42 protein-coding genes and 2 pseudogenes are annotated in these 50,475 nt (G+C 62.9%); 30 read left to right on the top strand and 14 right to left on the bottom strand.

Going from position 1 to position 50,475, the window contains the following annotated elements; all coding sequences use genetic code 11:
- Positions 1–193 precede the first annotated feature (193 nt).
- Positions 194–970: a GntR family transcriptional regulator gene (locus ABDX79_RS18510; protein ID WP_346221789.1), complete on the bottom strand. Its 777-nt coding sequence runs from the start codon at positions 968–970 to the stop codon at positions 194–196.
- Positions 945–2,681, bottom strand: coding sequence for a glycerol-3-phosphate dehydrogenase/oxidase (locus tag ABDX79_RS18505; protein WP_346221788.1), 1,737 nt, complete (start codon positions 2,679–2,681; stop codon positions 945–947). Before ABDX79_RS18505 ends, ABDX79_RS18510 begins: the two co-directional genes overlap by 26 nt.
- 254 nt (positions 2,682–2,935) lie before the next feature.
- Between ABDX79_RS18505 and ABDX79_RS18500 the strand changes: the two genes are divergently transcribed.
- The 7 genes from ABDX79_RS18500 to ABDX79_RS18470 all read left to right on the top strand — a co-directional run bounded on the left by ABDX79_RS18500 (position 2,936) and on the right by ABDX79_RS18470 (position 9,793).
- The gene (locus ABDX79_RS18500; RefSeq protein WP_346221787.1) at positions 2,936–3,340 is read left to right on the top strand and encodes an FGGY family carbohydrate kinase; all 405 of its coding nucleotides are present in this window, start codon (positions 2,936–2,938) and stop codon (positions 3,338–3,340) included.
- On the top strand, positions 3,333–4,502 hold the full coding sequence (locus ABDX79_RS18495; protein WP_346221786.1) for an ABC transporter ATP-binding protein: 1,170 nt from the start codon (positions 3,333–3,335) through the stop codon (positions 4,500–4,502). Before ABDX79_RS18500 ends, ABDX79_RS18495 begins: the two co-directional genes overlap by 8 nt.
- Positions 4,503–4,524: 22 nt before the next feature.
- Positions 4,525–5,646 (top strand): ABC transporter ATP-binding protein, encoded by a 1,122-nt coding sequence (locus tag ABDX79_RS18490; protein WP_346221785.1) that lies wholly within the window; start codon positions 4,525–4,527, stop codon positions 5,644–5,646.
- Positions 5,646–6,536, top strand: coding sequence for a carbohydrate ABC transporter permease (locus ABDX79_RS18485; RefSeq protein ID WP_346221784.1), 891 nt, complete (start codon positions 5,646–5,648; stop codon positions 6,534–6,536). The genes ABDX79_RS18490 and ABDX79_RS18485 overlap by 1 nt, the downstream gene beginning before the upstream one ends.
- Before the next feature lie 104 nt (positions 6,537–6,640).
- Entirely contained in the window at positions 6,641–7,471 is an 831-nt protein-coding gene (locus tag ABDX79_RS18480; protein WP_346221791.1) for a carbohydrate ABC transporter permease, read from the top strand.
- A 136-nt stretch (positions 7,472–7,607) separates the two neighbouring features.
- The gene (locus tag ABDX79_RS18475) at positions 7,608–7,892 is read left to right on the top strand and encodes a DUF2160 domain-containing protein (protein ID WP_346221783.1); all 285 of its coding nucleotides are present in this window, start codon (positions 7,608–7,610) and stop codon (positions 7,890–7,892) included.
- A 98-nt stretch (positions 7,893–7,990) separates the two neighbouring features.
- Positions 7,991–9,793, top strand: a complete 1,803-nt coding sequence (locus ABDX79_RS18470) for an ABC transporter substrate-binding protein (RefSeq protein WP_346221782.1) — start codon at positions 7,991–7,993, stop codon at positions 9,791–9,793.
- A 203-nt stretch (positions 9,794–9,996) separates the two neighbouring features.
- On the opposite strand, the gene ABDX79_RS18465 is transcribed toward ABDX79_RS18470, so the two are convergent.
- The 6 genes from ABDX79_RS18465 to ABDX79_RS18440 form a co-directional block, all read right to left on the bottom strand.
- Entirely contained in the window at positions 9,997–10,131 is a 135-nt protein-coding gene (locus tag ABDX79_RS18465; RefSeq protein ID WP_346221781.1) for a hypothetical protein, read from the bottom strand.
- A 304-nt stretch (positions 10,132–10,435) separates the two neighbouring features.
- Positions 10,436–12,667 (bottom strand): phosphotransferase, encoded by a 2,232-nt coding sequence (locus ABDX79_RS18460; protein ID WP_346221780.1) that lies wholly within the window; start codon positions 12,665–12,667, stop codon positions 10,436–10,438.
- A gap of 120 nt (positions 12,668–12,787) precedes the next feature.
- The gene (locus ABDX79_RS18455; protein ID WP_346221779.1) at positions 12,788–13,330 is read right to left on the bottom strand and encodes a hypothetical protein; all 543 of its coding nucleotides are present in this window, start codon (positions 13,328–13,330) and stop codon (positions 12,788–12,790) included.
- Positions 13,330–14,010 (bottom strand): hypothetical protein, encoded by a 681-nt coding sequence (locus tag ABDX79_RS18450; RefSeq protein WP_346221778.1) that lies wholly within the window; start codon positions 14,008–14,010, stop codon positions 13,330–13,332. Before ABDX79_RS18450 ends, ABDX79_RS18455 begins: the two co-directional genes overlap by 1 nt.
- Positions 14,011–14,040: 30 nt before the next feature.
- Positions 14,041–15,192, bottom strand: coding sequence for a hypothetical protein (locus tag ABDX79_RS18445; protein ID WP_346221777.1), 1,152 nt, complete (start codon positions 15,190–15,192; stop codon positions 14,041–14,043).
- Positions 15,182–16,729, bottom strand: coding sequence for a hypothetical protein (locus ABDX79_RS18440; protein WP_346221776.1), 1,548 nt, complete (start codon positions 16,727–16,729; stop codon positions 15,182–15,184). Before ABDX79_RS18440 ends, ABDX79_RS18445 begins: the two co-directional genes overlap by 11 nt.
- Before the next feature lie 158 nt (positions 16,730–16,887).
- On the opposite strand from ABDX79_RS18440, the gene ABDX79_RS18435 reads away from it, so the two are divergent.
- From ABDX79_RS18435 to ABDX79_RS18405, 8 genes and pseudogenes are all read left to right on the top strand, one after another.
- Positions 16,888–18,069 (top strand): hypothetical protein, encoded by a 1,182-nt coding sequence (locus tag ABDX79_RS18435; RefSeq protein WP_346221775.1) that lies wholly within the window; start codon positions 16,888–16,890, stop codon positions 18,067–18,069.
- Positions 18,059–19,375 (top strand): S1 family peptidase, encoded by a 1,317-nt coding sequence (locus ABDX79_RS18430; RefSeq protein WP_346221774.1) that lies wholly within the window; start codon positions 18,059–18,061, stop codon positions 19,373–19,375. The genes ABDX79_RS18435 and ABDX79_RS18430 overlap by 11 nt, the downstream gene beginning before the upstream one ends.
- Entirely contained in the window at positions 19,375–22,458 is a 3,084-nt protein-coding gene (locus ABDX79_RS18425) for a hypothetical protein (protein ID WP_346221773.1), read from the top strand. Before ABDX79_RS18430 ends, ABDX79_RS18425 begins: the two co-directional genes overlap by 1 nt.
- Complete coding sequence (locus ABDX79_RS18420) at positions 22,413–24,860, top strand: hypothetical protein (protein WP_346221772.1); 2,448 nt, start codon at positions 22,413–22,415, stop codon at positions 24,858–24,860. The genes ABDX79_RS18425 and ABDX79_RS18420 overlap by 46 nt, the downstream gene beginning before the upstream one ends.
- Positions 24,861–25,581: 721 nt before the next feature.
- A pseudogene (locus ABDX79_RS19785) lies at positions 25,582–25,665 on the top strand (helix-turn-helix domain-containing protein); the annotation flags it as partial.
- Between the two features lie 42 nt (positions 25,666–25,707).
- Positions 25,708–26,037, top strand: a complete 330-nt coding sequence (locus ABDX79_RS18415) for a hypothetical protein (protein WP_346221771.1) — start codon at positions 25,708–25,710, stop codon at positions 26,035–26,037.
- A gap of 507 nt (positions 26,038–26,544) precedes the next feature.
- Positions 26,545–27,135 (top strand): class I SAM-dependent methyltransferase, encoded by a 591-nt coding sequence (locus ABDX79_RS18410; protein ID WP_346221770.1) that lies wholly within the window; start codon positions 26,545–26,547, stop codon positions 27,133–27,135.
- A 221-nt stretch (positions 27,136–27,356) separates the two neighbouring features.
- Entirely contained in the window at positions 27,357–27,728 is a 372-nt protein-coding gene (locus ABDX79_RS18405) for a helix-turn-helix domain-containing protein (protein WP_346221769.1), read from the top strand.
- Positions 27,729–27,935: 207 nt separating this feature from the next.
- Here the strand turns inward: ABDX79_RS18405 and ABDX79_RS18400 are convergent, their stop codons facing one another.
- Positions 27,936–28,685, bottom strand: a complete 750-nt coding sequence (locus tag ABDX79_RS18400; RefSeq protein WP_346221768.1) for an acyl-homoserine-lactone synthase — start codon at positions 28,683–28,685, stop codon at positions 27,936–27,938.
- A 122-nt stretch (positions 28,686–28,807) separates the two neighbouring features.
- Between ABDX79_RS18400 and ABDX79_RS18395 the strand changes: the two genes are divergently transcribed.
- The 11 genes from ABDX79_RS18395 (at position 28,808) to ABDX79_RS18345 (ending at position 39,022) form a co-directional block, all read left to right on the top strand.
- Entirely contained in the window at positions 28,808–29,524 is a 717-nt protein-coding gene (locus ABDX79_RS18395) for a helix-turn-helix transcriptional regulator (RefSeq protein ID WP_346221767.1), read from the top strand.
- A 752-nt stretch (positions 29,525–30,276) separates the two neighbouring features.
- On the top strand, positions 30,277–31,191 hold the full coding sequence (locus ABDX79_RS18390) for a 50S ribosomal protein L11 methyltransferase (RefSeq protein WP_346221790.1): 915 nt from the start codon (positions 30,277–30,279) through the stop codon (positions 31,189–31,191).
- Positions 31,192–31,201: 10 nt separating this feature from the next.
- Positions 31,202–32,629, top strand: a complete 1,428-nt coding sequence (locus ABDX79_RS18385) for an iron-containing redox enzyme family protein (RefSeq protein ID WP_346221766.1) — start codon at positions 31,202–31,204, stop codon at positions 32,627–32,629.
- Positions 32,620–32,976, top strand: a complete 357-nt coding sequence (locus tag ABDX79_RS18380; RefSeq protein WP_346221765.1) for a Rieske 2Fe-2S domain-containing protein — start codon at positions 32,620–32,622, stop codon at positions 32,974–32,976. Before ABDX79_RS18385 ends, ABDX79_RS18380 begins: the two co-directional genes overlap by 10 nt.
- 77 nt (positions 32,977–33,053) lie before the next feature.
- Positions 33,054–34,307, top strand: a complete 1,254-nt coding sequence (locus tag ABDX79_RS18375) for an ATP-grasp domain-containing protein (RefSeq protein ID WP_346221764.1) — start codon at positions 33,054–33,056, stop codon at positions 34,305–34,307.
- A gap of 71 nt (positions 34,308–34,378) precedes the next feature.
- A complete protein-coding gene (locus ABDX79_RS18370; protein ID WP_346221763.1) occupies positions 34,379–35,317 on the top strand; it encodes an alpha/beta hydrolase in 939 nt (312 codons plus the stop codon).
- A 38-nt stretch (positions 35,318–35,355) separates the two neighbouring features.
- On the top strand, positions 35,356–36,597 hold the full coding sequence (locus tag ABDX79_RS18365) for an MFS transporter (protein WP_346221762.1): 1,242 nt from the start codon (positions 35,356–35,358) through the stop codon (positions 36,595–36,597).
- 158 nt (positions 36,598–36,755) lie between these two features.
- Positions 36,756–37,568, top strand: a complete 813-nt coding sequence (locus ABDX79_RS18360; protein ID WP_346221761.1) for a methylated-DNA--[protein]-cysteine S-methyltransferase — start codon at positions 36,756–36,758, stop codon at positions 37,566–37,568.
- A complete protein-coding gene (locus tag ABDX79_RS18355; protein ID WP_346221760.1) occupies positions 37,565–38,275 on the top strand; it encodes a 2OG-Fe(II) oxygenase in 711 nt (236 codons plus the stop codon). The genes ABDX79_RS18360 and ABDX79_RS18355 overlap by 4 nt, the downstream gene beginning before the upstream one ends.
- An 18-nt stretch (positions 38,276–38,293) precedes the next feature.
- Positions 38,294–38,632: an alpha/beta hydrolase fold domain-containing protein gene (locus tag ABDX79_RS18350; RefSeq protein ID WP_346221759.1), complete on the top strand. Its 339-nt coding sequence runs from the start codon at positions 38,294–38,296 to the stop codon at positions 38,630–38,632.
- A 120-nt stretch (positions 38,633–38,752) separates the two neighbouring features.
- The gene (locus tag ABDX79_RS18345) at positions 38,753–39,022 is read left to right on the top strand and encodes a hypothetical protein (protein ID WP_346221758.1); all 270 of its coding nucleotides are present in this window, start codon (positions 38,753–38,755) and stop codon (positions 39,020–39,022) included.
- 75 nt (positions 39,023–39,097) lie between these two features.
- Here ABDX79_RS18345 and ABDX79_RS18340 read toward each other — a convergent pair whose 3' ends face one another.
- Both ABDX79_RS18340 and ABDX79_RS18335 read right to left on the bottom strand, forming a co-directional pair.
- Positions 39,098–39,484 (bottom strand): type II toxin-antitoxin system VapC family toxin, encoded by a 387-nt coding sequence (locus tag ABDX79_RS18340; RefSeq protein WP_346221757.1) that lies wholly within the window; start codon positions 39,482–39,484, stop codon positions 39,098–39,100.
- On the bottom strand, positions 39,484–39,759 hold the full coding sequence (locus tag ABDX79_RS18335) for an AbrB/MazE/SpoVT family DNA-binding domain-containing protein (protein WP_346221756.1): 276 nt from the start codon (positions 39,757–39,759) through the stop codon (positions 39,484–39,486). Before ABDX79_RS18335 ends, ABDX79_RS18340 begins: the two co-directional genes overlap by 1 nt.
- A gap of 530 nt (positions 39,760–40,289) precedes the next feature.
- Here ABDX79_RS18335 and ABDX79_RS18330 point away from each other — a divergent pair.
- From ABDX79_RS18330 to ABDX79_RS18315, 4 genes and pseudogenes are all read left to right on the top strand, one after another.
- Positions 40,290–42,068, top strand: a complete 1,779-nt coding sequence (locus ABDX79_RS18330) for a sigma-54-dependent Fis family transcriptional regulator (RefSeq protein WP_346221755.1) — start codon at positions 40,290–40,292, stop codon at positions 42,066–42,068.
- Between the two features lie 136 nt (positions 42,069–42,204).
- Positions 42,205–44,022 (top strand): NAD(P)/FAD-dependent oxidoreductase, encoded by a 1,818-nt coding sequence (locus tag ABDX79_RS18325; protein WP_346221754.1) that lies wholly within the window; start codon positions 42,205–42,207, stop codon positions 44,020–44,022.
- A gap of 210 nt (positions 44,023–44,232) precedes the next feature.
- A complete protein-coding gene (locus ABDX79_RS18320) occupies positions 44,233–45,288 on the top strand; it encodes a 2,3-butanediol dehydrogenase (protein ID WP_346221753.1) in 1,056 nt (351 codons plus the stop codon).
- Between the two features lie 475 nt (positions 45,289–45,763).
- Positions 45,764–46,203, top strand: a pseudogene (locus ABDX79_RS18315) (IS6 family transposase); the annotation flags it as partial.
- A gap of 88 nt (positions 46,204–46,291) precedes the next feature.
- Here ABDX79_RS18315 and ABDX79_RS18310 read toward each other — a convergent pair.
- The 3 genes from ABDX79_RS18310 to repA all read right to left on the bottom strand — a co-directional run bounded on the left by ABDX79_RS18310 (position 46,292) and on the right by repA (position 50,069).
- Positions 46,292–47,251: a helix-turn-helix domain-containing protein gene (locus ABDX79_RS18310; protein WP_346221752.1), complete on the bottom strand. Its 960-nt coding sequence runs from the start codon at positions 47,249–47,251 to the stop codon at positions 46,292–46,294.
- A 148-nt stretch (positions 47,252–47,399) separates the two neighbouring features.
- A complete protein-coding gene (gene repB, locus ABDX79_RS18305; RefSeq protein WP_346221751.1) occupies positions 47,400–48,593 on the bottom strand; it encodes a plasmid partitioning protein RepB in 1,194 nt (397 codons plus the stop codon).
- Positions 48,594–48,842: 249 nt separating this feature from the next.
- The gene (gene repA, locus ABDX79_RS18300) at positions 48,843–50,069 is read right to left on the bottom strand and encodes a plasmid partitioning protein RepA (protein ID WP_346221750.1); all 1,227 of its coding nucleotides are present in this window, start codon (positions 50,067–50,069) and stop codon (positions 48,843–48,845) included.
- Between the last annotated feature and the right edge of the window lie 406 nt (positions 50,070–50,475).

Genomic DNA, 50,475 nt, shown 5'->3' with positions numbered 1-50,475 from the left:
GAGAAGCCAGCCGTTTCTTTTATGAGCGGAAGAGTTCGCCCTTCTGGATTCTCGGGACGGAGCCCGAGAATGACGATCGAGAGTTTTGCGGACATACCACGGCACAGGCCTCGAAGCCGCGCGATCATTGGATGCGCCATTGCACTTGGGACAGGAGAGGGCGGAGCGGGACGCTCTGCCCGCACGAACCCGACTAGCTGCGGATGCGAAAGTGAAGGCGTGACTGATCGGTCCGCTGGATCGCCGTATAATACTCGACCGGAAGGCCTTTCTGGTCGAGACTGAGCGACTCGATCCTGACCAGCGCCTCGCCGACCGGAACGTCGAGCATCTTGGCGGCATCCCGATCGGCGTTGAACGCCTCGATCCAGCGTTCGGCGCTGGAAAAAATAATGCCGTATTGCCGCCGCAGCGTCTCGTAGAGCGATTTGTTCTCCATGGAGACCGTCTCCATGCTTGGAACGGCCGAAGGCAGAAGCGCGGTCGAAACCCAGAAGCGCGGCACTCTGTCGACGACGAGAAGACGTTCGAGTTCGACCACCGGATCGTCGATCGCAATCCGCATGAACTTCGCCTCGCGGGCCGTTGCCGGGCGGATGCCCTGTTTCAGGATCTGCCGATGGATCTGCCGGTTGCCGGTGGAAAAATCGCTGGAAAAGCCGACGGTCGTTCCGAGAAAGTCCTGATCCTCCCGGCCATTGGCAACGAAGGTGCCCTTGCCCTGGATGCGGTAGACATGACCCTCCACGACGAGCTGGTTGAGAGCCTCGCGCACCACCGTGCGCGAGACCTCGAAACGGCGGCAGAGCTCGGTCTCTGAGGGAAGAAGATCGTCGGCCTTCAGCCCGGTTTCGATAATGAAGTCGAGAAGCGCCGCGCGCAACTGGGACCAGAGAGGCCCGTGTCCCTCCTCGCGGTGGAGGGGGGAGAGCGGACCGGCAGGGTCAGACTGCGACGCGGGATTGGGCATGATCAGGGCTTGGTTCGATCTCGACGCGGTATTGCGTCACGAGAACCTGCTTGCACGTTCCGACCTCGTTTTCCAGTTTTTCCGGGCTCCAGCCAAGGGTCTGGCCGGCGATGGCCCCCACTTCGTCGATCACCTGTGAGGTGGCATAGCCCTCGAAGGGCAGCATGGTCCGGCGCAGCACGATATCGGTGAGATGGGTCACACGCTCGGTTTCGGCCGCATGACGGATTTCGCCGACGAGATAGGTGCTGGCCGAGGCGAGGGGCTCGAAACCATCCTCGCCGAAACCCTCCAGCATCGCCTCGGCCTTGCTGCCATAACGGCGCGCCAGATGAAGCGTCAGCGCCTTGTCGAGGCCGAAGCGCGAGGCGAGGCGGCCCGCCAGCTGCGTCACCGCATCCTGCGAGCCCTCCAGGCCATGACCGCCGCCGATCGGCAGATCGCGGGTCGAGCGCTTGCGGGAGGCGCCGATCCGCTCAAGCACATCGTCGACGATCTCCTCGGCGCAGGAGCGATAGGTCGTCCATTTGCCGCCCACGAGACCCAGCACCGTGAAGCTGCGCTTGCCGGACGGCTCGAAGACCCGGATGGCGTGATCCCGGCTGATCGCGCCCGTCGAACCGCTGCCCGTCTTGGGCAGCGGGCGGACGCCGGCATAGGTGAAGACGATGTCCTTGCGGGTGAAGGTCTCATCGGGGATGATCTTCTGAAGAACGTCGAAGAGATAGTCGATCTCTTCATCGGAGCAGACATTGTCGCTCGGGTTCTCGACCCGGATATCGGTGGTGCCAAGAAGGCAGTGCTCGTCGTCGGTCGCATAGATCAGGCAGGCCCGGTGATCGGGGGTCTCGAAATAGATCATCCGCTCGCCGAGTTCGCGGGCAAGTTCCGGCGCGCGGAGGACGAGATGGGAGCCCTTGGTGCCGCCGACGAGCTTTTCCGAAATGCCGATCCGCCCGTTCACCTCGTCGAGCCAGGGCCCCGCGCAGTTGACGACGAGGCTCGGCTCGATCCGCATCCGCTCGCCGGTCAGCACATCTTCCAGCTGCAAGCCCCCGTCCTTTGACGCGACGGCCGCCATATAGGGGATCGCCAGGGAGCGCGGCTCGTCGGCCTCGGCATCGGCGACGATCTCGACGCCGAGGCGTTCGGGCGAGATCACGCGGGCATCGTAATATTCCGCCACCGCGCGAACCGATTTCGTCAGCCCGGAAATCGCGCCGAAGGCTTCCTTCAGGGACACCATTCGGTGTTTCGGCATGGTCTCCTTCACCTTGCCGAACCGATCATAGATCACGAGGCCGACCTTGATGAGGGCGGCGCCCTTCGGGCCGGGGTCCTTGCGCAGGCCGAGAAAGCGAAGGGCCGCGCCCGGCAAGCCCTTCAGATAGGAGAACATCGGCACCCAGACCGGCAGCGGGCGGACGAGGTGAGGGGCGTTGAGAAGGAGGACGTTGCGCTCCTCCACCGATTCGCGCACCAGATCGAACTCGCCGGTTTCGAGATACCGGAGACCGCCATGGATCAGCCGCGAGGGGGCCGCGCTCGTTCCCGAGCAGAAATCGCCTTTTTCCACGAGGAGGACGGGAACACCCTGCGCGGCGAGATCCCGGTAGACGCCGATCCCGTTGATGCCGCCACCCACGACGACGACGCCGTTCCAGCCTCCGCTTTCGCGCAATGTGTCGATCAATTCCCGTCTGCTGCGCATGACGACCCTCTTCCTGCGTTCGGACTTGTTCTTAAGTTGTCATGACAAGTCACGGAAATAAAGCTCCGCAACAGCGGAAATCGTCGACGCATCGCGCAAATTCGTGAGCAGATGCAGCAAATGTTTCGGTTTCTGGCGTCTTGACAGGAGACGTGTTCGCCGGTTTGATCTGACTTGTCATTACAAGCTGTGCGGTTCGGACGATCTGGGAGGATGTCCGGCCAAGACCGCTCAGCGCGTATCGGGAGGAAACTATGGCGGATCGCCAGATCGGCATCGATGCCGGCGGCACGTTGACCAAGGTCGCGATGTTCGACAGCGACGGTCGCGAGCCCGGCTCGGAGCCCCATCCGAACACAACGCTGCTTCCCGCACCCGGACGCACCGAACGCGATCCGGACGCCATGTGGGATGCGACCTGCCGGGCAATCCGCACGGTTATCGAGGTCTCGGGAACGCGACCTCATGATGTCGCGGCACTTTCGACCCGCTTTGTCAGTGGAAACTCCCGCCGGAGTCGTCACACGTCTCGGCAAGCGCGCCAAACCGGCCTGTTCGTGAGGCCGATCAGAATGTCGGCGGCATTGCCCGGAAGGGAGCCCTACCACTGGACGACGGCACACCAAGCATCGACACCCAGGGAGGAAGCGTTTGCTTGAACTGAAGAATGTCAGCAAGACCGTTGGCGGCGAGAAGCACATCGTGGATGTGTCGCTCGAGCTGGAGCGCGGCAGCGTCAATGTCCTGCTCGGTCCGACGCTCGCCGGCAAGACCAGCCTGATGCGCCTGATGGCCGGGCTCGACGAACCCACGTCGGGCCGGATCGTGATGGACGGACGTGACGTCACCGGCGTGCCGGTGCGCAAGCGCAATGTCGCCATGGTCTACCAGCAGTTCATCAACTACCCGACCCTCACCGTCTTCGAGAACATCGCCTCGCCCCTCAGGCTTCAGAAGCAGTCGAAAGCGGTCATCAAGGAGAAGGTGGAGAAGGCGGCCGAGCTGATGAAGCTCTCCGGCTTTCTCGATCGCACGCCGCTGGAATTGTCCGGCGGCCAGCAGCAGCGCACCGCGCTGGCGAGAGCCCTTGTGAAGGGCGCCGAACTCGTGCTTCTCGACGAACCGCTCGCCAATCTCGATTACAAGCTGCGCGAGGAACTGCGCGAGGAACTGCCGAAGATCTTCGCCGAGACCGGCGCGATCTTCGTCTATGCCACCACCGAACCCCATGAGGCGCTGCTTTTGGGCGGGCGCACCGCGACGCTTTCGCAAGGGCGCGTCACCCAGTTCGGCGAGACGCCCGACGTCTATCGCCGCCCGAAGGATCTCCTGACGGCCCGCACGTTTTCCGATCCACCGCTCAACGTCCTGAAGGTGGAAAAGCGCGGGGGCACCTTCCACGGCGCCCACGGCGTCGAATTCACTGCGGCAACGCGGCATCAGGGGCTCGCGGACGGGCGCTATCTCGCCGGCATCCGCCCCCATCATCTGACGCGGGCCCGGCCCGACGAAGCAGGGGAGGGCAAGGCGAGCGCCGTCATCGAGGCGCGGATCGCCCTGTCCGAAGTCACCGGCTCGGAAACCTTCATCCATGCCGATCACGGCCATGGCGCCGGCGGCAAGGCGGCATCGCTCGCCCCCTCCGTCGTGAGGGACGAGGCCGGCGTCAACCGCATCATCGCCCTCATCCACGGCGTCCACCGGGTGGAGACGGGCGACCCCGTGCGCCTCGCCTTCGACCCGAACAATGTCCTTGTCTTCGACGAGACGGGCATGGCCGCCGACCGGTCGGCCGACGCAACAAGCCCCATCGCGGCCTGAAACGGCAAGGAGAGACACCCCAATGGCCCGTATCAGCCTCGATCACCTGCGCCACGCCTATACGCCCGGTCTCGCCGAGGCCGGCATCTTCGCCCTGCGCGAGGTCGACCACGTCTTCGAGGATGGCGGGGCCTATGCCCTGCTCGGTCCCTCGGGCTGCGGCAAGACCACGCTGCTCAACATCATCTCCGGGCTTCTCACCCCGTCGGAAGGCCATGTGCGCTTCGACGACACGGATGTGACCATGCTCTCGCCGGAAGCGCGCAACATCGCCCAGGTGTTCCAGTTTCCGGTGATCTACGACACGATGACGGTGGCCGAGAACCTCGCCTTCCCCCTGAAGAACCGCCGGGTGCCGAAAGACGAGATCCAGAGGCGTGTCGCCGACATGCTCGGTCGGCTCGGCATGGAGGAGAAGGGCAAGCGCAAGGCGCGCGGCCTTACCGCCGACGAGAAGCAGAAGATTTCGCTGGGGCGGGGGCTGATCCGCTCCGATGTCGCCGCCATCCTCTTCGACGAGCCGCTGACGGTGATCGATCCCCACATGAAGTGGCAGCTTCGCTCCGAGCTCAAGGCGCTCCACAAGGAGTTCGCCATGACCATGGTCTACGTCACCCACGACCAGACCGAGGCGCTGACCTTCGCCGACAGGGTGGTGGTGATGTATGAGGGCGAGGTCGTGCAGATCGGCACGCCCGAGGAGCTGTTCGAGCGCCCGCAGCACACCTTCGTGGGCTATTTCATCGGCTCGCCGGGCATGAACGTGTTGCCCTGCGCCATCGAGGGCCAGGAGGCGATCGTCTCGGGCGAGAGGCTCGCTCTACCCGACCATCTTTCCGGCGCAAACGGGGCCTCGCCGGCAGGCAAGAGGATCGAACTCGGCATCAGGCCGGAATTCGTCTCGGTGGTACCACGTGGAAAAGGCCTGCCGGTCACGATCGAGCGGGTGGAGGATGTCGGCGCGGAAAGGATCGTTCGAGCCCGGCTCGGCGAGCATTCCGTCAGCGCCATCGTCAAGGAAGACGAGTCCCTGCCGGCTGAGGCCGACCTCGCCTTCGCCCCGGACGCCCTCAATCTTTATGCCGATTCCCGCCTCGTCGATACGAGATCGGGCTCGGCGCGTCCCGTGCAAAGGACCGCCTGATGGATAAGCCCTTCAACAACCGGGCCTGGTTCCTGGTCACGCCCGTCCTCATCATCGTCGCCTTTTCGGCGGTGATCCCTCTGATGACAGTTGTCAATTATTCGGTTCAGGACTCGTTCGGCAACAACCAGTTCTTCTGGGCCGGCACCAGCTGGTTCAACGACATTCTCCACTCGGCGCGCTTTCACGACGCGCTGATCCGCAACCTGATGTTTTCCGCGATCATTCTCGCCATCGAGGTGCCGCTCGGCATTCTCGTCGCGCTCGCAATGCCCAAGAAAGGCATCTGGGTCTCGGTCTGCCTCGTCCTGATGGCGCTGCCGCTGCTCATTCCCTGGAACGTCGTCGGCACGATCTGGCAGGTCTTCGCCCGCACCGATATCGGCCTTCTGGGCGCGACGGTCGCCGGCCTCGGCATCGACTACAACTACGTCCAGAACCCGGTCGATGCCTGGATCACCGTCATCGTCATGGATGTCTGGCACTGGACGAGCCTCGTCGTCCTGCTCTGCTATGCCGGCCTCGTCTCGATCCCGGACGCCTATTATCAGGCAGCCAAGATCGACGGCGCCTCGCGCCTTGCGGTCTTCCGCTACATCCAGCTTCCCAAGATGGGCCGGGTGCTGCTGATCGCGGTTCTCCTGCGCTTCATGGATAGCTTCATGATCTACACCGAGCCCTTCGTCGTCACCGGCGGCGGTCCGGGCAACTCGACCACCTTCCTGTCGATCGACCTCGTCAAGATGGCTGTCGGCCAGTTCGATATCGGTCCGGCCGCGGCGATGAGCCTGATCTACTTCCTCATCATCCTGGCTTTGAGCTGGGTCTTCTACACCGTCATGACCAATGTCGGGGCCGAGACCGGACCCCGCACGGGAGGCGATGCATGAGCACGACCAACGCCACCTTCGATCACACCGGCGACGGGGTCCCGGCCGACCAACACCGGGTCGAGCACGACCGGCTGCCCCGGAGCGGCCAGTCCTCGAGCACCATGCGGGCGAGAGAACGGGCGAGAAACCCGCGCTTCAAGGCGAAGGCGCTCGTCCCGATCTTCTATATCCTCTTCCTCCTCCTGCCGATCTACTGGCTCGTGAACATGAGCTTCAAGACGAACCAGGAGATCCTGTCGGGCTTCTCGCTGATTCCGGTCGATCCCACCTTGCGCAATTACGCGGTGATCTTCGGCGATCCGTCCTGGTACATGGGCTATGTCAATTCGATCATCTATGTGGTGATGAACATGGTGATCTCGGTGGCGGTGGCGCTGCCGGCGGCCTATGCCTTCTCGCGCTATCGCTTTCTCGGCGACAAGCACCTGTTCTTCTGGCTGCTCACCAACCGCATGGCGCCGCCGGCGGTGTTCGTCCTGCCCTTCTTCCAGCTCTATTCCGCCTTCGGCCTGATCGACACCCATATCGCGGTGGCGCTCGCCCACTGCCTGTTCAACGTGCCGCTGGCCGTGTGGATTCTGGAAGGCTTCATGTCGGGCGTGCCGAAGGAGATCGACGAGACCGCCTATATCGACGGCTATTCCTTCCCGCGCTTCTTCTTCAAGATCTTCACGCCGCTGATCGCGAGCGGGATCGGGGTCGCCGCCTTCTTCTGCTTCATGTTCTCCTGGGTGGAGCTCCTGATCGCGCGCACGCTGACCGTCACCGAGGCCAAGCCCATCGCCGCCATCATGACGCGAACCGTCTCGGCCTCGGGCATGGACTGGGGCGTTCTGGCGGCCGCCGGCGCCCTCACCATCGTGCCCGGCGCGATCGTGATCTGGTTCGTGCGCAACTACATCGCCAAGGGCTTTGCACTGGGGCGGGTGTGATGGCAGCTCTTGCATCACCGACCACGCGGCATCTCCTCGTCCGTCGGGGCTGCCCTTCGCCAAATCGTCAACCGTCGCCGCAGGCCGCTTTCAACAGCGAATGGCTGGCCGGTGCACCCCTTGAGGAGATCGAAGCATGATCGACCTTTCCTGGATGGCCTGGACCTGGCCGACGGCGATCTTCTTCGTCGTCATCTTCTCCATGATCGCCCTGATGGGCGTGTGGGAATATGCCTCGCCGGGCGGTGGTCCGCGCGTCGGCGTGCTCCGCTTCGAGACGACGCGGGGCGACCGCCTGTTCGTCTCGCTGCTCGGCTCGGCCTTCATCTGCCTTGGCTGGCTGTATTTTACCGATCTCACCCTTTGGTACGCGCTGATCCTCTGCGCGGCCTTCTTCGTTCTCGTCTTCAAGACGGTCTAGTCTGAAGACGAAACCCCGATGGGCATGCCGCGTACGCCGGAGGCGCGGGGGAGCTGCCCGACACGACCATCAAACCGGCCTTTGGGAGGAATGACCTGATGAAACGAATGCTATTGGGTACGAGCGCCGCGCTCGCCATCATGCTGGCAGGCGGCCCGGCCTTTGCCGACATGGAGGCTGCCAAGAAGTTCCTGGACGACCAGATCGGCGACATGTCGACGCTCTCGCGCGCCGAGCAGGAAAAGGAGATGCAGTGGTATATCGATGCCGCCAAGCCCTTCCAGGGCATGGACATCAAGGTCGTCTCCGAAACGATCACCACCCATGAATATGAATCCAAGGTGCTGGCGCCGGCCTTCAGCGCCATCACCGGCATCAACGTCACCCACGACCTGATCGGCGAAGGCGACGTCATCGAGAAGCTGCAGACCCAGATGCAGTCCGGCGAGAACATCTACGACGCCTACGTCAACGATTCCGACCTGATCGGCACCCACTGGCGCTACAAGCAGGTGCGCGACCTCACCGACTGGATGGACGGCGAGGGCAAGGACGTCACTTCGCCGACGCTCGACCTGGACGATTATATCGGCCTGTCCTTCACTACCGCGCCGGATGGCAAGCTCTACCAGCTGCCCGACCAGCAGTTCGCCAACCTCTACTGGTTCCGCTACGACTGGTTCAACGACGAGAAGAACAAGTCCGACTTCAAGGAAAAGTATGGCTACGAGCTCGGCGTGCCGATCAACTGGTCGGCCTACGAGGACATCGCCGAGTTCTTCACCGGCCGCGAGATCGATGGCCAGAAGGTCTATGGCCATATGGACTATGGCAAGAAGGACCCGTCCCTCGGCTGGCGCTTCACCGATGCGTGGCTCTCCATGGCCGGCAATGGCGACAAGGGCATTCCGAACGGCAAGCCGGTCGATGAATGGGGCATCCGCGTCAACGATCAGGACCAGCCGACCGGCTCCTGCGTCGATCGCGGCGGCGACACCAACGGCCCGGCCGCGGTCTATTCGATCGAGAAATATCTCGACTGGCTGAAGAACTACGCGCCGCAGGAAGCCCAGGGCATGACCTTCTCCGAGGCGGGCCCGGTGCCGGCGCAGGGGCAGATTGCTCAGCAGATCTTCTGGTACACCGCCTTCACCGCCGATGCGGTCAAGGAAGGATTGCCAGTTGTCAACGAGGACGGCACGCCGAAATGGCGCATGGCTCCCTCGCCACACGGCGTCTACTGGGTGGATGGCATGAAGCTCGGCTATCAGGACGTTGGCTCCTGGACGCTGATGAAGTCGACCCCGGCCGATCGCGCCAAGGCGGCCTGGCTTTACGCCCAGTTCGTCGGGTCGAAGACGGTGGACGTGAAGAAGAGCATGGAGGGTCTGACCTTCGTGCGTGAATCCACCATCCGTTCCGAGCCCTTCACCGAGCGCGCGCCCAAGCTCGGCGGTCTGATCGAGTTCTACCGCTCTCCGGCCCGCAAGCAGTGGTCGCCGACCGGTACCAACGTGCCGGACTATCCGAAGCTCGCCCAGCTCTGGTGGCAGGCGATCGGCGATGCGTCTTCCGGCGCCAAGACCCCGCAGGAAGCCATGGACTCGCTCTGCGCCGAGCAGGAAAAGGTGATGGAGCGTCTCGAGCGTGCCGGCATCCAGGGCGATATCGGGCCGAAGCTCAATGAAAAGCACGATATCGAATACTGGAACAACTTCGCCAAGGAGAATGGCCACATCGCGCCGCAGCTGAAGAAGGACACCGAAAAGGAGACCCCGCAGACGGTCGCCTACGACGATCTGGTGAAGAGCTGGGCCGACGCCAACGGGCAGATGCCCGAGGACAAGACCGAGGCGGTGCCTGCAGCCGCTGACGGCGGCGACAAGCCGTCCGCTCAATAAGACCCCGTCGGGCGAATGAATTGACCCGTTGGGTCAATCCACGCCCGGCAAACGGCTCAAACGCCGCTCGGGCTGCCGACGACCCATGAAACCGATGGTTTCGAAGGTCAGCCGGTATAAGACAAGATCCCGTCGGGCGCTCGAAAGCATCCGCTTTCGGGCGCCCCTCGACCGGCTGGCGGCGGCTTGAGCCGCCGGCCACTTCAGGCTGACCTTGCGAGGAACGCCTCGCGCATGACGCCTCGCGCGGAGGCGTATTCGCGCTTGCTCACGACCCCGCGCATCACCGCGGCCATGTCCGGCGTGAGCGCAACGCTCGTTTTCTGGGCGTTCGCCATGACAGGCTCGACACTCAGTCATCGGCAGGCAAGTTCGCCACCGCCGGACTTCGGGAAACCTGACCTCTCTTTTGACGCGAACTGCAGGACGCCAGAGCCGGCGCTTCGATCCAAGCCCTTGTTTTGCCCATGATGCGATGCGAAAAACCATGCCGTATTCCGGCATCATGCTTTCATGGCGCTCGGGTTCGAAGGCCGCGTCCCTGCCGTGGCCGCCGCTGCGAACGGCGGAACGTCGAGGGGCTCTCGATCGTCCGTCCGACGTGATGGTCAGCGGTGGAGCCCGCCCGTCCGTTCGCGGATTTCAACCATCCTCCTCACCAAACGTGACGGCGAGGCCGCGCCATGCCTTCGTCGCTTCGACGGGAACGAGGTCGAAGCGGCGGGCGAGCATCTGCGTCAGGGTGACCAGCTGCGACAGGACAGCCTCGTCCACAATGTCGCACGGAGCGATATCGACATCGCAGAAGCTCGTGACGTGACCGGTCCTCAGGGACTGGACGGTCACGTCGTCGATATTGATGTGGAAGCGCTCCTGTTCGGCTTCGGGCCTCTCAAGGTCGATGAGGGCGAACTTCTCCCGGAAGGTCGTGTGGGACAGCGCGGCCGTGAACGGGTGGGGCGAGGGCGCGATGGGCACCACCCTTGCGGCCGAGGTCAACGGATTGCCATGATCTTCCAACCCGCTCGCGGCGGCCTTCCGGAAATCCGCGATGGTGAGATCGAGCGCGTCGATCCAGTTGAATTCCAGCCGCGCGATGACGCCCGTATCGCCATAGCTGACGAAGGGCAGTTCCAGATTGAGCGGATGCTGCGTCTTGTCCTCGACTTTGCCCCACGTCATGAACTTGCTCGTCATGCGCCGCTCGCGCAAGGAGAGCATTGCGCCGATCCACCCCTTCGACCGGGGCTTGTCCGCAAGGTCGTAGTAGAGATCGGAACTCTGCGGCCCGGGGGGCCGGTCGAAGCGCTTGACGACAAGCCCGTCGAACCAGGGATCGCCGCCGGGCATCAACTGCGACCAAGCTTGTCCCTGACCGTCCCGCAGCATCGTGCGTAACGGCTCGGCGCCCTCCGGCCCGGCCGGTTTCAGCCGGCCCTCGTGCTCGAGCGACAGCTCGACCGGCTTGTCGCTGTCATTGGGTCTTGGCGGAGCGTAATGGATCGCCCTGAAGCCGCGCCGGTCGAAGGTCTCGCGGGCATCGTGGATTTCGCGCAAGAGACGCTCGCGAACCGTCTGAAGGGCAGGGGGGACGACCGGCCCGATCGTCGCCGAGGTCTTGGTTTTTGCCGCTGAAGGGGCGCCGGTTTCAGCCTCGATGCGCGAAAGGAAACGTTTGAGCGCAACCAGTCCTTCACCATAGAGAATCAATGCCGCGTCCTCGCGGCCTTTCTTAAGCCGGCCCACGGGCAGCCCGATGAGGTTGGCAGCGAGCCCGAGTTCGTAGCGGGCCTCCCAGCCGGTGTCGTCGTGAAGGCGCGCGAACCGTGCGACCCGTTCGCGGCACATCGCGTTCGCCCGATCGACAAAGGCCGGGCGGGCGAAGTCGTAGGTGAGCGTCCCGTCCTCTCCCGTGGTCTTGAAACTGACCGCCGGCTTGCCTGAAGCGGGCTTTTCGATCGGCCCGGTTCCGAGCAGGAAATGGGTCAGCTTGGTGACGTCGAAGAGGTAGTCGCCGATCCCCCATTCCTTCGGATCGATGAATTTCAGCGACCACTCGCCCGCCCTTTCGCGCAGCATCAGATTGCCCGGATTGGGATCGCCGTGAACGGTGGTGGTAAAGCCCGGCGCGATGGCGGCGATGGCGCCCGCATTGGCTTCGAGCCGGTCGAGGAGGTCCTCCCAGGGCTCGAAGGGTTCGCCGTTGATCGTCAGCGCCATCGAGCCGAAGCGCCCGTCGAGCCTTGCCGCCTCATTGAGCCTCGTGCGGATGCGGTCAAGATAGTCTTCGGCGAGATTGGGCTGGATACGCGGCATGCGTCCGGCCTCGAAGCCTTCGAACATGTAGTCGAGAACGACCGCGATCAGGCGCTCCGGATCGCCCTCGGGCTTCCAGTCGTCGTCCTTGTTCGGAAACAGCCGATCCTCGAGGGAAATCCAGCCGTCTTCCTTGGGAAAATATTCGAAGAGATAGGCATAGGGCGGCGTGTCGCGGATCGCGTGGATCACCGGCCAGGCTTCCCGGTAGCGGCGCGGCAGGCGCGGGTCGTTGCGGATCGCGCGCATGGTCTTGCCTTCCTCGGCAAGCTTCGGCGTCTTGCGGTCGAGCTTGAAGGCGAAGTTCTCCTTCAGCGTATAGAAGGCGACCATCTCCGCCGTATTGCCGCCGGACAGGGGCTTGCCGATCGTCTCCCCGCGAAGCTCGGGCAGACCTTGTGAGACCGCTTCGCGGATCAACGCGTTTGCGATCGTGTCGGCCAAGGCCCCGCCTTCCTCTCCCGCGAGGAACCGCGTGGTGCCCGCATCGGCCTGGCCCGCCATGATCGTCTCGATGGTCCGGGTGATGATGGCGCGAAGCGATTGTTCGTCCTGCATGGCGATTGGTCCTCATGGGTTTGAAAGGGCGGCGCGCCCGGGAAGGGTTCGGGGCTGGCGCCGGTCGCTCCGCACGGGAGCACTGAGCGTGTCTTCGGCGGTCCGTTGTCCGCCCGAAGCCTATCGCGAGGTCACTCTTTCGACCGGCACCGGAGCTGCTCCCCCCGCCAGTTCGCGCCGGGTTCTGTCCTCGGCTGCCTCGCGCATGCCGCGTTCCATGGCCAAGACCGGCCGCTCGGTTCGCCCGGACCGGGTTTTGAGGTCGGTGACCTCCGCAACGAGGGCGTTTCGTTCTCTCTTAAGCGCCGCAAGTTCGCGCGCGTCGGCCTGGCCACGCGCAAGGGCGGCGCGCTTTGAGGCCAGTTTCCGCTCGAGGGCCGCGAGGCGTCGGCGCTTGGCGCTCAGCTCGGCCGCGAGGCTGCCCGCCACCTGGCGCTGGCTTGTGAGGCGGCCTTGCAGCCGAGCATTGGCCGTATCGAGGTCGCCGGCTTTTGCCTGCAGCATCGCGACGCGCTGGTCGTAGGCGCCGGTGACATTGCCGCAGACACCGCCCGCCAGTCCGCCGGCGCGCGGATCGGTGGTGACGTTCGAGCAGCAGCCCGAGAGAAGAAGGGCGGTGCCGAGGACGAGGCTGGTTCGGGTGGGGGCAGGGCGAAGCGTCATCACAGGGCCTTCTCCACGGCGTTCAGACCCGCCTGGCTCTTGGTGAGACTGGACCGTTTGGCCTCGGCCTGGTTGATTTCGGCGTCGAGCGCACGAGAGGGACCGAAGCGGCCTTTCAGGGCGCGCATGGTCGAGATATTCTCCCGCACCTCGGCGATCGCCGTGCTCAGATTGCGCTGGTCCTCGGCAACCGCGTTGCGCAAGTCCCGGCGACGCTCGCGGGACGACCTGTCGAGGGCCTTGGCCTCGGCCCGCCGCTGGCGAACCAGTGCGTCGGCGGTGGCGACGAGCCGGGTGAGCTTTCCGTTGCTGATTTTTGCCTGACGGATCACGGCCTGCAGTTGATCCTCGGTCGCGACATAGGACTTCTTGCTTTCGGCGACCCCATAGCCGCCAGCCCCTCCGATCAATCCCCCAAGCACGGTGCCGATAGCGCCGTTGCGTGCGATGTCGCGACTGCTTCCGCCGCCCAACTTCGTGGCGATGGCTGCGCCAACTCCGCCGATCAGTGCGCCGGCGGTCGCGCCCTCGATGATCGTGCGTTCGTAATCCGAGGTCTGGGCGGCCAGACGGCTCGATCCGCCGGAGCCGCCCGCTCCGAAACCGGTCGACTGGCAACCGGAAAGAGCAAGGCAGGCGCAGATCGCAAGCGCTGCACGAGAGGGTTTGACCTGTGGCATGGGACGTCCCTTTCACGTCGGGTTCGGTTTTCAGGAGGCGAGGCGCGCGAGCTGGGCCTTCAGCAGATCGGGATCGCACAAGGTGCTCCGGGCGAGGCCCTGGAGAATTCGGATGGTGGCGACGGCCTGTCCGGCTTCTTGCGTGGGGCCGACCAGACGCTCATATTCCGCGATCTGCCGGAACGCCTCCGGTCCATCGGTGGCCTCGCCCATGATCTGCCGGCGAATGTCCGGCGCGCGCTCGAAAGTCCGGGGCGATATGCGCAGGCATCCAAGGGGAATACCATTGCGTGCGAGGAGGCCGCGATAGGCTTCCGCAAGGAGCGCGCTGAATCGGTAGACCTCGTCCATCGCATCCTCGTCTTTAAAATCCTTGGGGGCGAAGGCCAGAAGCTCGGAGGGAATGTAGGTCTCGATCAGAAGCTCATTGGCGTTCGCCGGAAAGGTCGCTGCTTTCGCAGCGATGCGCCGCCGCTCATCGGCTTCGAGGGAAGCCGGTGGCGTCGCCGACCTCGCGAACGCGCTCGCGAGCTTCCCTACGGATCTCTCAATTTCTGCGAGTTCGACGTAGTCCCCGACGCTCTCGCCCGGCCCCTCTTCCCGATCCCGCCGGGCGCGCGCCTCGGCAAGTTCCGCGCCCAGCCGCTTGGTCTCGGCCGTCAGGTCGGCGTTGTGCGAACGTTGCGCCGCGTATTCGGCGCGAAGGCGTTTCAGTTCGGCTTCCAGCTCTGCTTGCTGGTCGCGGCTCATTCGCGAGTCGGTCCTAAGGGCGTCCGCCTCGGTGCGCGCGGTGTCGATCGCGCTTCGATTGGCCTCGTCCTGCTGCTTCAAGGCAGCCTGAAGCGCGGCGAGCTTATCCGCCGACCCTGCGATCTCGGCGGCCTGTCGCTCGATCTCGGCTTTCAACGCGGCCTCCTCGGCCAGCCTGGCTTCGTATTCGGCCCGAAGTCGCTCGAAGTCCGCCCGCGAAACGAGCCTCAGCGGGGGAGGGGACCGACGGTCTTTAACCGGCTCAGGTTCCTGCGGCGGCGACCGCGCCGCGATCCCGGTTCCGATCGATTCGAACTGCTGGCCTGCGCCGACGATCGAAAGCAGGAGGATCGCGACCGCGAAGAGCGAGATCATCAGGTCGGCGCCGGGGCCGTAGCTATCGATTTCGGCAGCGTGGGAGTCATCGTCCATCAAAGCGACCCTCGCCCACCGAAAGCCGGGCGCCGGTTTGCGTTGCCGCCGTCGTCGCGGCCGCAGTAGGGCTCTGGCCCGCGCTGAAATAGATCGCGAGAATGCCCGCGAGCGTCAGCGTCGAAAGGGCCGCCGCATGAAGGACGAGGCCGGAACGCTGGGCGCGGCGTCGCTCCGCCTCGACCTGCCGCAGGCCGTCCTTGAGCGCATCCTGCATCTGGCGCGTCATGCCGGCGAGCGCCTCCGAGACACCCTCGCGCAGACCGTCCTCCAGCTTCGGGCCGAGCCCTTCGGCAAGATCGCGCCCTGCGGAGCCAAGACCGGTGGTGAGGCTCGACGACACCTCCTGCAAACCCTTGGCGGTAACGGCGCGGTTCTCATCGATCGCCGCGCGCAGGAGGTCGGACTGGCTCCGAAGGAGCGTGTCCATATGGTCCGAAAGCTTTGCGAGACGCTCGCTCGACATGGTCTCGATCGACTGCATCTTCTCCGCGATCCCGCCCACCTGCCGGGCGGCCTCCCGGCCGTGGTCCAGCATGGCGCGGATCTCGGCAGACTGTTCGGCAAGGAGGCGGACGGGATCGGCAAGGCCGGCTCCGATCTCCCCGGCCGTGTTCGAAAGCCTCTCCGCATGCTGATGGAGATGGGACCGTGCATCCTTGACTTCGTCGAGGTTGTCCTTGATCGCGCCGCGAAGCTCTTCGGCGGTCCTGATGAGCTCCTCGTTTCCCCTGAAAGCCTCCCGAAAGAACAGCTGGCTCTTCTGGCCGGTCTTTTCGATGTGCGCTGCGAGTAGCGTCTCGCGCCAGCGCACGAAGGCGGCGAGGAGGGCGATGACGATCGCGGCCAGAATGCCGGCGATGGACGTGCCGAAAGCGAGCGCGAGCCCCTGGACGACATCTCCCACGAGGACGCCGATTTCATCTTTGAGCGCGGCGAGTTCGTCGGCGAGACCGGGCTGTCCTTGCGATGCGCTTTCGGTCCCGCGCAGGAGGAACACCTCCTGGACCTGCCCGAGCGACCAGATCAGCCCGACGAAGGTTCCCAGAATACCGGCGCGGATCGCGAAGACCTGGACCGCCGAAATGCTGCGCGAGTAGCCCCTGAGGCGGGCTTCCTCGGCCCGGACTGCCAGATGGACGGGCTGGTAGCGGAAAAACCGGGCATCGTTGAAGAGGAGGGCGAGGACATGCGCGGCCGAGGTTCTGCTTCGTTCGCGGATCTTCGCGTCCTCGTCGCCAAGAAGGCCGGACCGTGACAGATCGGAGGCCTCGGCCGAGAACTTGGTACGATCATGCCGGGCCGCGTCGATCCGCCGGCTGGCGAAGTCGATCACCTCGCGCTCCTGACGGCGGTGCCGCCACGACAACGCAACCAGAACTAAAGCCATCCCGACGGTCCCGACGAAGATCCCGATCGTCGACCAGAAGGCTGCCCGTGAGGCGAAGAACGGCGCGAGCGCTTCGGTCGAGCCCGCGAGCCATCGCCAAGCGAACACCAGAATTGCGGCTGCCGCGACCGTGGAGACGGCGATCACGAGAGTCCTCGTGGAAACAGGTCGCAACCTCAGATCCCCCACTTTTGCAAAAACTACCCCTACGGGAATCGGTAGCTTCAGAAATGGTGTAAATCAACCATTGATTGAAATATTTTCTTGGGTAAGGTTCTGGGTCGGAAACGGCATGGAGAGGGACGATGGCTGGTGTCGATGGCATGATCGGGACGCTGTTGGGGCGGGCGAAGGCGCGGCGAGGCCCGCCCGGCCAAAGGGCGCGTCCCGTTGGCGATCATCCGAGCGCCAGCGCGATCACGCTGACCGTCGTCGCCCGGAGCGAGGCGGGCGCATGGACCTATGGCGAGGAGATCGAGGCCCTGTGCGAGATCGTGGCGCGCAAGCTTCCCGGTCGCGATCTCGGGCCGTTCCATCGGCTTGAGATCGTGCTGTCGCCGGAGACGACGACGCGGCTCGGCCCCTGGGGCGAGCCCGGTCGCCTCCCCAGTCTCGTCATGGCCGAGATGCCGCTCGAGACCGGCCGTGTCTACACCGCACCGTTCCAGAGCGCCGGAACGCAGGTTGACGGTCGACCGGACGCACAACACGGCGCCGACGAGCGCCGGCTGCTCGATCCGATCGGTCACTTCGGGGCTGGAGGAGACCTTGGGCGGGACCTTGGCGACGCCCTGAGCGAGGACCGCAGGGCAAGGCTCGACGCCCTCATCGAGCACGCCGCCGGTGCGGTCGATTCTTTCCCGAGGGAGGAGGATGGCCTGCGGGCGGCCATCGCGTCGGATGTCGTGGAGGCGTCCCTCTGGCCGCCCGGTTTCGAACACGAGAGGCCGATCGCCAGTCTCTACGAGGAGGCCGTGCCGACCCGCCGCCAGCGCTTTGCGATCGTGCTCGCAGAACGGAGCGAGCTCGCGCATGTTCACGAAACGATCGTCGAGACGCTCGCGCCCCGGATCGAGGTGCATGGCAAGGCTCTCGAAAATGAGACGGCCGACGATGCGGCGACACGCGCCGCGTTCTTGAAGCGTCAGGCCGCGATCGCGGCATGGCAGGCCCTGGCCGGTGCGGACAACGCCCGTAACTTCGGCTCCGGCAGCCAGGTCGCCACGGTTGCCGAAAGCTATCTCGACAGTGCTGTCCTCCGCCGGCTGGACGCCGATGCCCTTCGGCTCGATCCGATCGCGGCCGCTGACGATCAGGACGCGCGCGCCGAGATCCTGCGGCTTCTGGCGGTCCTTAAGAGCCCGCGTGACGAGGCAAGCCTGCTGGAGGCGATCAAGGACGCCATCGAGAACGGTCACGTCTTTTTGCCGCGAGCGAAACTCGAGGCACTTCTCGGCCGGGTCATCGAGCGCCGCAATGCCCTGTGAGAGCGGGCTTGCGGAATGCGTCGTGCACATCAGGAGCGAGGGCGCCGGAAACGGTTCCGGGCTTCTCGTCGCGCCGGATCTCGTCCTCACCTGTGCCCATGTGGTCGACGGGACCTTTTATGGGAGTCGGGAAGGGGAGGAAGAAAATCCGACGCCCAGAAAGACGGTCAATGCCTGCGAGAGGCTGAAACAGAAGATCGGCCAACTTTCGGCGACCGTGACGGCCCATGACGGGGTGGTAAGGGACGCGCTCCTCTTCGCCGTCCACGACAACAGGGACATGGTTCTCCTCCAGCTCGATCGGTCCCTGGAGGTCGCTCCGGTTTCGCCACCGCTCTACGTCCGCAGACGGCTGAAACAGTCGGATGCGCTGCTGGCGCTCGGCTTCCTCGACGATGGCAGGTCGGTCCGTTTGAACTGTTCGAACGTCTCGCCAAGCGGCAACGAGGATGCGCAGAGCGGATCGGTGACCGCATTCTTTGGACAGGCCGAAGTCGGGATGAGTGGCGGACCGATCTTTCTGAGGGTCGGCGACGGCTTCGAACTGGCCGCCATGACATGTTTCGGCGGAGGAACGATCGATTTCACGGGCACGATCCGGGACACCGAAATCCGCGCGTTCGTCGCGCCCGATGCGAAGGCCACCGCGTCGCCTGGGCCTGCGAGCCCGGACGGGACCGGCTACGGCCTGCCGCAGATCGTGCACCTGCCTCTTCTTCCTTCGCGAAATCCGAAAGCCTTCGTCCGTTGCACGCCTCCCGCGTTCCATCTTGGGACCGGCGGCCCGACGGACGTCGTCTATGTGGCGACCCATGCTCTCGACCTCTCCGACGTCGACGCACTGAACGGGATCGAGCGATCGCCAGTTCTTCGCGAGGCCCGGCAGCGCAGCATCGCGGACTTTTCCGAAGATGAACTTTCGCGGCTCCAGACTCTCCTGAAGAGGAACGAGCATGAGAACCGCGAGCCCTGGCGCGACTGGCTGCGCCCGGCGGGGGCGCTTGAGCTGGAACAGCCTCTGTTGGGCCGGTCCCCGGCAGCGCCAGCGGAGAGTTCGCTGGCTTCCGAGGCCATTCCGGGTCTGCCGCCGGAACGTCCGAAAGAGGGCGAGGCCGGCGCCGCATTCTATGCGTTTCCGGACAACGGTCTCGAATGGGCACGCACCGAAAGTGGGTCCTGGCAGCGCGTTCGTCGGCAGGGGCAGCAGATCCGTCAGAGCCATCGAACCTCGGCGGCTTCGAGAAAAGCACCGCGCGCAGCCTTCAGGCCGGCGCTCGCCGTCCCCGTATGGGCAGGAGCCGTTTGATGAGCGAAGAGCCCATGAGCCCGATCAAAGGCGGCTTCATGGCCGGCTTTGGCGGTTATGGCCCCCAGAACGTGTCAATGAACAAGGAGACCAACACGCTTTCGGGGGATACGCAGAACGATCCAGCTGGCAATCTCTCGTTCGACACCGATGGGGAGCCGGACACCTCCAAGCAAGGGTCTCAGAACAGTGGCGGCGAAGAGCTCAATACGTTTCCCTATCGCCTCGTCGATCTGGATTTAAGATTGGGCGAGACCCTTCTGGAATACGCGCTCTCGACGGCCAGGAATTCGTATTTCACCAGCCTTCTCATGCGCGCCGCAGCCTATGCATCGGGTGTGGGCCTCGATGCCAATCCCGTCCCGGTCGTGGCGCTCGCGCTGCGCACGAACGATCCTAAGTCTTCTGTGCCTCCCGCGCCTCTCGCAGCGCTCGCCCGACTTCTCGCCGAAGACCCGGGCAAGGGCCGAGCCGGCGAGAAAAGCGGGCCGCCGATACAGATCTGCGAGTTCGACGGCAAGATCGCGGCATCCCAGACGCCCGAGTCTCTGGCGGGCTTCCTGTCGCAAGAGATCGCGGTGGGCAATGTCGTGGCGGACAAGCTCATCGTGTGGGTGCGCGATGCGTCGCACTCACGCGGCTGGGAAACGGTGAGCCTCTGCGGCCATGACGCGTTGAGCAAAATCCTTCGAGACCAGAACAAGCAGCTGATCCTCGGGATCGAGCTGTCGGGGCGGCGACGCATCTCGGACCTTGTCCATTCCGACAACCGCATCTTTCCGCTGCCATGGGCGCTGCCTCTCGTCCTCGACTGGGCGGAAAAGCGCGACATAGACCCAGACCGCATCGAAACGGAGGCGTTGCTGGACTTCGAAGCGAATATACGCTGGCTGGGTCGAAAGAACGACGGCAACGAATGGAACGCTTTCGTGCGTGTGGCCGCCGGACTGGCCGAAGCGCGAACGCCCGACGGCTTGACCAGTCGATTGCGGTCGAACGCGACGAGGAGCTTCGACGTCGAGGACATCTGGGAGAGACCTGGCCGACGGGTCGATGCCGCCTTCGGGCTCGCCGAACTCGCATCGGCAGAGAACAGGGACCAAGGGGAGAGAAGCGGCGAAAAGCCGCCGCCGGATCCTCGGGTCCTGCACGCGGCGCTCGTCTTCACCGCCGCGTTCTGCAGCGCGCTTCCCGGCCCCGCTTTCCGCAGCTTCGCCCGGGCATGCCTCGACCCTAAGGAGCGGGTCAGCTTTGCTGATCTCACCGAAGCGGATCTCAAACACATTCAGGAGCTGAAAACCGTTTCCGGCAAACAGGCCGACATTGCCAAGGAACGGCCGCGCATCATCGATTATTTCGACCGATGGGCGGACCAGATCCTGAGATATTATGATATCCGCGCCGAACCCGACGGGCATTATCGGCTTGGCAAGGACTGGGATTTTTTTCCCGTCGCGGACCATATCGGCAGCAGTGCGCCGATCCAGGCGGGGGAGCTGGTCGCCCGGCTTCTCTCCAACATCGAAGCGTCCGTCGTCAGCGAGCAGATCGATCACCGCGTGGTTCTGGAAATCCTCGCAGGAATCCGCTGTCATTTGCCTACCGCGCTCGCCGATGACCAACTGGTGGCCTGGCTCGGCGAATTCGCTTTCTACGATTTCCTGAAAAAGAACCTGACCTTCGAAGGAAGGAAGAAGTTCGCACAGGAAGAGACGTTCGCCCGCGACCATCGCCAGAAGGCGATCCGTAACGCCACCTTTCTTGCCCGCGAACTGACCGGAGACCTTCGGGCCGACGGCGATCTGGTCCCCTCCGAACGGGCGGCGCTATGTCTCGCCAAGACCATGACGATCTTTCTGTCTGCCTGCAGATCCAGCGCAACCCAAAGGGACGGCCACGACAGACCCGAGGCGAAAGCCCTTGCAGACGGCATGATCGAAGCCGCCCTCAATGCGGAGGATTGGCCCGCGCCGTTCGAGGTCGCGTTCGCGCTCTGGATGATGCTGCTCGGGCCCGCAGACAGGCTGACCGGCGGCACGAGCAACCTGCGCCGCCGGATCGCCTTCTTCCAACGCAATCGCAGGAACCTCGTCTTTCTCCGCACCATCGTTCACAGCTTTCTCCATACCGGTTTCGACAGCGTGCTTGCGCCGTCCGCGCCGCTGGAGCGGTTTGCGCGGATCGTCGAGATCCTCAAGGCGGGATCGGCCGAAGCGCCTGATCCCTGGCAGGCGATCGGCGATGTCGTGACGGAGCACATCGTCAATCTTGAGATCAGGTGGCTGACGCCGCAGACGGGGCTCGTCGAATACCGGAAGATGAGACATCCCCGCTTCGCCAGCCTGATCGTCCAGGAGCCGTTTCAGAAGGATAGTCCGGAGGCCCTCGTGCGCGACCACGTCGTCGAGCGCTTCTTCGCGGTCTCTCCCGCGGACTGGCTTGCACGAAGCGCCGGCGGCATGGCGCTCGGCACCGTTAGAGAACGACTCAAGGACATTCTTTCCGTCCTCCTCGACGGCGTTCCGGACGGGCTCGGCCCGTGGCAGGATCTTTCTGTGGACGAAAAGGAGAAGCGGGTGCTTCGCTCTCTCCTTGCCCATTGCAACGCTCCGGCCGATCTCACTGTCGGAACCTTTTTCGAGCGGCTTGACGCGCTTGGCACGGACTTCTCGTCCCCTGACGCGAAAGCCCTTGTCGGTGTCTACGGCCTGTTCTGGCCTGCGCTCCTTCTTCATTGGCGCTGCCAGACCCTTGGCGTCGCGCCCATCGGCGGCGATCAGGCGGGTGCGAACGGATTCCGCGCGTTCCTCCTCGATCTGCGAGACAGGCTTTCGGACAAGCGGCTCGCAGAGCTTCGCCACGGACTTTGCCGATTGGCCCTTGCGACGGAAGAGGCGCTTTTCCGCGGGGCCGAATCCTATGGCGACCCTTCGGCCGCCAAATTCTACCTCGCCAAGGCGGAGGCCGCCCGAATGCTGGCGCTGGCTCTCCAAACGCCCGAACGCGCACACCCTCAAGACAATCAGGGAGATACGCCATGCCCGGCAATACCATCGGATATGCCTGCCCGTACCGCGAAGTGATCGTCTCGATGGACAAGAACGAGCCGAACCGCGAGGGCTACGACAGCTTCTCCTTCGACCGGACCGGCAAGATCATCGAGGGCGCGAGGCTCTGGCTGGCCAATCCCAAACGGGTGATCGCCGTACACCGCGAATATTATCGCCCCATCTCCGATGCCACGGAGCGCTTGAAGCAGGAGATCGGCCCCACCCTGTTCAGGACCCGCGAGGAGGTGAGATTCAAGCTGGACATGCGGATCGCCACGTCCCGCGACCGCACGCGCCGGATCGCGGAATGCCATTTCGACGACGAGAAAGGCCCCGAGCAGCTCTTTTACAGCTATTTCGGTGACCGGTTACGCAGGCTGCTCGAAGTGTCCGCCAAAAGCGATTCGGACGACATCGATACGCGGATCGCGCGCAACAAGAAGGAGTGGGAGACGGCACTCGCGGCCGAACTCTCCGCGCGGTTCGCCATCCGCGTGGAGCTCGATTTCGACGTCGACACGGTGATACCCAAGGATACGGCCGTCGCCTCCGACCCGGCCGCACCGCTCCTCCTCGTCCTGCGCGACCGGATCGATCGGACGGTGCCGGCCTCCTTCGAACTCAGGATCGCGCGCGATCCGGCGCTTCCAGCCAAGAGCGCCCTGCCGGGTGACAGAAACCGGCTGCGCGACGCCGTCGCCGACGTGATCCGGCAGGCCGCGAGCGAGGAGATCCGCCTCTTCGACTACTGGTACGATCAGAAGCGGATGAACGAGGTCCTGAAACCCCGGATCGCCGCCTATCTGAACGATTTCGGATTCTGCGTCGCCAATCTCCTCGTTAAGAACGTCGATTCGGCAAAGCCGCCTGCCCATGCCGTCAAGCTCGACACTCGCGTTCCCTGGGAGGACAGCTACGGCCATCCTCTCGAATTTCGCGCCGAAGCCATCGCGGAAATCCATCCCGACGGCGCTGGACGCTACGATCGGGCCGGACGCCCCGATCGCGCGGCCTGGTTCGAGCGCACCATGGCCGCCTGTCTGAGGCGCGTTCTCGCCGGCACCGCGATCAACGATTTTTCCGATGCGGCCATTTCCAGGAAGAACGACGAGATCAAGGCCTGTATCTCCGCCGAGGCCGAGGTGATCGGTCTCGAGCTCACCGTCTTCGTCGGCACGCCCTTCCTGCCGCTGCAGCGCTGGCTCACCGTGAACCGCGTCCGGGTGCCCGAGACGACCTATCCGACCGCCCATCCGACGATCCACGGTCATTTCTCCATGGACATGGAGGTGATGTTCGAGAGCCGAAAGGCGATCGACGGCTTCGTCGCCGATCATGCCCGGACGGGGAGGGGAACGAATGCGCGCCTGCCCGACGATCAATTCGTGGAAGATTGTCTGATCGCGGCCGCGAAGGAGGCCGCGCAGCTCGTCATGCAGACCACCGCAGCCGAGACCTATTTCAGCACCTATATCGGCGCGGGTGAGTGGGACAACCCGACCGGCGAACAGGGCCTGCCGGGGCAGGAGCGGGAGAAGGACGCCAATCGTATCCAAGCCAAGCTTAGCGAGATCCTCGAACGGCGCTATCCTGGCGTCGGCCTCCAATCTCTCTCCTTCCATCGCCGCGACCAACATCTGGAGGCCCTTCGCTCGAAGGTCGCCGCGCTCAAGACGATCGATTTTACATGCGAGCTCGTGGACCGAGACAATGCCGGGCTCGACAGGACGCTCGACGTCTATCTGACGATCGCTGGCGGCCATGCGACCCAGGTCGTGATGATGCTGTCAAAGCGGCTCCAGGACGAAGAGACCGAAGCCTTGCGGAGACTGATCGCCAATCATCTCAGAAAGGTCGTCTCAAACCGGCTGAGCCATATCAACAACGATGAAATCGAGAGCCTCGCGGCGTCTCTCACCCTTGCGGCACGAGATTACACGTCGCAAGCCCGTAATGAGATCGTCAATGTCGTCCGACATGAGCTGCAAAGCGAATTCGGGCTACAGGCAGGGACCATAGAGCTGACGGCAGGCCGGTCCGGCGAGGTGAACGAGGTCCGGTTGATGAACCAGACGACACGGCAGGGCAAGCTGAAGCGCATCCGCCAGAAGCTGACCATCCTGCAGGACAGCCTCGAAAACCTGTTGATCGAGCGGCTGAAGATTACGGACACCACGCCGGAAGCCCGCGAGCGGCGGCGGGAGCTGGGTCTGCGGATCGAGGAAACCGAACGCGAGATCGAGGCGCAGCAAAACGAAATGAGAGGGGATGGCTTGCTGCCGCATCCCGAAGCTCCAGCGTCTCGGATCGCCAATGGGGCGGGCGAAGCAAGCCCACCTCAGCCAGACAGCAGCAATCGCCCACAAAACGCTCAGGGGACTGCCGACCCACAGGCGCGCCGTTCATCCGAAACCAACTGGGACGGCAGTCTGTGACCGGCAACTGATCAGGTCGCGCTCGAGAGCGGCCACAACTCTGAGTTCCGTGTGAAGCGTCCCGGATTTTTCAGAGGCTCCTATCTTTGAGAAGGAGCTAGTAGAGCGAATCTGACATTTGCGTCCCGCTCTCGGCGAACTCCGCTTCAAATGTCAAATTCAAAAGCTCCACTAGAAACAATATCCTGGCTAGTGGCTCTTTGATTCCGACGGTCGCTCTGAACGTGCTGCAAACGGGAGGAAAACGTCGAAATCGAACCACTCGTATACCGTTAACGACTGAGGCGCCGCCTGTTGATAAGCCTCGGAACGAGACGTGGCACGATCGAACGAGTCGTTGATGTTATCGTTGCCCACATTATTACTCTTTAATGGTCTCTGGATCACGATAGAAGAGATTTGCAAACAGACAGAATGCGAATAATATAACAAAAAAATACTCGTGAACCAACGACTCTTTCGAAATACCGAATAAGCTTTCAACCATCTCCTGTAAATCTCCATTTGGTTTATTTACCATATAAAACATCATAGAGCTCGAGCTTAGACCGGTAATATATCGATTTAATCTGTGGATCGATTTCGATGTCATGCGGCCCCCTGAGTTCCAGCGCGAAGTGCAACACCCCAGAGCCGATTTATGATCGGCTCGGTTATCCAGACCCAATCGAGTGTTGCCATGCCATCCTACGTCCATCTGTCTTCTCTCGAAAGATAAGAGATCACCGTACTTCAGGCCGCCGGCTATTCGAATGCCGCCATCGCTCGCGCTCTGAAACGATCGCCTTCGACCATCGGCCGCGAGCTTCGCCGCAACGCGTTGCCGAGCGGGACGTATTCGCTTCGGTTGGCCGACGGAGCCTATCTTGAGCGACGGCAGCGGGCGGCTATCCTCGAAACCGACGCATGCCTGCGGGACTTCGTCGTCCAGCGCCTGTCGGAGGGCGGGTCGCCCGAGCAGATTGCCGGCTGGCTGAAGGGCGGCACCGGGAACGCAAACGGTCGATTGCGACGATGGCTCCCGCGATCGCTCGATCTCGACACCCTCACCGAAACCGATCTTCAGGACATCATCGTCTCGATCAACACCACGCCGAGGAAATGCCTCGGCTTCACCACGCCGCTTCAGGCCATGCTCAAAGAGCTTGGCAAGGACGTCCAGATCCGCTTCTCATGAGCCGTTGCACTTCACGATGTAACTCAGGTGGGTCCTGATCAGCGAGAGTTGGTATAAATTTGCGAACAACACCTGAGGTCCACGCGATTTCGAACCAAAGTGCCTTTGAACTACCATACTCAGAAAACTATGATAGGCGACTTCGGGATTTAACTGTATTGTTCGGAGGCGAATTCGATAGAATGTTCGATGAGCAGTTTTATTTTGAGCGTATTTGCGATGTGCGAGACGCTCTAGCGCTTGGTCGCTCCAAATCGGGATTCATTCATTGGTTGACCAATGGTGTAGAAGAAGGTCGCGATATGGCGATGCAACATGTCTGTGTTGAACGAAATTTGTATATGATTAGAGAGCCGTCCTGTGAAACATAGATCTGATCCGTTTAAATTTCTCTCTGGTCCCGAGCTTGATCCAGTTTTTTGGCCGAACGCCCGAGCACGGCAGGATAGTGCATGGCACCAACACGTGCCATTTGGTCATCTAGTTGCAACCTTATCGCGGCCAGCGGTGCTTGTCGAACTCGGAGTCCACCATGGCGTCTCCTATACTTCGTTTTGTGAGGCGGTGCGCCGAAACAAATTGAATACGCGTTGCTTCGGGATTGATACCTGGCAGGGTGATGAACACGCCGGCTTTTACGGCGAAGAGGTGTTTCTTGAATTTGAGGAATTTCACAAGAGGCAGTATTCAACTTTCTCAACTTTAATTCGGTCAACGTTCGATGCAGCCCTTGCCGATTTCGAGAACTCTTCGATTGATCTTATTCATATTGACGGCAGGCACACATATGAGCAGGTCAGCCATGATTTTGAAACGTGGTCTGTCAAGCTTTCTAATAGAGCGATTGTACTGTTCCACGATACTCAGGAACGCAAATCCGGATTTGGTGTTTGGCAATTTTGGGACGAAGTTCGGACTAAGTGGCCAAGCTTCGAATTTAAGCATGAACATGGTCTAGGTGTTTTAGCGTTCGGTTCGGAACCTCCAAAGGATCTGCTTTGGCTATTCGAGAACTCGTTGAGCGAAGAACAGGCAGACCGCATTCGTAGTCGATTTCAGCTAATAGGCGAAGCAATTTACACGCAACATCGCTCATAAGAAGATGTACCGCGGACGGCATGATTGCATAGATCGCGGCAGTATGTCGTCAGCCGTCCAGTAGTCTATACGTCTATTTTATCTTCGACTATTCGGAAGCTGGGCGGCTCTTCGTCGAGATCGACAACTCCCTCACGGGCCGGGCGGGGACTGAGTTCCAGCGCGAAGTGCAACACCCCAGAGCCGATTTATGATCGGCTCGGTTATCCAGACCCAATGGAGTGTTGCCATGCCATCCGACGTCCATCTCTCGTTTCTCGAGGGAGCAGATTGCGGTCTTTCGCGCCGCAGGCCATCCAAACGCCGAGATCGCTAAAGCTCTTGGTCGTGCTCCCGCTACGATCAGCCGCGAGCTTCGCCGCAACGCGTTGTCGAGCGGAACGTATTCGCCTCGGTTAGCGGACGGAGCCTATCTTGAGCGACGGCAGCGGGCGGCTATCCTCGAAACCGACGCACGCCTGCGGGAATTCGTCGTCCAGCGCCTGTCGGAGGGCTTGTCGCCCGAGCAGATTGCCGGCTGGCTGAAGGGCGGCGCTTACGTTGATTCAAGTGATCAGATCGCCGTACGTCTTATGATACCGCCGGACGAATGAATTGACCCATGGCCAATTCTCGTCCGGCGCACGGCTCAAGCGCCGCTCGGGCTGCCGACGGACCTTAAAAAGCGGTGCTTTCAAAGATCCATCGGCATGAGACGCACGGCGATCTGAGGACGTTGCTCCGCCTCAGGGTCGGTTGATCTCTCGCTCGAAATATCCGCCTGACGACAGGGCTGGCGCGCGAGCGTGGAGAAACGTTGCTCAGGCGTGCAGCGCCATGGGCGCGCCTGTGACAGCGTCGGTGGCAATGTATGCTGGCGGGACGTGCGTGGAGGCCGCGAGCGGCGCGACGGGTGTGCCATCGGTAAAGGCGCGTGCCACGCGGATGCCTTCGCCGCGCAGGACCGGTTGCCGGAGCTCCGGCGAATTGCTCAGCCGCATCAGCGCGTGCAGGTTGGCCTCGGAGATTTCAAAGCCCAGGCAGTGAACGGCATCGTGGCGGAATTCCCTTGTCACGCCCAGGTGCTCGACGTGGAAGCCCAGGCTGCGGTAGCGGCGATACTTCACGCTGCTGCAGTTGCAGAGCAGCATCTCGACGCCCATGGCGCGGCAGGCCATGAACAGCCCGCCCAGCAGAGTGACCAAGGCGGCGGTTCTGGCCTCGGGCTCGATCAGCCTATCGTTGAGGCAAAGGCGGGTGCCTTCCCAGACGCGGCAGTTGCGGCGGACGTCTCCGAAGCGTTCAACGGCGATGGTCCGGCGGAATACTGTCGTCATCAAGTTATCGCGCATGAGCGGCATAAGCCGAATACTGCCGAGGAAAGCGCCTGAAAGGTCGTCCACCCAATTCAGGTAATAGCTGGAACCGAAGTCGAAAATGTCGGCCTCTTGCCCCTCGCAGTGCGGGATATCCCAGCCAAGCTCATCACAAAACACATGTTTTCGGAGCCTGAGCATTTGCGCGCGGAGCTGAGATTCGATTGATGTGGTGGTGTCGATTTGAAAGGTCATCGGTGGTCCTCCCTCTGGATGACCCGATTTTTCTTCCGCATTTGTAGCGATTTCAAAACGTGCAGTTGTGCACTAACAATTTGACAAACACAACTGTACGTATTGCAGGATTACAGCCCCAAGTGGACTCCGTATATCGCTTTATCGACAGTATGACGTCTGCCGTGCAGGTGGCTGATTCAGTTGAGGGTTTCTTGCAGGAACTGTGCGCTGGCAGTTGCGTCGAACACGCCACGTTTCAGATGGTGATCGCCTCAGCGAACCGGTTGGCCGTCCCCTACGTCAAGACGACGTATTCCGAGAATTGGATCCGTTTTTATCTCTTGAACAACCTGATGAAGGTTGATCCGGTCATCCGGTACGCCCAATCCGAGGGAAAGTCGTTCTTCTGGAGCGAAATTGTCTTATCACACGCAGAAAAACTGTTGATGCAGAACGCCAAGAACTTTGGGATTTCGTCTGCCGGGTTCACCGTTCCCACGGTGGATGTCGGCCCCTACCGAGGATTGTTCTCGATCTGCGCAGGCGACATGGTGGAAGACGATTGGCAACGCCACATCGAAGGGCGTCGCCGCGAGTTTGAGCATATCGCCCACAGACTGCACTTTTTGGCGCGCACCGAAATTGATCCCTACGCGAGCTACGCCGCCAACCTTTCCCGCCGCGAGATCGAATGCCTGCGTTTCATCTCCGAAGGCAAGACACACACCGACATGGCTGAGATCATGGGCATATCGGAGCACACGGTGCGCAGCTACTGTCGCGCCTTGCGGCTCAAGCTCAACTGCTCGACCTTGGCGCAAGCGGTGGCCAAGGCGTTCTCGATGGGTCTGCTCTGACCGTCTGCCCGACAGCGGTCGTTCGACGACGCGCGCGAGAACACGCCGGCAGCGTAACTCAAGTCTCGTCTAGACTAATACCGGCGGACCTATGAAATCATCGGTTTCATGAGTCGTCGGCAGCCCGAGCGGCGTCTGAGCCGTTTGCCGGGCGTGGATTGACCCAACGGGTCAATTCATCGTCCGGCGGTATAAGAGTCAAAAGAACGATTGCGCCGACCGGGTGGCGATCGGCGAGGCGGCTTCGCGCCCAGCCATAAGCTGCGTGGCGGAGAAAAGCGCGGTGACGCAGGGGGCGCCACCGGCGCCCAGGGTTCTCGGCTCGCTCCGCCGCCGCACATACGCCGCTGCCTTGCGCGGGATCGTGTTGGCCTGGCGAACCCATTTGCGCAGCGTCTCGGCCCAGCAGCCAATCTCGCCGCGATGAGGGCGATGGCCTCTCACGGCGAGGAGGTATCGCCCTGATGCTCCCGAGCCATGCGAACCGCCCGTTCCTGGAGCTTCGGCGACTCCCTCTTCGATATCGATTTCGTCATGACAACCCAACTCTCCCCGAACTTGAGGTCGCCGGGAAAGTCGGTTCGGTTGAGGGTCGGCGGCGTCGGGCCCTCTGTCCAGCCAAACACATTTGTACGGATCGCTGCGCTCCCCAGTCCCTGTCAATCTGTGTCCAGGCCGATCGGATCCGCCATGGAGCGGCATTCTGCCGGTTTCGATCCCGTACCATGCCCTGGGAGGCAAGATTGAACCTCGTGACCGAAACGCACCTGAATACCGCGGAACGTGTGATGGTTCCGGCCGGATTTCTGCGCGAAAAGCGCGGCTTTCCGACCTGGCATTTCTCGATGATGAACGACCAGAGTCGAAATCGCGCGATTCTGGAAGCAATCCGAGCGCTTGACCTTAAGGACAAGACTGTCTTCGAAATCGGAACCGGCGCTGGACTTGCCGCGATCTACTTCGCGTCTTGCGGAGCCAAGCACGTTTACACGTGCGAAATGGACGATCAGTTCTACGACGTCGCCGTGCGCACAGTCGCCGCCAACAATCTTTCCAACCGGATCACCGTCGTCAATGCCGCCAGCACGCAATTCATCCGCTCGGGTGAGATGCCTGTCACGCCGGATATCATCTTCACCGAGACGCTCGATTGCGGCGTGGTGGGCGAAGGATACGAGATCGTCGCGAATGACATCGCGGAGATCGCCGGCGAACACACCGTGATCATGCCGTCCGAAATCCGGCAATACGGCTTCATGGTGAATTCCGAGGAAATCGCCTCGCTGAACCGCGTGATCGATGGAACGGATATCGACCTGTGTTGGATCAACCGGTTCTCGACGAAGTCGTACTTTCCGATCCGCTACCAGCTTTATGCGTCCCGGACGCTGTCGCAGGTCCAGGAAATTCGGCGCTACGACTACCGGGCGGCATCGCCGAACCGGACCACTTTCTCGCTGAAGGCCTATGGATCAGGACCCTGCCACGGAGTGGTGTCCTACTTCCACGCCAACTTCGGAAAATCGACCGTGTCCAATGACGTGCGTGACAGCGGGCACTGGCACCAGGCGTTCCACCCCTTCCCCGAGCCGCTCCACGTCATCACTGGACACACCTACAAATTCGCGATGGCGAACGACGGCTCCTTGTCGCTCGTGACTGATTGAGGAAGATGTCATGAAAAACAACATCAAAGACGTGAAGGTCGTCGGCGACTTCTCGACCGGCAACCATGATCTGTGCCGCGACGCGATCCTGGGCTTCTGCGATTTACCGCTCTTCCACGACAACGAGCACCGCTACGAAGAGCGTTTCTTTGGCCGCCGTCTGCGTCCGCATGTGGTGAAACATCTCGATTTCTCCAAGCCGGTCAGCATGCAGGAGCTGCCGGAATACACCGTCTTCGCCGCGAACCGCATCCTCTTCGCGATGAACGAGGTGGATTTCCTGATGCTGCCACCTGAAAATCTTAACGGACCTGATTTCGCTGACCGTTATTCCGACGAAAAAGTCGCGCAGGCCTATATCGGCATGCCTTATCTCGAAAAGTACTTGTTCTCTTTTCTCGACAAGGAAATCGTCCTGTCGGACGACTGGAACCTGCGGCTGGTCGAGGAATATTTCGACAACTTTATTCGCGAGTCACGAGCCGTCGAAAGCCTTCCTTCGGCTGATGCCATCCTGAACTCGAGCCATCCGGAGATCGCGGCGCGTGACTTCCTGGTGCAGCTGTCGCCGGATTTCCTGATCGAATCGAGCCCCATGGCACGGTACGCCAGCGGCAATTACGGAAAACTTTCATCGGAGCTCTTCAAGATCATCATCGACGAGCTCGGCTACGGTGACTTCCAGAAGAAACATTCGACCCTGTTCGAGGAGACGATGATTTCGGCCGGGCTGAGCCCCGAGCCGCACAAGTACTGGCAATATTATCTCAATGGCAGCCTCTTGCTGGCCAATTACTACAACACCATCACGCGAAATCGGCGAAACATATTTCGCTATATCGGGGCTATCTTCCTTGCGGAAACAGGCTTCGTCACGAGCTGCGCCATCTGGAAAAACGCGCTGCGCAAGGCGCTGCCCAACCTCGATGTGCGCTATTTCGACGAGCACTGTCACATCGATATCGACCACAGCCGCATGGCCTTCGACGGATTGGTCCGGCCTTCGATCCAGAAATATGGCTCCTTCGCTGCGCGGGAAATCATCCGCGGCTTCGAAGAGGCCCGGCTGATCGCCGAATTCGCCGAAAACGATTTCGTCACCCAGACCAAGTGGAAGGACGACGCGATCGAGAAGACCCGGATCTACCGCAAGATCTGGCCCAAGGTCCGCGCCGCCTACGAGGCGGGAGAAATCCGCAAGGACAACCTCGATGAGCCTCGGGGTGAACTGTCGATCACCCACACCCATGACGGCGACGAGCTTTGCCACGTCACTGCAGGCGAGATGGAGTTTCTCAACGGGTTCCAGCTCTCCACCACGCTCAACGACGACGACGGCATCATCATTCAACACAACCGCCTGCACGGCGCGCTGATTCAGTCCGAGAGCTGCCAGTACGAGATCTACAGCATCGGAGACGTGAACAAATGGCTCTGAAAGAGGTCGAAGTCGGCCCGGGCAGACACGTTCTGGTCGAGATACCGCACGAAAACCAGCGTCTCGTCGTGTCCATCGACGCCGGAAGGGTGCGGGTGGCCAGTGACAAATGCCGCCACCGCGGCGGCCCTCTGCACCTGTGTTACCGCGACAAGGACAATGTGCGCCGCTGCCCCTGGCACGACCGGCGGGTGTTGCGGGACGAGTCCTACGACGGCATCTGCGCGACCTATTTCGCCAGTCGGGGTCTTTTGCGGCTCGTGGCCGACTATCCCGAGGGCCTGCCTTGGCCGATCCGCGTCGTGTCCGGCCCGGGGCCAGGGGCCGAAGTCGGCCAGACAGTCTGACCCGCAAAGCCTGTGGCGCGCCTCCCTCCCACGCGAGCGGGTCTCACCCTGCGCATCGTCACCGAAGGAATACGGAAATGTCCATGCCTCTCGACGGCCCGGCCGTCATAGTCGACCCCTATTCGTCGGGGGCCTTCTTCGCCAGCGCTTTCGAGCAGGTCGGCGTCCCGGTGATCGCGGTGATGTCTGCAGCAACACCGCCCGAAGTCTACGCGCCGTCATTCCGCCCACAGGATTTCGACATGATCCTGGTTGCCGAAGAAGGCGACCTTTCGGGCCTTGTCGATCGACTGAAATCGCTGAAGCCGCGCTGCATCCTGACCGGTTGCGAATCCGGCGTCGAGCTGACAGACGCGATCTCGCCGATCGTACGGCCTGAGCGGGCAAACAGCCCTGAAAAGGCGCAGGCACGCCGCCACAAGGGCGAGATGGCCCGTGCGGTCGAGGCCGCCGGCATCCCCAGCATGCGTCAGATCTGCACCGCGTCTGCGGAGGAGGTTGCCGCGTGGATCGCACGCGAAGGTCTTAAGGGCCGCGACCTCGTGATGAAGCCGCCGAAAAGCGCCAGCACCGACGGGGTCGTCAAGGTATCAGGGGGCGCAGGTTGGCGCGAACTGTTCGATCGCATGGTCGGGTCCGTCAACCGGCTGGGCACCGTCAACGACAACCTCGTCGTGCAGGAGTTTCTTAGCGGCACCGAATACGCAGTCGATACGGCTACCTATGCCGGCATCCACAGCATCGCCAGCGTCTGCCGCTACAACAAAACCGACAACGGCCCGTTCATGGCGATCTACGATACGATGGAGTGGATCCCCAGCGATGCCCCGCACCTGCCGGACTTGCGCGATTACGCCTTCAGGGTGCTCGACGCGGTCGGCATGCACTACGGGACCAATCACATCGAGATCATGGTGACAAAAGACGGTCCACGCCTGATCGAGATCGGTGCCCGGCCGCACGGTGGCGGGCATCCGCGGTTCTGCCGCCACGCCACCGGTGACAGCCAGGTCGATCGCATAGCGCGGCGCTTCGCCGAGCAAGGCCTGAGCGAGGACAGCTACGAGCTGAAGACCAATCTGACCATCGTCTTCCTGCTTTGCCGGACCGGGGGCGTGGTCACGAACCGCGCGGTGCTGAACGGGATCGCCGATCTGGAAAGTCACTTCTTTTCCAGGATCGACATCGCCGACGGCCAGACACTCGCTCCGACCTGCGACCTCTTTGCCAGCCTCGACATGGGTTTCGTCGCACTCGCCCACGACGACCCCGAACAGATCAGCGCCGACTGCCGCCGCATCCGCGCCTGGGAGGTCGCACTTTTCGACTGACGACGCGCAAGCGACGGCTTCTGACCGCGTGCCGTCCGCAATCCGCTATTTCAGAAAAGGGACCAGTTGCCATGAACATGCACACCCAACCCTATGCCGACGGCATCGCAGGCTTCATCGACGAATGTAACGGCATCATGTCGGGCGAATACCACACGCTCCCGATCCCTGAGCAGCGGGCCCTGTACGAGACACTTGCCGCCCGTTTCAACAAGCCGTTCCCGGCCGGTGTCACGAGCCGCGAGGTCGCGTTCGACAGCGAAGGGATCGAGCGCCGGTTTCGCATCTATCGCCACGACAGCCGGCAGTGCGCCGGCACGGTGTTCTACATTCGCGGCGGCGGTTTCGTCCTCGGCTCTCTCGATACGCATCACGGGCTCATGGGTGACATCTGCGAAGCCACGGGGCTGACCGTGGTGGCCGCCGATTTCCGCCTTGCCCCCGAGGCGCCGTTTCCCGCGGCGATCGACGATTGCGCCGCAGTGCTGGCCTATGTCCGCGCCAATGGCGAAGCGGTAGGCCTACCGCAAGGCAAGCTCGTGATCTGCGGCGACAGTTCGGGCGGCAACATGGTCGTGGCGCTCTGCATGCGGCTGCGCGATGCCGGCAATGGGTCAATCGATGCGCAGGTCCTGCTCAACCCGGTGCTCGATTTCTCGCGCTGGAAGAACGGCGGCGGTGATGCGCCGCTGCTCACCGCCGGCGAGATGGAGTTCTACACCGCCTGCTACGCGCCCGGCGATACGGTGCTGCACGACCATGTCTCGCCGTTCCTGCGGGCCGACTTCCAGGGGCTGCCGCCCGCCTACGTGATGGCGGCCGAGCTCGACTCGCTGCGGGCCGATTCCGAACGCTACGTCGACGCGCTGCGAAGCTATGGCATCGAAGCGGAACTGACGGTCGAGGACGGTCTAGTACATGGAGCGATCCGCGCCCGCTACCTCAGCGCCAGCGCCCGCGCCGCCTTCGACCGCGCATGCGCGAAACTCCTCGCATTTGTCGCCGAATGACGGTCACAGCGCGCAATCCTCAACATGGGAGCCCTGACATGACGCAGCCCTCGATTTCCCCTCGCAACGTCAATTCGCTGGTCGGCGCGAACCTGTTCGCTCAGATGGCCGACCAGCTCAGCCTCACGGCGATCCCCCTGATCGCGGTCTTGTATCTCGGCCTCGGCGCTGGCGGCGTCGGCACGATCAGCGCGCTGCAGACACTGCCCTATTTTCTGCTGTCGATCCCGCTGGGCGTGCTCGTCGACCGGGTGTCCAAGCGCGGCGTGATGCTCGCCACCGAACTGGTGCGGGTCTGCGCTCTGGTGGCCATACTGGCTTTGGCCTACTTCGACAGCATCGGGTTCTGGAGCCTGTCGATCCTCGGCTTCCTCGCCGCCTTCGGATCGGTCGGCTTCAACGCTTCGCTCCCGGCCTTCCTGCCGATCCTGGTCGAGAAGAGCCGACTGTCGTTCTACAATGGCCGGCTCGAACTGGTGCGCAGCATGAGCCTGATCCTCGGGCCCGCCCTTGCCGGTGCGCTGGCGGCCTGGTTCGGAGCCTCGAACGTCTTTGTTCTCGGCGTGGTGATGACCGTCCTGACCATGGGCTTCATCTCGCGGATCACAGTCGACGGGCGCACACCCCAGGTGGGAACCGGGAGTAAGACGCCGTTCGCCAACATTGCCGAGGGCGCATCCTTCATCTTCCGCGACTCGCGGCTTTCGACGATCATGCTGGTCGCCTTCGTCTGGAACTGCGGCTGGTTCGCGCTGCAGGCGGCATTCATGCCGCTGGCGATCAACACCTGGGGGCTGTCCACCGAGGTCGTGGGTTATGCGCTGGGCTGCATGGGCTTCGGCCTGCTGGTCGGCTCGTTCTGTTCGCAGCGCATCATCGAGATGCTAGGATTCGGCGCCTCTCTGGCCTTCGGGCCGGTGATCTCGTTCCTGGCAGCGATGCTGGTGTTGGCCAATGTGAACTACGAGACCGCGATCCTGCCGGCCCTGGCCTTCTTTCTCTTTGGCTTCGGCCCGGTGATCTGGGTCATCACATCCAACACTCTGCGCCAGGTCATCACGCCGACCCACATGCTGGGCTGCGTCTCGGCGATGTACATGACCACCAACTGGGGCGCGCGCCCCTTCGGCGCGATGGTAGGCGCTGTGATCGGTGCGACCTACGGAGAGGTGATGTGCCTGGCCGCGGCCGCCGCGCTGTTCTTCACGCAGATGGTGCTGGTTTTCGTCACCGGGCTGTTCCGCAGCCGTTTCGGCGCAGCCGGGACCGAAGCCACCTGATTCCGGTGGTTCCTTGGCGGGGCGGAGCGGGGCCTGGTGGCCCTGGCCGGTCCGACGCCGCTGAGCACGAAACCAGCTGCCGATACGTAAGGCCATGACACCTTTGTCCGGAAATCGGGTCGACCTCGCAGGAGGACGGCTTCCATACTGCGAACTGAATGTCCGACACACCCGCGGAGAAGACAGCGATGAATACCCATCACATAGCGGACTGCGAGCACGCGACCGCCGCCATCGATCCAGTCCTCGCCTCGGATTCCCCGATGGCGGCGCAGTTACGCGCCTGGGGGCACGTCGACCTGTCGGAGCTGGCCATCTACGCCGCGGCCGACTATCCGCGCCGCGCGCTGATCCCATCCCGCATGTCGCTGACCCAGGCCGCAGCGGCGGCGGCGGCGGGCCGGAACGATCTCGGTGTTTTGATCCGCGATACGGCGATCTCGCCGACGGCTGACATCGCGCATAGTCTTCACGACACACTGTTCGGCCCGGTGCTGGTTGCCTCAACCCGGCACGGAATCTGCTTCGCCGCATTCGCCGACGACCCCGAGGCGAGCCTCGCCGATCTTCGTGCGCGGTATACCGGGTACGAGCTCCGGTTCGACGACCAGCCGGAGCACCGGCGGGTCGCCGCCGCCGTTTGCGAACTCGGCGCTGGCGACCCGCCCTTTCGGCTCGATCTCGCCGGAACGCCGTTCCAGCGGTCGGTCTGGCGAGCGCTGCTGAAAATTCCCATGGGTGCGCTCGCGACATACGCCCAAGTCGCGGCCGAGATCGGTCGACCCGAAGCATCGCGCGCAGTCGGCGCCGCCATCGGCGCCAACCCGGTGGCGTTCCTTATCCCCTGTCACCGAGTGATCCAGAAAACTGGCCGGATCGGCGGCTTCATGTGGGGGCCCGATCGCAAGCGCGCGGTGATCGCCTGGGAAGGCGCGCGCCGGCACCACGGACCGAAAGATGCCCGAGCATGACCGACCCGGACCGCTTTGCCGCTTTTGACTGGGACATCGCCGCGGGCGACCTTGACGCGCGCGGTCACGCCCTCCTGCGCGGGGTGCTGTCGCCTGAAGAATGCGATCAGCTGATCGCCGGATACGGCGAGGAGGGCGCCTTTCGCAAGACTGTGCCGATGGCACGCTACCGCTTCGGCGAGGGGGAATACCGCTACTGGGACTATCCTCTGCCGAGCCTCGTCGAGTCACTCCGCAACGGGCTTTATCCGTATCTGGTGCCGATCGTGAACTCTTGGTTCGACAAGCTTGGCATAGACCCGAAAATGCCCGCCTGCCTGGCGGAGCTAAAGGCGCATTGTCACGCCAATGGCCAAACCAAGCCGACACCGCTGATCCTGCGCTACGGTCCGGGCGGCTACAACACTCTCCATCAAGACCTTTACGGCGAAGTGTTCTTCCCGCTGCAGGCCGTCATCACGCTGAACCGACCCGGGACAGATTTCGAGGGCGGCGAGTTCGTGATGACCGAACAACTGCCGCGCGCGCAGTCCAAGGCGTCGGTGCTGTCGCCGGGCCTCGGCGACATGGTTGTCTTCACCACCAATTTCCGCCCGGTGAAAAGTGCGCGCGGCTACTATCGCGCGCGGATGAGGCACGGGGTGAGCGCACTGCACAGCGGCCAGCGGCACGCGGTCGGAATCATCTTTCACGACGCGCAAAGCTGACCGGTCCGTGCGCCGGCGGTGGTTTATATCCATGGTGGCGGTTTCATCGCCAGAGAGCTGTCGGTCGCCGTCGGGATCGCCTCGGACATTGCGGCGACCCTCGGCGTCCGGGTGATCACCTTTCACTACCGGCTTGCGCCCGAGACTCGTTTTCCGGGGGCATTGGTCGACACGCTGGCGGTGGTGGAAGCGGCGATGGCACTGACCCGCAAAGGCGGGCGGCAATTGCGTGAGGTCGTTCCCGTGAACGCGATCCTCGACGTCCATCGCTGGGCGCGATGCAGGGTACTCGATGCCTCGCCGGGATGGTCCTGGTGGCGCTGTTCTACTCCGCGTCGCTGCTGGCGGTCGCGGTGAGCGGGCTGCGATCGGTCCGTAGCTATCAGGACCTTGCGGACGCAGGAACCATGGCCGTGTCCTGATCGAGCCGCTCTCGAAGAACGTGCCGCCGCCAAGTCAATACAGAAGGAACTTCCGATGTATCAAAGAGCTATTCAAGTGGCCCTCGTGTCGGTGGGCCTCGTCGTGCCAGTCGTGGCACAGGAGATCGCGCAGACCGGGAATGTCGCCACCGCGCCAGTTGCGGAAACCTCCGGACCGACGCGAACGGGCAAGGAAAGGCTGGCCGCAAAATGGACCGATGAGCAACGGGTCGACAATTGCAAAGTCCCGCCTGAGAAACGCGGTCCGGCCACGCGCCCCGTCGCCTGCACTTCGGATCAGGGCAACCGGAAGACAGCCAAGTAGCGTGACCGAGCCTTGTTGCCGAACCCGGCTGCCCACAAGACTGCTCCACGAAAACCGGAGCTAGGCGAACGCTTCTCAGCGGATATGTTCGAATTTGAGCCCGTTGATCTTCACCTTCTTCCATTCCCGGTCTGCAGTCAGGACGGTCACGCCCAGGCTGAGGCCGAGCGCCATGCAACTGCGATCGCCAAGACCTCGCCCGTACTGCCGCGTTTTCGTGGCGAGCATGCCCGATGCGTAAGCCGCAGCCTCGTCGTGACCGCGAACATCGAGGCGAAGGTCATCGAGAATTTCGTGGATTTCTTCGCCGGTCATCCCGACCAGCGCCAGTTCCTTGACCACCTCCTGCAGGTTCACTGCAGAGATCACCCCATTGCCAATGTGAGGCAGAACCCGATCGGCACCCTTCTCATTTCGAATGAAAGCGAGGATGGCCGATGCATCGAGAACGACGACTGCCATCAGCTGTTCTTCGTCGTATTGACCGTTTCGTCGGCATCGGCTTCGGTTCGCCGTTCAGCGAGGAAGTCGTCGACCGTCCGCTCCGACTTGGCATAACGCTTATAAAGCTCCTGCGCTCGCAATGCCCCGTGCTGGATCGGCGTCAGACGAAGTTCGTCACCTTCGACGGTCGCGATCACTTTCGTATCTCCGGACAATCCCATAGCTTGGCGTAGCGCCTTTGGCAGCACCATCCGCCCATTGGCCCCAACTCGAAGATCGACCGATTTGCTCATCGTGGGTTAATCCGAAAAGTTACACAAAGAGAAAATGGCATATAATGGATATCGCCACAACTTGAGAAGTTTCATAATCACGAATGTGTATGTGCGTTAGTGACCGGTTTAGCGCATATAAGGGTATGAATGTTCATAAAATGGGCGTCATGCGTTAAGCGCATGCTCATTTGTAGAGATGACGTTTTCTATACAACTTCGTTGATCATCGTCGTCAGCGCTGGGCCATGGTCCAATGGTTCTGCGGCTGGCGGGACGGGCCGCGCCGGTTTTGACGCAAAAGCGCGGACGGCATCCATGGCGCAACGTTCGGTGACCGGAAGGATAGGTGACATCGGCTGCTTTTTCCCGTGGCCCTTGATGCCGGCGTGGCGGGACGAGGCTGGCGTCAGGTCGAGGCCTGATCGCCCGTAAGCCTGAGGGCCGCTGAGAACGCATGGCGCATCAAGCGGCGATTGAGCGCACGGATTCTTACGTCGCCAACAGATCATGCTAGGGTTTCGTCTCGATTTCGGGGAGGAGATCGAGCGATGTCGGATCACAGTCATATCGATGAGATCGAACAGGTTCTGAAGGGCGGAGAGAGCGGGCGCGATCCTTGGGTTGCCGCGTCCTGGTCGCGCTGCGTCAACCAGTATGGAATGGACCCGCTGCGCCGGGAACCGGCTCATATCGTGACCGAGAGCGAATTGCGGGTGCACCGCGACCAGATCGAGCGGTTGATCGCCACCGCCCGCTCCGGTTTGAGCGCCCTTTACCGCCAGGTCTCCGGCCAGAACTATGTTCTTCTTCTGTCGAACGCGGCGGGCGTGTGTGTCGATTATTTCGGCGCGGACGAGGCGCGCGACTCCCTGCGGGAAGCCGGCCTCTATCTCGGATCGGACTGGTCTGAGCAACTGGCCGGAACCTGCGCGGTCGGGACCTGCCTTTTCACCGGCCAGGCGGTCACCGTGCATCAGGACGACCATTTCGGTATGGAGCACACAGCCCTGTCCTGTACCGCCGCGCCGATCTACGATCATCAGGGCAAGATCGCGGCGGTGCTCGATATCTCGCTCCTGCGCTCGCCGATCGCCAAGTCGAGCCAGCGCCTCGCCATGTCCCTGGTCGAGACCGCGGCGCGGCGGGTGGAACTGGCCAATCTTATGGATGTCAGCCGGCGCGAATGGGTGCTGCGTCTTTCCCGCTGTCCCGAATTTCTCGACGTCGATCCCGAAGCGGCGATCGCGCTCGACGGCTCCGGCCGGATCATCGGCCACACCCATGGGGCCGAAGCGCTGCTGCGTCTCGGACCCGATCCGCAACCCCTGATAGGCAGGCACCTGGACATGCTGACGGATATCGGCATCGACGATCTGCCCGACCGCATGCGGGACCGGCCACGCGAGGAGCGGATCGTCAGGCTGCCGGATGGGGACGCTCTCTTCGTTCATGCCATCGCCCCGCAAAGCGCGGCGACCCGCTCGCCCGTTCCGATCCAGATGCCGGCGCGCTTTGGCCCGCTGGCCAAATTCGCGGGGCCCGATCCGAAGATGGACGCGCTGATCGCCAAGGCCGAACGAATCGCGCAGACCGACATCCCGATCCTCCTCGTCGGCGAGACCGGAACCGGCAAGGGCCGGCTCGCCCGGGCGATCCAGGCGGTCTCGATGCCGAACGGGGTTTTCCGGACCTTCGAATGCGCGGGCGCCGATCAATCGAGCCTCGAAGCCGCCTTCGAGAGTGATCCAAGGCCGACCTGCCTCTTCCTGCGCGGTCTCGACGATCTCGCCGCTTCGATGCAGCCGCTCGTCGCGGCAAAGCTGAGAGCCAATCCGCATATACGCACCATCGCCTCGGCACGCGGTCCTCTCACCGGCGTCATCCGGCCGGACCTTTTCCACCGCCTGCGGGGCATGACCCTCGAAGTCCCTCCGCTTCGCGAGCGCCGCGACTTCGACTGGCTGGTCGAACGTTTGTTGCGCTACCGGGCGGCCGGATCTCGCCAGTTGACGGTCGGCGCACGCGCCGCCCTCGCGGCGCGCTCCTGGCCCGGAAACCTGCGCGAGCTGGAACATGTGCTTGATACCGCCGTCGCCCTGAGCGACGACGCCGTGATCGACGAGATCGACCTGCCGTCCCCGGACGACCGGGCGATGGAACGAGCGGCGGAACCGGCGGAGGAACTGGGCACGCTTCTGGCCGCCTGCGGCTGGAACATGGCGGAAGCCGCCCGGCGCCTCGGCGTCGACCGCTCGACGGTCAAGCGCCGGGCCGAACGGCTGGGCCTTGCGCCGGGTCGCAAGAACGGCGTTGCGATCGACCCGTGAATGTTGCGCGTCGTTGCACGCTGCAACGGCGCCGGCCCGAGATCGCGGATTTTTGCCGTCGAACGACCTGCGATTCTTGTTCGAGCGGCAGGGCCATTCCTATCGTCTGCCCATCAAGCATGAATGGGAGGAATGAATGCTCGATCAAGCTGTACATGTGGCAAGCGAGGCTGCCCAAAAGGTTGAGGACGTTCTCGAACGCTTCAACAGCGCGCTTGCCGCGCATGATCTCGACGCCGTCGCGGCGATGTTCCTGACGGATTGCTACTGGCGCGACCTCGTTTCCGTGACTTGGAACATCAAGACCGTGGAAGGGCCGGATGCCGTCCGGGACATGCTCGGATCGCAGCTCGCAAAGGTCGAACCCCTGCGTTTCGCCTTGCAGGAGGGCGAGGAGCCGAGCGAAGAGGATGGGGTCACGACGGCCTGGATCACCTTCGAAACGAAGGCTGGCCGCGGCTGGGGCCTGTTGCGCCTCAAGGACGGCAAGATCTGGACGCTCCTCACCGCCTTGCAGGAATTGAAGGGGTTCGAGGAGGCCAAGGGCTTCAGACGGCCGATGGGCGCCAAGCACGGCGCCGGCAAGAACCGCGCCTCCTGGAAGGAAGAGCGCGAGGCGGAAACCGCCGAGCTCGGCGTCACGACCCAGCCCTATGTCCTCGTCGTCGGCGGCGGCCAGGGCGGCATCGCGCTCGGCGCGCGGCTGCGGCAACTGGGCGTGCCCGCCCTCGTCGTCGACAAGCACGAACGGCCGGGCGACCAGTGGCGCAACCGATACAAGTCGCTCTGCCTGCATGATCCGGTGTGGTACGACCACCTGCCCTACATCAAGTTCCCGGACAACTGGCCGGTCTTCGCGCCGAAGGACAAGATCGGCGACTGGCTGGAAATGTACACCAAGGTCATGGAGCTGAACTACTGGACGAAGACCACCGTCAAGTCCGCAACCTATGACGAGGCGGCAGGCGAATGGACCGTCGAAATCGACCGCGATGGCGAGACCCTGACTCTGAAACCGAAACAGCTCGTGCTCGCAACGGGGATGAGCGGCAAGCCGAACCGGCCGAAATTTCCCGGCATGGAAGACTTCAAGGGCACCATCCAGCATTCCAGCGAACATTCCGGGCCCGACGAATGGGCCGGCAAGAAGGTCGTCGTCATCGGCTCCAACAACTCCGCCCACGACATCTGCGCCGCCTTGTGGGAGAACGACGCCGATGTGACCATGGTGCAGCGGTCCTCGACCCATATCGTCAAGTCCGACAGCCTGATGGAGATCGGCCTCGGCGCGCTCTATTCCGAACAGGCAGTCGCGAGCGGCATGACCACCGAGAAGGCGGACATGATCTTCGCCTCGCTCCCCTACCGGATCATGCACGAATTCCAGAAGCCGCTTTACGATCAGATCCGCGAGCGCGACGCCGGTTTCTACAAGGCGCTCGAGGATGCGGGTTTCGACCTCGATTTCGGCGACGACGAGTCCGGCCTGTTCATGAAATATCTGCGCCGTGGCTCGGGCTATTACATCGATGTCGGCGCATCCCAGCTCATCATCGACGGCAAGGTGAAGCTCTCGAAGGGTCAGGTCGACCGGTTTGTCGAAGACGGGATCGTCTTTGCGGACGGCACAAAGCTTGAGGCCGATCTGATCGTTCTCGCGACAGGCTACGGCTCGATGAATGGCTGGGCGGCGGATCTGATCAGCCAGGAGGTCGCCGACAAGGTCGGCAAGGTCTGGGGTCTTGGATCCGATACGACCAAGGACCCCGGTCCCTGGGAGGGCGAACAGCGCAATATGTGGAAGCCGACCCAGCAGGAAGCGCTGTGGTTCCATGGCGGCAATCTCCACCAATCGCGCCATTACTCGCTCTATCTCGCGCTTCAGCTCAAGGCGCGCATGGAAGGGCTCGACACACCCGTCTACGCCCTTCAGGAGCCCCACCATCTCGGCTGAGTTCGGCCTTTCGTCCGATCGAAGGTGAGAGGCGAAGCGCCTCTTCCTCGAAAAACACCTCAAGGCAGGAAGGGACCGGCAGCGACCGGCCCCTTTTGAACCAGGGCCGTCAGTCAGCCTGACGCCCGAGCGCCGGATCGTGATCGCGGCCCTCGCCGTGAGGCCGTTCGGCCGCCAACCCAAAACCCATTTCAATCAGGAGGAAGCCCCATGAAGGCAGCACGCTGGCATGCCGCCAAGGACATTCGTGTCGAGGAGGTCACAGAGCCGGATTGCGGTCCCGGCGAGGTCAAGATCAAGGTTGCCTGGACCGGCATCTGCGGCAGCGATCTCCATGAATACCTCGCCGGCCCGATCTTCATCCCGGTCGGCGAAAACCATCCGCTGAGCAAGGACAAGGCCCCGATTGTCATGGGCCATGAATATTGCGGCGAGATCACGGAACTCGGCGACGGCGTCACGGGTCTTGCCGTCGGCGACCGGGTGGCGATCGAGCCGATCTTTTCCTGTGGCGAGTGCCCGCCCTGCAAGGAAGGCTACTATAATCTTTGCGAGCATCTCGGCTTTGTCGGCCTGTCCGGCGGCCATGGCGGCTTTGCCGCCTATTCGGTCGTGCCGGCGCAGATGGCGCACAAGATGCCGGAAGGTCTGTCGATCGAACAGGGCGCCCTCGTCGAGCCGGCGGCCGTGGCGCTGCACGCCGTGCGCGGCTCGAAGATCAAGGCCGGCGACAAGGCCGCGGTCTTCGGCGCCGGTCCGATCGGACTTCTGACAATCGAGGCGCTGAAGGTCGCGGGCGCCTCCGAGATCTATGTGGTCGAGACCTCCGAAAGCCGCCGCGAAAAGGCCATGGAACTCGGCGCGACGCGGGTGATTGATCCGATGAGCGAAAACGTCGTCGAAGAGATCCGCAAGGCGAGCGGCGTCGGCGTTCATGTCGCCTTCGAGGTGACGGGGGTGCCGAAGGTCTTGCCCCAGGCGATCGAGGCGACGCGCTTCGACGGGCAGACGCTGGTCGTCTCGATCTGGGAGGGGGAAGCCTCGTTCCACCCGAACACCATCGTCCTGCGCGAAAAGGAAATCCGGGGCACGATCGGCTACCGCAACGTCTATCCCGCTGTCCTCGAACTCATGCGTCAGGGCTATTTCCAGGCCGACCGGCTGGTGACCAAGCGGATCGGCATCGACCAGATCGTCACGGAGGGGTTCGAGGCGCTGGTGAACGAGAAATCCCAGATCAAGATCCTCGTCGAAGCGCCCGCCTGATCGACTCGCAGACAGGCGTTTGATACCGACGACCCGCCGCGCGCGTCAAAAGCAGCGCGCGCGGATCGAAGCAAGAAGCCGGGGAGGCTGCGCCGCGAGGATCCGACGACATCGGCAAAGGGTGTTGCACTTCGCTTTGGAATGCAGGCTCGGCGGTTCTCTTGGCCGGGCCTGATCGGCGGCAGACTGGCAATCTCGACGATCATCTCGCGCAGGATATTGGCATCGGCTGTTCCGCTCGACCCGCGCGCGAGTGAGCGCTCGGCGACACCATGTTCAGGGACATGATCCTTTATTCTGACCAGGCGGCGGATCGTCATGCGCGGCCGGAATGAGGGTAGTCCAATCCGTCGCTGGCGCTGACGCGCGGATGGCCTTTGGGCTCGGCGCAAGGCCCTGTCGCAAACATTTCGGCTCAACGCTCTGGTGACCGTGTTCGTTGATTTTCGCGCTCTCACTGATGGAGAGCCTTGCCATGATCCTGAACACGATCGCCGAGAAGCTGAAGCGGCAGCTGAAGGACGACTTTAAAGGCCGGCAGTTCGAGGCCTGGCTGATCGGTCAGGCGGCGACCTCGTATCTGCGCTATCCGCTCAGCGACCGGGATCTCGAGGAGATGTTTGCCGAGCGCGGCTTTGCGGTCGATCATTCGACGATCAACCGCTGGGTTCTCGCCTACGCACCGCTGATCGAGAATCGGCTGCGCCGGTTCCGTAAGCCCCATTGCGGCCCATGCACGACATTGGCCGGATCGACGAAACCTATGTGAAGATCCGCGGCCAATGGCGGTATCTGTACCGTGCCATCGACAAGCACGGGAACGCTGTCGACTTCCTGCTCACCGCAAAGCGCGATGCCGATGCGGTCAGGCGCTTCTTCCGCAAGATGCTGAAAGACGAGCCGCTTCTGTCACCGCTGGTAAATCGGCAAACCCCTCCCCTTCAGCGAGAAGAGTCGCGCTGTCTGAGCCTCTGTGCTGACGGGCGATACGGTTTTCAGGCGATCATTCGCGCCGGATTTGCCTTGCCCATCCAATTTCTTCTTGGCCATTTGAATCCCATAAAGATGAATCTTTATCAGATTGGTTTCTGGATGACAGAAGTGTCACCCCTTGAACTTTGATGGAGGCGCCTTTCGTCAAAGCCTTCACGCTTGAAGCCCCCCTCCCCTCGCCCGGCGTGGCCGTTGAGAATGGCAGGAAGTCGCGTGTGAAAACGCTTTCGCCGAGCCAGCGGGCGAGCCCCTTGGCTTCGGTAAAGAACGGAAGCACCTTTTCCGTGATGGTCACCACCAGCCCCAGATGAAAGCCGCGCCGATCCGCCTTGATACGGGTCACGATATAGCCGTAGCGCTCCAGGTCCCTCAGATAGCGCGTGATCGAGCGCGTGGAGCGCGACAGGACGGCCGCCAGCGTGCCCTTGGTCACGCTCGTCTCATAGCCCTTGCCGGCGCGTGCGCGCATCACCTGAAGGAGCGCCTTTGCCTGCGGCGTCAGGCGATCGTCTCGGGCGGCGGTCGTCGCCATGGGATTGGCATATTGGCGGCTGTCATTGGGCGAGGGGCGCGTCGAGCGCGGCCGGGCAACCGGCGGGCGGGGCCTCCCGGGCACTTCGCCGGCAACGCGTCCCATCGCGCGGTTCGGCTTCAGGGTCAGCGCACCAATCTTCGCCGAGAGCCGCTGGGCCTCGGCCATGGAAATCAGCCCGGCCGCCTGATCGCGCCAGATTTTTGTCCGCGCCTCGAAATCGGGATGGGGTAATGCGGGGGACGCCGCGCAGCCCTCCCCGGCTTCCAAATCGGTGCCGATGCCAGCGAAAAGGTCGCGCACCATTGCCCGCTCGCGGCTGTCTGTTTGCGGCCCTGTCGGCGCTGACAACTGCCCATAGGGGTTCGTTCGCTCAAAGCCTTGCGAGGGCCTGAACGCCGGGCGCACGAGTGCCGTGCGGTCAAACTGATCCGTCATGAATTTCCTTGCGCGAGGCAAACGAAACCCGTGGCGGGGAACCGCGAAATCTATTGACGTGTGATTCGAGAGGGCCTAAATCGGAAGGTGTTCAACGTCTTCAGATCAGGTCCCAGGCGGCTCCCGCTTCGGGGCCTTTTCTTTTGCCCTAGTCTGCGCCCTCCCCGTCTGGTTTCGTCTCGCCGCTCGCCCCGTCCATCGCGGACGAAGCACGGAATTCCTCGAACAGGTCCGGCAGGCGCTCGGCAAGAAAGGCGGAGAATTCCCCGGCCGCCCTGCCCGTGAGCGCAATCTGGGGCTTGCCCCCTGCCCCGGTCCTGATGGTCGCGATCGCCTCTCCCGACGGATCGGCGATCGTTTTCGTGTCCGCCTTCTTGCCGCCTGCGCCGCGCCCCTCGCTCCACGCCGTCATGCGCTTCAAAAGCGCGCGGAACCGGGCATCGCTATCGGCAATATTGGTAAAGCTCTCGCGGGCCGTGAATTCGTTTGCGATCTCGCCGCCGCCCCGTTTCGCGATCATCTCGCCAAGCTCGCCCCAGCGCGGCCGTCCGGCCTTGGGCGCAGCGCCGATGCGCCGCACGATCGTCTCCGGCACGCGGGTCGCGACCTGAAGAAGCCGCGTCAGCTGGGTGTTGTCGATGGAGAGCGCTGCGCGGATCGTCTCGCGGGGAAAGCCGCGCTCCTCCAGCGTCCGGGCGAACAGCGCCCGCTCGATGAAGCTGAGATCCCGGCGCTCGGCGTTTTCCCGCCCCTGGGAAAGGATCAGCTCCTCGTCTGTGAGCGGGCGGACGATCGCGCGGACCTGAAGGCCGAGCTCGCGCGCCGCCCTCACCCGGCGATGGCCGTAGGCCGTTTCGAAGAAGCCCCGAGCGGCCTTTTCGGGCTCCGAATGGGGCCGCAGCAGAACCGGCACGGCCTGACCGCTCGCCTCGATCGAAGCCTTCAGCGCGTCGAAACCCGCATCGGGATCGCCCGCGCGGGCCAGCCGGTCGGAGATCGGCGAGGGCAGGATCTTCTCAGGATCGATCAGCACCACATGGCCGCCGCCGGCAATCTCTTCGCGTAAGGTTTTCGCGGCTTCCGCCTCGCGGCGCAGTTCGCCCCAGGATTCGCGCATGGCGTTGATCGCGCCCGAGCGCATATGCTCGCCGGCGCCCAGACGGGCGAGGGGCTTTTGCGTTTCGCTCCCGGTCTTGTCGCTCTCTTCGGTGGAACCGGACGGCGTCGCGACCTCATCGCCGGAGGTTGCTTTCGGCGTCCTTTCGTCTGTGGTCGCGCCGTCGCTGCTTGTCTCGCCGCCACCGGACAGAAGGGCCCGCAGCGCATCTTTACGTTTCACCATGAAGTCCCCTCCTTTCCGATTGTGGCTGGCACGAGCTTTCCGTTTGCGCCCGGCGCAAAACGCATCGACCGGGCCTTGGCGCGCAGTCTGCCAGAGGCGCGGAGGGCGGGGATAAGTTTGGCGCGATTGTCACCTGGCGCGTCATGCCACACCGGAGTCTCGCCACGGAGCCCGAACCCGTGCCCTGAAATGATGAAACGCCGATCGCGGCGGCACGCCAGACGCGGGCGGCAGTGTGAAACCGGCGCGTCATGTCCGCCCCCAGGCCTGTTTCAAGAGGGTTTCCACCTCCGCGTTGACAGCTGTCAACGCTTCGAGCGCCCGGTCATAGGTGCCGCGCGAGAAGTTTTCGCGGCCCACCTCGTATAGCGTCTGCTTGGTCAGCCCGGCATCGGAAATGGCGGTGGATTTCACCATGGCGTTGGTCAGAACCCGCGCTCCGAACTGGGCCCTGAGAAAGCCGGCGATCTGTGCCTGCGGCCCGTCATGGGGCTCGTAGCGCGTCACGAGATAGCGCAGGAAGTCGAAATTGAGTTCGGCCCCGGCCTCGCGCACCACCGAGAGAAGGTCCGAGGTCATGAACAGGAACTGGCTCATGGAGGCGACATCGAGCATCTGCGGATGCACGGTGACGAGAACCGAGGTCGCGGCGCAAAGCGCACCGAGGGTGAGAAAGCCGAGCTGGGGCGGGCAGTCGATCACCACCACATCGTAATCGTCGCGCACCTCGTCGATCGCCGAACCGACACGGGCAAAGAAAGGCAGGTCGTCCACCACATCCATCGCGCCGCCCTTTTCGGCAAGCTGGCGCGGCGTCGTATGCTCGAACTCCTGAAGCTCCAGATTGCCGGGCACCAGATCGAGACCGTCGAAATAGGTCCGGCGCACGATCTCGCGGAGGGGCCGGCGGCGCTCGTCATAGCGGATCGCGGCGTAAAGGGTCTCGTTCTCTTCGAGATCGAGTTCCGGCTGATAGCCGAGCAGCGCCGAAAACGAGGCCTGGGGATCGAGGTCGATGGCAAGGGTGCGGTAGCCCTGAAGGGCGAGATATTGCGCAAGATGGGCCGAGGTCGTCGTCTTGCCCGAACCGCCCTTGAAATTGGTGACGGCGATGACCTGAAGATGCTCGCCGGCTTTCTCGTCGCGCCATCTTAGATATTGCCGCGCCTTCGCGCTGCCCGGCTCGTGCTGGTCGGCGAGATAGCGGCGCAGCGCGTTGATCGTCTCCAGCGTATAGGAGCGCCGGCCATTGCCGTGGGTCTCGGGCTGGGGCCCGTCGCCGGAAATGGAAAGCTGGCGCAGATAGCCATCGGAGACGCCGATCAGCCTGGCCGCCTCGCCGGAGGTGAAGGCGCGAAGGGCTTTCTGCGAGGTCGGCGGAAACAGCCGCTCGCGCATGGCCGAGAGCTGGCTGGAGAGCAACTCCGCATCCCGCGCAATCTGTTCGTCGGCTTTTCCCACCGCGTCCAAGCTCATATCATGCCCGCCATGTCGTCCATCTTTTTGGTTGGCCCGCATATCACAAGCGAGGGCGGGACCCGAAATTTCGGTCACGACGCGCCACCGCGATTGCGGTTCCTCACCTTTGTTACGCCTCGAAGATGGATCGACGCTTGTTATCCGTAAGCGACGATGGCGAAGCCAGTGAGTCGAGTCAAGCGGCTGGTGTTTTCGCGTTATTGACGGCCGGATGCTGCAGACGGCCGCTTTGCAAGCGTCAGGGTGTGAAACGCAGGCATTGCGATTGACAGCTGTCAACCGGTGATACAGTTGCGGCCGCGTGGCACTGATTCCGCCTTTCGTCATTCTCGGGCTCCGTCCCGAGAATCCAGCCGTTTCTTTTATGAGCGGAAGAGTTCGCCCTTCTGGATTCTCGGGACGG

The organism is Fulvimarina fulva, from assembly GCF_039652615.1.
Taxonomy (GTDB): domain Bacteria; phylum Pseudomonadota; class Alphaproteobacteria; order Rhizobiales; family Rhizobiaceae; genus Fulvimarina.
The sequence above is the reverse complement of the archived record's forward strand: the minus strand, read 5'-3'. Positions and strand labels throughout refer to the sequence as shown.

Bases quoted from the DNA above. Each gene is read 5' to 3' on its own strand.
- ABDX79_RS18310 (WP_346221752.1), bottom strand. From the start codon at position 47,251: ATGACGGATCAGTTTGACCGCACGGCACTCGTGCGCCCGGCGTTCAGG.
- ABDX79_RS18365 (WP_346221762.1), top strand. From the start codon at position 35,356: ATGACGCAGCCCTCGATTTCCCCTCGCAACGTCAATTCGCTGGTCGGC.
- ABDX79_RS18490 (WP_346221785.1), top strand. From the start codon at position 4,525: ATGGCCCGTATCAGCCTCGATCACCTGCGCCACGCCTATACGCCCGGT.
- ABDX79_RS18345 (WP_346221758.1), top strand. From the start codon at position 38,753: ATGTATCAAAGAGCTATTCAAGTGGCCCTCGTGTCGGTGGGCCTCGTC.
- ABDX79_RS18505 (WP_346221788.1), bottom strand. From the start codon at position 2,681: ATGCGCAGCAGACGGGAATTGATCGACACATTGCGCGAAAGCGGAGGC.
- ABDX79_RS18420 (WP_346221772.1), top strand. From the start codon at position 22,413: ATGCCCGGCAATACCATCGGATATGCCTGCCCGTACCGCGAAGTGATC.
- ABDX79_RS18450 (WP_346221778.1), bottom strand. From the start codon at position 14,010: ATGCCACAGGTCAAACCCTCTCGTGCAGCGCTTGCGATCTGCGCCTGC.
- ABDX79_RS18435 (WP_346221775.1), top strand. From the start codon at position 16,888: ATGGCTGGTGTCGATGGCATGATCGGGACGCTGTTGGGGCGGGCGAAG.
- ABDX79_RS18375 (WP_346221764.1), top strand. From the start codon at position 33,054: ATGTCCATGCCTCTCGACGGCCCGGCCGTCATAGTCGACCCCTATTCG.
- ABDX79_RS18485 (WP_346221784.1), top strand. From the start codon at position 5,646: ATGGATAAGCCCTTCAACAACCGGGCCTGGTTCCTGGTCACGCCCGTC.
- ABDX79_RS18370 (WP_346221763.1), top strand. From the start codon at position 34,379: ATGAACATGCACACCCAACCCTATGCCGACGGCATCGCAGGCTTCATC.
- ABDX79_RS18340 (WP_346221757.1), bottom strand. From the start codon at position 39,484: ATGGCAGTCGTCGTTCTCGATGCATCGGCCATCCTCGCTTTCATTCGA.
- ABDX79_RS18400 (WP_346221768.1), bottom strand. From the start codon at position 28,685: ATGACCTTTCAAATCGACACCACCACATCAATCGAATCTCAGCTCCGC.
- ABDX79_RS18445 (WP_346221777.1), bottom strand. From the start codon at position 15,192: ATGGACGATGACTCCCACGCTGCCGAAATCGATAGCTACGGCCCCGGC.
- ABDX79_RS18465 (WP_346221781.1), bottom strand. From the start codon at position 10,131: ATGGCGAACGCCCAGAAAACGAGCGTTGCGCTCACGCCGGACATGGCC.
- repA (WP_346221750.1), bottom strand. From the start codon at position 50,069: ATGAGCTTGGACGCGGTGGGAAAAGCCGACGAACAGATTGCGCGGGAT.
- ABDX79_RS18380 (WP_346221765.1), top strand. From the start codon at position 32,620: ATGGCTCTGAAAGAGGTCGAAGTCGGCCCGGGCAGACACGTTCTGGTC.
- ABDX79_RS18325 (WP_346221754.1), top strand. From the start codon at position 42,205: ATGCTCGATCAAGCTGTACATGTGGCAAGCGAGGCTGCCCAAAAGGTT.
- ABDX79_RS18430 (WP_346221774.1), top strand. From the start codon at position 18,059: ATGCCCTGTGAGAGCGGGCTTGCGGAATGCGTCGTGCACATCAGGAGC.
- ABDX79_RS18320 (WP_346221753.1), top strand. From the start codon at position 44,233: ATGAAGGCAGCACGCTGGCATGCCGCCAAGGACATTCGTGTCGAGGAG.
- ABDX79_RS18475 (WP_346221783.1), top strand. From the start codon at position 7,608: ATGATCGACCTTTCCTGGATGGCCTGGACCTGGCCGACGGCGATCTTC.
- ABDX79_RS18510 (WP_346221789.1), bottom strand. From the start codon at position 970: ATGCCCAATCCCGCGTCGCAGTCTGACCCTGCCGGTCCGCTCTCCCCC.
- ABDX79_RS18500 (WP_346221787.1), top strand. From the start codon at position 2,936: ATGGCGGATCGCCAGATCGGCATCGATGCCGGCGGCACGTTGACCAAG.
- ABDX79_RS18355 (WP_346221760.1), top strand. From the start codon at position 37,565: ATGACCGACCCGGACCGCTTTGCCGCTTTTGACTGGGACATCGCCGCG.
- ABDX79_RS18360 (WP_346221761.1), top strand. From the start codon at position 36,756: ATGTCCGACACACCCGCGGAGAAGACAGCGATGAATACCCATCACATA.
- ABDX79_RS18330 (WP_346221755.1), top strand. From the start codon at position 40,290: ATGTCGGATCACAGTCATATCGATGAGATCGAACAGGTTCTGAAGGGC.
- ABDX79_RS18425 (WP_346221773.1), top strand. From the start codon at position 19,375: ATGAGCGAAGAGCCCATGAGCCCGATCAAAGGCGGCTTCATGGCCGGC.
- ABDX79_RS18460 (WP_346221780.1), bottom strand. From the start codon at position 12,667: ATGCAGGACGAACAATCGCTTCGCGCCATCATCACCCGGACCATCGAG.
- ABDX79_RS18470 (WP_346221782.1), top strand. From the start codon at position 7,991: ATGAAACGAATGCTATTGGGTACGAGCGCCGCGCTCGCCATCATGCTG.
- ABDX79_RS18385 (WP_346221766.1), top strand. From the start codon at position 31,202: ATGAAAAACAACATCAAAGACGTGAAGGTCGTCGGCGACTTCTCGACC.
- ABDX79_RS18455 (WP_346221779.1), bottom strand. From the start codon at position 13,330: ATGACGCTTCGCCCTGCCCCCACCCGAACCAGCCTCGTCCTCGGCACC.
- repB (WP_346221751.1), bottom strand. From the start codon at position 48,593: ATGGTGAAACGTAAAGATGCGCTGCGGGCCCTTCTGTCCGGTGGCGGC.
- ABDX79_RS18480 (WP_346221791.1), top strand. From the start codon at position 6,641: ATGCGGGCGAGAGAACGGGCGAGAAACCCGCGCTTCAAGGCGAAGGCG.
- ABDX79_RS18335 (WP_346221756.1), bottom strand. From the start codon at position 39,759: ATGAGCAAATCGGTCGATCTTCGAGTTGGGGCCAATGGGCGGATGGTG.